Source organism: Cellvibrio zantedeschiae (assembly GCF_014652535.1).
Classification (GTDB): domain Bacteria; phylum Pseudomonadota; class Gammaproteobacteria; order Pseudomonadales; family Cellvibrionaceae; genus Cellvibrio; species Cellvibrio zantedeschiae.
In genome coordinates, this window is sequence record NZ_BMYZ01000004.1 from 288,357 (window position 1) to 329,143 (window position 40,787).

At 44.1% G+C, this 40,787-nt stretch carries 45 protein-coding genes (1 of these 45 only partly in view); 20 read left to right on the forward strand and 25 right to left on the reverse strand.

Annotated features, from left to right (window positions below; all coding sequences use genetic code 11):
* The 8 genes in view from IE104_RS17970 to IE104_RS18005 are tightly spaced (at most 39 nt apart) and all read left to right on the forward strand, a layout consistent with a single transcriptional unit that may run on beyond the window.
* A protein-coding gene (locus IE104_RS17970; protein WP_189421089.1) for a hypothetical protein crosses the window boundary here: on the forward strand, nt 1-384 show its 3' portion. The gene continues 258 nt to the left of window position 1, outside the view; the window shows 384 of its 642 coding nt (coding positions 259-642); its start codon lies beyond the left edge, outside the window; the stop codon is at nt 382-384.
* Between the two features lie 16 nt (nt 385-400).
* Nucleotides 401-1,789 (forward strand): hypothetical protein, encoded by a 1,389-nt coding sequence (locus IE104_RS17975; protein ID WP_189421090.1) that lies wholly within the window; start codon nt 401-403, stop codon nt 1,787-1,789.
* Nucleotides 1,790-3,082 (forward strand): hypothetical protein, encoded by a 1,293-nt coding sequence (locus IE104_RS17980; RefSeq protein ID WP_189421091.1) that lies wholly within the window; start codon nt 1,790-1,792, stop codon nt 3,080-3,082. It abuts the gene before it with no gap.
* Nucleotides 3,082-3,462 (forward strand): GntR family transcriptional regulator, encoded by a 381-nt coding sequence (locus IE104_RS17985; protein WP_189421092.1) that lies wholly within the window; start codon nt 3,082-3,084, stop codon nt 3,460-3,462. Before IE104_RS17980 ends, IE104_RS17985 begins: the two co-directional genes overlap by 1 nt.
* A 39-nt stretch (nt 3,463-3,501) precedes the next feature.
* Entirely contained in the window at nt 3,502-5,043 is a 1,542-nt protein-coding gene (locus tag IE104_RS17990) for an alpha/beta hydrolase (RefSeq protein WP_189421093.1), read from the forward strand.
* 3 nt (nt 5,044-5,046) lie between these two features.
* Entirely contained in the window at nt 5,047-5,802 is a 756-nt protein-coding gene (locus IE104_RS17995; protein ID WP_189421094.1) for an ABC transporter ATP-binding protein, read from the forward strand.
* A complete protein-coding gene (locus IE104_RS18000; protein WP_189421096.1) occupies nt 5,792-6,991 on the forward strand; it encodes an ABC transporter permease in 1,200 nt (399 codons plus the stop codon). The genes IE104_RS17995 and IE104_RS18000 overlap by 11 nt, the downstream gene beginning before the upstream one ends.
* A gap of 22 nt (nt 6,992-7,013) precedes the next feature.
* Nucleotides 7,014-7,868: a hypothetical protein gene (locus tag IE104_RS18005; RefSeq protein ID WP_189421097.1), complete on the forward strand. Its 855-nt coding sequence runs from the start codon at nt 7,014-7,016 to the stop codon at nt 7,866-7,868.
* A 28-nt stretch (nt 7,869-7,896) separates the two neighbouring features.
* Here IE104_RS18005 and IE104_RS18010 read toward each other — a convergent pair whose 3' ends face one another.
* Both IE104_RS18010 and IE104_RS18015 read right to left on the reverse strand, forming a co-directional pair.
* On the reverse strand, nt 7,897-8,454 hold the full coding sequence (locus tag IE104_RS18010; RefSeq protein ID WP_189421099.1) for a glutathione S-transferase family protein: 558 nt from the start codon (nt 8,452-8,454) through the stop codon (nt 7,897-7,899).
* A 73-nt stretch (nt 8,455-8,527) separates the two neighbouring features.
* Nucleotides 8,528-8,974, reverse strand: coding sequence for a nuclear transport factor 2 family protein (locus tag IE104_RS18015; protein WP_189421101.1), 447 nt, complete (start codon nt 8,972-8,974; stop codon nt 8,528-8,530).
* Nucleotides 8,975-9,326: 352 nt separating this feature from the next.
* Here IE104_RS18015 and IE104_RS18020 point away from each other — a divergent pair, with 352 nt between their 5' ends.
* From IE104_RS18020 to IE104_RS18035, 4 genes are all read left to right on the forward strand, one after another.
* Nucleotides 9,327-9,635, forward strand: a complete 309-nt coding sequence (locus tag IE104_RS18020) for a hypothetical protein (protein WP_189421102.1) — start codon at nt 9,327-9,329, stop codon at nt 9,633-9,635.
* 265 nt (nt 9,636-9,900) lie between these two features.
* A complete protein-coding gene (locus tag IE104_RS18025; protein WP_229838104.1) occupies nt 9,901-10,401 on the forward strand; it encodes a hypothetical protein in 501 nt (166 codons plus the stop codon).
* A 56-nt stretch (nt 10,402-10,457) separates the two neighbouring features.
* Nucleotides 10,458-11,183 carry a M48 family metallopeptidase gene (locus IE104_RS18030; RefSeq protein WP_189421104.1) on the forward strand — a complete coding sequence of 242 codons (726 nt, stop codon included), beginning with the start codon at nt 10,458-10,460 and terminating at the stop codon, nt 11,181-11,183.
* A 33-nt stretch (nt 11,184-11,216) separates the two neighbouring features.
* Complete coding sequence (locus tag IE104_RS18035; protein ID WP_189421105.1) at nt 11,217-11,585, forward strand: DUF2750 domain-containing protein; 369 nt, start codon at nt 11,217-11,219, stop codon at nt 11,583-11,585.
* A gap of 12 nt (nt 11,586-11,597) precedes the next feature.
* Here the strand turns inward: IE104_RS18035 and IE104_RS18040 are convergent, their stop codons facing one another.
* Nucleotides 11,598-11,942 (reverse strand): hypothetical protein, encoded by a 345-nt coding sequence (locus IE104_RS18040; protein WP_189421107.1) that lies wholly within the window; start codon nt 11,940-11,942, stop codon nt 11,598-11,600.
* A 141-nt stretch (nt 11,943-12,083) separates the two neighbouring features.
* Between IE104_RS18040 and IE104_RS18045 the strand changes: the two genes are divergently transcribed.
* The 5 genes from IE104_RS18045 (at nt 12,084) to IE104_RS18065 (ending at nt 17,015) form a co-directional block, all read left to right on the forward strand.
* Nucleotides 12,084-12,554, forward strand: a complete 471-nt coding sequence (locus IE104_RS18045) for an LEA/WHy family protein (protein ID WP_189421109.1) — start codon at nt 12,084-12,086, stop codon at nt 12,552-12,554.
* An 89-nt stretch (nt 12,555-12,643) separates the two neighbouring features.
* Nucleotides 12,644-14,902: a DNA topoisomerase IV subunit A gene (gene parC / locus IE104_RS18050; RefSeq protein WP_189421111.1), complete on the forward strand. Its 2,259-nt coding sequence runs from the start codon at nt 12,644-12,646 to the stop codon at nt 14,900-14,902.
* Between the two features lie 95 nt (nt 14,903-14,997).
* Entirely contained in the window at nt 14,998-15,270 is a 273-nt protein-coding gene (locus tag IE104_RS18055) for a PilZ domain-containing protein (protein ID WP_189421112.1), read from the forward strand.
* A 4-nt stretch (nt 15,271-15,274) separates the two neighbouring features.
* Nucleotides 15,275-16,372 (forward strand): polysaccharide deacetylase family protein, encoded by a 1,098-nt coding sequence (locus IE104_RS18060; RefSeq protein ID WP_229838106.1) that lies wholly within the window; start codon nt 15,275-15,277, stop codon nt 16,370-16,372.
* A 4-nt stretch (nt 16,373-16,376) separates the two neighbouring features.
* Entirely contained in the window at nt 16,377-17,015 is a 639-nt protein-coding gene (locus tag IE104_RS18065) for a hypothetical protein (protein WP_189421116.1), read from the forward strand.
* Here the strand turns inward: IE104_RS18065 and IE104_RS18070 are convergent.
* The 8 genes from IE104_RS18070 to IE104_RS18105 all read right to left on the reverse strand — a co-directional run bounded on the left by IE104_RS18070 (nt 16,980) and on the right by IE104_RS18105 (nt 27,663).
* Nucleotides 16,980-20,477, reverse strand: coding sequence for a PAS domain-containing hybrid sensor histidine kinase/response regulator (locus tag IE104_RS18070; protein WP_189421118.1), 3,498 nt, complete (start codon nt 20,475-20,477; stop codon nt 16,980-16,982). The two genes, IE104_RS18065 and IE104_RS18070, sit on opposite strands and share 36 nt — an antisense overlap.
* Before the next feature lie 80 nt (nt 20,478-20,557).
* On the reverse strand, nt 20,558-21,820 hold the full coding sequence (locus tag IE104_RS18075) for an EAL domain-containing response regulator (RefSeq protein ID WP_189421120.1): 1,263 nt from the start codon (nt 21,818-21,820) through the stop codon (nt 20,558-20,560).
* A 65-nt stretch (nt 21,821-21,885) separates the two neighbouring features.
* Entirely contained in the window at nt 21,886-22,773 is an 888-nt protein-coding gene (locus IE104_RS18080; RefSeq protein ID WP_229838107.1) for a CheR family methyltransferase, read from the reverse strand.
* 253 nt (nt 22,774-23,026) lie between these two features.
* Nucleotides 23,027-23,635 (reverse strand): response regulator transcription factor, encoded by a 609-nt coding sequence (locus tag IE104_RS18085; protein ID WP_189421122.1) that lies wholly within the window; start codon nt 23,633-23,635, stop codon nt 23,027-23,029.
* Between the two features lie 184 nt (nt 23,636-23,819).
* Nucleotides 23,820-24,941, reverse strand: a complete 1,122-nt coding sequence (locus IE104_RS18090; protein WP_189421124.1) for an alpha/beta fold hydrolase — start codon at nt 24,939-24,941, stop codon at nt 23,820-23,822.
* A 74-nt stretch (nt 24,942-25,015) separates the two neighbouring features.
* Nucleotides 25,016-25,807, reverse strand: a complete 792-nt coding sequence (locus IE104_RS18095; protein ID WP_189421126.1) for a glucosaminidase domain-containing protein — start codon at nt 25,805-25,807, stop codon at nt 25,016-25,018.
* Between the two features lie 67 nt (nt 25,808-25,874).
* Nucleotides 25,875-26,525, reverse strand: a complete 651-nt coding sequence (locus tag IE104_RS18100) for a replication protein P (RefSeq protein ID WP_229838109.1) — start codon at nt 26,523-26,525, stop codon at nt 25,875-25,877.
* The gene (locus IE104_RS18105) at nt 26,488-27,663 is read right to left on the reverse strand and encodes a DnaT-like ssDNA-binding domain-containing protein (RefSeq protein ID WP_189421130.1); all 1,176 of its coding nucleotides are present in this window, start codon (nt 27,661-27,663) and stop codon (nt 26,488-26,490) included. Before IE104_RS18105 ends, IE104_RS18100 begins: the two co-directional genes overlap by 38 nt.
* Nucleotides 27,664-27,889: 226 nt before the next feature.
* On the opposite strand from IE104_RS18105, the gene IE104_RS18110 reads away from it, so the two are divergent.
* Together IE104_RS18110 and IE104_RS18115 are read left to right on the forward strand one after the other, a co-directional pair.
* The gene (locus IE104_RS18110) at nt 27,890-30,334 is read left to right on the forward strand and encodes an FAD-binding oxidoreductase (RefSeq protein WP_229838111.1); all 2,445 of its coding nucleotides are present in this window, start codon (nt 27,890-27,892) and stop codon (nt 30,332-30,334) included.
* A complete protein-coding gene (locus IE104_RS18115; protein WP_189421131.1) occupies nt 30,324-31,295 on the forward strand; it encodes a dehydrogenase in 972 nt (323 codons plus the stop codon). Before IE104_RS18110 ends, IE104_RS18115 begins: the two co-directional genes overlap by 11 nt.
* Nucleotides 31,296-31,330: 35 nt before the next feature.
* On the opposite strand, the gene IE104_RS18120 is transcribed toward IE104_RS18115, so the two are convergent.
* Nucleotides 31,331-32,140, reverse strand: coding sequence for a sulfurtransferase (locus IE104_RS18120; protein ID WP_189421133.1), 810 nt, complete (start codon nt 32,138-32,140; stop codon nt 31,331-31,333).
* A 52-nt stretch (nt 32,141-32,192) separates the two neighbouring features.
* Nucleotides 32,193-33,212, reverse strand: coding sequence for a small ribosomal subunit biogenesis GTPase RsgA (rsgA, locus tag IE104_RS18125; protein WP_189421135.1), 1,020 nt, complete (start codon nt 33,210-33,212; stop codon nt 32,193-32,195).
* 87 nt (nt 33,213-33,299) lie between these two features.
* Here rsgA and orn point away from each other — a divergent pair, with 87 nt between their 5' ends.
* Nucleotides 33,300-33,857, forward strand: a complete 558-nt coding sequence (orn, locus tag IE104_RS18130) for an oligoribonuclease (protein ID WP_189421137.1) — start codon at nt 33,300-33,302, stop codon at nt 33,855-33,857.
* A gap of 59 nt (nt 33,858-33,916) precedes the next feature.
* On the opposite strand, the gene IE104_RS18135 is transcribed toward orn, so the two are convergent.
* From IE104_RS18135 to IE104_RS19090, 12 genes are all read right to left on the reverse strand, one after another.
* The gene (locus tag IE104_RS18135; protein WP_189421139.1) at nt 33,917-34,303 is read right to left on the reverse strand and encodes a VOC family protein; all 387 of its coding nucleotides are present in this window, start codon (nt 34,301-34,303) and stop codon (nt 33,917-33,919) included.
* 61 nt (nt 34,304-34,364) lie between these two features.
* Nucleotides 34,365-34,502 (reverse strand): GFA family protein, encoded by a 138-nt coding sequence (locus IE104_RS19225; protein WP_444542202.1) that lies wholly within the window; start codon nt 34,500-34,502, stop codon nt 34,365-34,367.
* Between the two features lie 43 nt (nt 34,503-34,545).
* Entirely contained in the window at nt 34,546-35,322 is a 777-nt protein-coding gene (locus tag IE104_RS18140; protein ID WP_189421141.1) for a type 1 glutamine amidotransferase domain-containing protein, read from the reverse strand.
* 433 nt (nt 35,323-35,755) lie between these two features.
* A complete protein-coding gene (locus IE104_RS18145; protein ID WP_229838113.1) occupies nt 35,756-36,142 on the reverse strand; it encodes a DUF3592 domain-containing protein in 387 nt (128 codons plus the stop codon).
* A gap of 129 nt (nt 36,143-36,271) precedes the next feature.
* On the reverse strand, nt 36,272-36,748 hold the full coding sequence (locus tag IE104_RS18150) for a hypothetical protein (RefSeq protein ID WP_189421142.1): 477 nt from the start codon (nt 36,746-36,748) through the stop codon (nt 36,272-36,274).
* Nucleotides 36,749-36,983: 235 nt separating this feature from the next.
* Nucleotides 36,984-37,370, reverse strand: coding sequence for a hypothetical protein (locus IE104_RS18155; RefSeq protein ID WP_189421144.1), 387 nt, complete (start codon nt 37,368-37,370; stop codon nt 36,984-36,986).
* Between the two features lie 148 nt (nt 37,371-37,518).
* Nucleotides 37,519-37,881 (reverse strand): hypothetical protein, encoded by a 363-nt coding sequence (locus IE104_RS18160; RefSeq protein ID WP_189421146.1) that lies wholly within the window; start codon nt 37,879-37,881, stop codon nt 37,519-37,521.
* Between the two features lie 677 nt (nt 37,882-38,558).
* Complete coding sequence (locus IE104_RS18165; protein WP_189421148.1) at nt 38,559-38,792, reverse strand: hypothetical protein; 234 nt, start codon at nt 38,790-38,792, stop codon at nt 38,559-38,561.
* A 265-nt stretch (nt 38,793-39,057) separates the two neighbouring features.
* Nucleotides 39,058-39,552 (reverse strand): hypothetical protein, encoded by a 495-nt coding sequence (locus tag IE104_RS18170; RefSeq protein WP_189421150.1) that lies wholly within the window; start codon nt 39,550-39,552, stop codon nt 39,058-39,060.
* Nucleotides 39,553-39,791: 239 nt separating this feature from the next.
* The gene (locus IE104_RS18175; protein ID WP_189421152.1) at nt 39,792-40,232 is read right to left on the reverse strand and encodes a hypothetical protein; all 441 of its coding nucleotides are present in this window, start codon (nt 40,230-40,232) and stop codon (nt 39,792-39,794) included.
* A 19-nt stretch (nt 40,233-40,251) separates the two neighbouring features.
* Nucleotides 40,252-40,512 carry a hypothetical protein gene (locus tag IE104_RS18180; protein WP_189421154.1) on the reverse strand — a complete coding sequence of 87 codons (261 nt, stop codon included), beginning with the start codon at nt 40,510-40,512 and terminating at the stop codon, nt 40,252-40,254.
* A gap of 60 nt (nt 40,513-40,572) precedes the next feature.
* The coding region (locus tag IE104_RS19090) for a hypothetical protein (RefSeq protein ID WP_229838115.1) at nt 40,573-40,787 on the reverse strand (215 nt) is incomplete at its 5' end.

The following is a 40,787-nucleotide window of genomic DNA, read 5'->3' on the forward strand; positions in this document are numbered from 1 at the left end:
GATATTAAAAAAATATCCTATTGGATGGGGCTTCTCCCGTGCCTATGTATATATGGCATCACCTCAATCTTTCTTGAACAGTTTGGTTTTGCAGGTGGCGTTGTTTTTTTTGTGCTCATGCAGCCAACAATTTTTTGGAGCCGCCGTTGGCACAAGTGGTCTGATGTGGTTCGGCTGAACATGGCGGGGCTCATACCATTTTTGTTTATTAATATTTATCTAATGGTTAATAAAACATCTCCCATATCAGACTTGTGGTTGTTGGTTGTAGCTTCTATTGCAAGTTTATTTTCGTTGGCTATTTTCTTTAGTCATTACAAAGGTTGGATTAATAATCCGAGAAATATAATTTTTCTCGATGTTGATATCACTAAAAATTCCTGAGCAAGAGAGTTGACTGATGAATCAGCTACTAGGATGGGCTTCGATAAGTAATATGGCTAACCAATACTGGCAGTTAATTAATGCCATGCTATTTAATTTAAAAGTAATTGGCTATTTGGTGGTGCTTTTTTTGGCTGCAGCGTTGGTGGCGCTTTTAGTTGGTATTTGTGTTTCCAAGTTTTGGCCTCTCGGTTTAGTGCTTGCACTGCTATCGTTGTCAATTATCGGTGTGCTCGGTTTTGTTGGCTTGCCGATAGGTATGTTGATACTGATTGCCAATAAAAATATTGGCCTCATGGCAAATATCCGAAAAAAATTGTTTTTAATTACTTTGCTTTTTTCATTATTTATTATTGGTATTAATTCCGTATTTATCCTTAATACAGGCAAATCGGCGCTTTCGTTGACGTTCTTGCTCGGGGGCTTGCTGTGTTGTCCGTTATGCTATGCATTGACTATTTTTATTGCGAGCAAAGATGTTGGTATGGCTATATTTTCGCCTATGCTGCTGATTGTTTTTGCAAAAATGACACTGGCTTATATTCCAGCAGAGAGTCCTATGTTCCTTGCGCTAGGTAACATCGTTGGTTGGGGGGCATTCTATTTTTGGTGGATGCGCTTTCATCCCTCGGGAAATGTAAGCAAGTCAGTTTTCTTGCAAACAGATAAATCCCAAATTCATGGGGCGCTTTTGCAAAAATTTCTGCTATTTAGAACGAAAAAAATAAAAACGCCCATGGGAACATTTTTGTTAGGGCATAGTGACCACGTGGTGTCTTTTTTAAAACGGCTTACCCTGACTTATTCATTTAGCTTGGCATTTGCAGTTTTTTTATTAGGCGGGTTCAGGAATGAGCATTTAGATTGGGAGCAGCTTCGCATTTCGATATTTGCTGCTTGCGCTTATTCATTCATTTTAATGACGATGGATTTTTACAGTAAAAAAATCATGACTAATCTTCGGCGCGCATGGCTTGTTTTTCCGGGTAACAGAGAAGATCTATTCCACTATTTGGAATCCTTCTTCTGGCGTGGGCTGAGATTGCTGGTGGCCGTGAATTTAATGTTGCTATTTCTGTTTTTGTTGGGCACGCAACAGCTGAGCTATTTAATATACATTAGTGCTGGCGCAGCGATCATGAGTTTGATTGTTATCTTTGATTTTTATTGGGATGTGTACTCATACAAAAGAGAGCAACAGGTAGGGCAAATCAAATTAAGCAAAGCCTTGGTCAGTGCGGTTTTGGTGTTGTTGGGTTGCTATTACCTGGTTGAAAAATACAGCACCTTTAACGTGCCAGAAATAAAAGATTTGATTGCCTTGTTGGTGGTAGTGACCGTGATAGCTTTGCTAAATCCTGTGCGCAAAATCTGTATGAAGCGATTTAAACTGGTGGATATTTAAATGCAAGATCTCGTTATGGCTAATGTAGCCACGCAAAATAAAGGCTTGATTGCCAGGAGCCTTTTCCTGTCCAGGATTCTGTATTTTGGTAATCGCACCTATAGCTATTTCTACTGGTTTTTTGCTGCTTATTGGTTGGTGAGTTATGGTATGTCTTACTGGGTACCGCCGACTCCAACCATGTTTATGATTATGTTCATGCCCGGGGTGTTGCAGGCTATTTTGGCAATGATGGTGGCTTTGCGTGCATCTACACTATTGCAAAACTCGCAATTGCATTTTGTGGGGATTCGAAAAGAATTATTTATTAATTTGTTGGCTATGTGTGTTTTATTTTCCCTGCCGGTATTTGATCCCAAGAATGCTGAGAATTTGATTGCTATTAAGTTACTCAGCTTTATGTACGTGAGTATTGGCATGTTCTTAATGTTGTGGCTCTACAGCCTGCAAGTTTTATCAATGCTTGTGCTGGTTTTAAGTGTTCCATTGGTTATATTTTTAATTGCAAAGTTTGGTGCGACGCTTGTGGTTCCAATATGGAGCGTGCTGGCCTGGGGTTATTTAGCCTATTGGCTCTCACGCAGCCCTTTGCAGCGCATGTTCAAATTTGAAAATTTTAGTAACTTCTTCGATTACCTTATTGAACGATTAAAACTTGTAAAATATCGAACCCTTATGACCCGTGTGCTTAACAAAGAGCATGTCATCCTTATGGGCGAGGGTGATGGACATATGAATAGAATATTCTATGCCCAAGCATTTTCTTTAATATTTACCTGTCTTTATTTATTGTTAATGCAAAATTCGAAGGAATTATGTTTGTGGATGATCCTGATGCATATGGGTGGATCCAAAGTGCGTATGAAGCTCGGTCAATCCCACATGAAGTTATGGTTATTCAATGATGGTGACAGGCTGCATCAATTCCGGGTGACAGAAAATCTATCCTTTCGTTTGTATGCATACACTTTTATCACAGCCTTAATGATGTTGGTGATATGGATATTCTCGAATCCCAGTCTCGCCCTGCATGGTGTTATCTGTTTGTGTCTGGTTCAGTTGTTTGTGATAGCCGCAGATTATTACGGTGGTTTCATATTAAAAATTGGAAATCCCGTATTGTTGGTTTCCCTATTGCTCAAAATGACTTTTATGTTCGCATTGGTATTTATTCATCTCGATTATGTGTGGTACTTGGTTATAGCTGCGGTTATTATTTCACTAGGCGCTATTTTTCGTCAGGAAGCGAAAAAAAGGTTTGTGTCTGCTAATTTTACCTTGAGAGCGTCCTAGTGTTTATTCTTAACCCCCAATCGGGAATCCCCATTTATCGCCAACTGATTGATCAGGTGCGGCGCATGATTGCGGGTGGGCAATTAAAGGCGGGCGATGACTTGCCTTCGGTGCGCGAGCTTGCGCTTGAGCATGCGGTAAATCCCATGACAATTTCCAAGGCCTACTCGATGTTAGAAGTTGAGGGGTTGTTGGTGCGTCAGCGCGGTAAACCTATGCAAGTTGCTGCGGAAAATCCTTTGACGACAACTAAAGAGTCTCGCTTGGCGCATTTGCGGCCACAATTGGATAGTTTAGTGATTGCCGCTAAGCAATTAGAAATTTCCGATGACGCGCTTATTAAAGAGTTAAAAAAAATATTAAACGAGTTGCAGTCTTAATCCCTTTCTCATAGATATAAATATACGGAGATTAAAATTATGCGTGCATCTATTGCCGCACTTTGTTTTTTCATTATTTTTTTAGCAGGGTGTGATCGCACACATCAAAATACGCAAGAAAAAAAAGTGCCCTGGTTGAGCTTGTGTCCGGATTTTTCGCAAACCGGAAAAGCACCTGTTGAACAAAATGCCCAGTGCGGACATTTTGATGTAAAAGAAAATCCCCAGAATCCTAATAGCGCCACTATTCCGCTCAATATTTTGTTGCTGCCTGCAGTAAATCCTGTTCCCGAAAAAGATCCGCTTTTTATTATTGCTGGAGGTCCCGGGCAATCGGCTGTAGTGGTAGCTGAGTCTATTCACTCTATCTTTAATGACGTTCGTAAAAATCGCGATATTGTGTTTGTGGATCAACGTGGCACAGGTAAATCGAATCCTCTGGATTGCGAGTTTGAAACAGAAAAAAGCCAACAATTGCCTGAATCCGAACAACAAGCCTTCGCCAGGCAAGCACTTGCCCAGTGTATTGATAAAGTAAAAGATCATGCGGCTTATTACACAACTAATTATGCGGTTGCGGATTTGGATGCAGTGAGGGCGGCACTAGGTTATGAAAAAATAAATTTATGGGGCGGATCTTACGGGTCGCGCGTTGTACTGGAATACATTCGTCGCTTTCCGGCCCACACTCGCGCCAGCGTGTTGGATGGAGTTGCACCGGTAGCTATAGCTTTGCCTTGGTCTATGGAGGCAGACGGTCTTGCCTCGCTCGAAGGCTTAAATCAGCAGTGCGCACAGGTGCCTGCTTGCGTGACTTCCTATGGTGATATAGTTAAAAAAGCACAAGCGGTATCTAATAAATTAGTTAAAGAACCAAAATCTATTACTATTCCACATCCGCGCACACAAGAAAAAATAAATGTAAGTTTGAGTGCCGAAGATTTTTCCAGTGTAATTCGTTTGGCGCTTTACAGTCGCGATCTGTCGTCTCTTATTCCCCGTGTCATCAGCGAAGCTGAAGCGGGTAATTATGAACTTTTTGCCTCGCTCATTTATTTAGCTAAATCCAAAAGCGACATGGCTGGCATTAGCTACGGGATGCATTACTCCGTCGTGTGTAGTGAAGATTACCCCTTATATAAAGATAAAAATGCCTTGGATTCCAATGTGTTTTTAAATGCGCTATCCGTGCAAAAATATTCAGAGGTTTGTGCGCAATGGCCGCGAGGTCAGTTGCCAGCGGATTATTGGGATTCTATAAAAAGTGACTTGCCCGTATTGATGCTTTCTGGTGCCGGTGATCCAGTCACTCCACCGCGATGGGGGGAGCTTGTTAAAAAAGATTTAAAAAATGCTTCGCATCTCATTGTGCCCGGCGGGCATCACATAGTTACATCAGAAGGTTGCGTTGCTCAGCTAATCACCGCGTTCATTGTTAGTGGTGATGCTAAAGCGTTAGATGCTAGTTGTGTGCAAAATATTCAACCTTTGGCTATACACCTTCCTGTATCTGCAATCGCGAATACCGAATCAACATCATCGCAATCCAATGATCAAACGACCCTTGAGAAAAAGGAATAAATCATGATTCGTATAGATCAGGTAAGCAAAAGTTTTGGCAATAAAAAATCCGGCGTAGTGCAAGCGCTAAAAAATATTTCCCTGACTATTCGCGATGGCGAAATTACCGGCTTGCTTGGTGTTAACGGCGCAGGGAAGTCTACCTTGTTGCGGTTAATTTATGGCCTGCAAGATCCCACAACGGGCACCATCGCAATTGACAATATCGATGTACAAAAAAATCCTGAGGCTGCCCGGCAGCGGTTAGGTGTATTGCCGGACGATACAGGTTTATACAAACGGTTAACGGCTCGTGAAAATATTCATTATTTTGGTGAGTTGCAAGGTTTGTCCGCTGGTGACCTAAAGGAGAGTGCACAAGAATTAATTGCGCTGCTAAAAATGGAAAATATTGCAGAGCGTCGTGCAGATGGTTTTTCCCTGGGTGAGCGGATGAAAACCGCATTAGCGCGTGCCATAGTTCATCGGCCGCAACATATTTTGCTGGATGAACCCACTAATGGTTTAGATGTTATTACCACTCGTGCGGTGCGCAACATGTTGTTGACGCTTCGTGATCAAGGCCGCTGTATTTTATTCTCCAGCCACTTGATGCATGAGGTAGGTGGCTTATGCGACCGGGTATTAATTATTGCAGGTGGCGAAATTGTGGCGGATGGTAGCGTTGCGGATATCATTGCTTTGTCCGGCGAAAATACTTTAGAGGATGCATTTATTAAGTTCTCTCAGTTAGCGGAAGGAGAATCACATGTTGAATAAAAATAGTTTTAGATTCTCATTAACTGTGTACCGTAAAGAATTGCGTGATGCTTTGCGTGATAGACGCGCAATGCGCATGGCATTCTTACCACCCTTGTATTTTGTCGCCATTTTTGTGGGCTTGGTTTTCTTTGCTGTAAGTATGGAAAACGATAAAAAAGTTGCTGGCGTTAATTCCATTCCGGTTTATGTGGAGGGCGAACAAAATTTGCCTGAGTTGGTGGCTTGGTTGCGCGAGCAAGGCGCGGTTATCAAAACGGTTGAGTCGGGTGCTTATCAACAAATTAAAGATAAGAAAATTGATTTCGCATTAATTATTCCAGATGAAGCAAAGCAAAAGCGAGCGAAGGGAGAGTCTGCTCCGGTGTGGTTAGTGTATGACGGCGCAAACCAAAAATTATCTTCGAGTATTGGTTTTGTTCGCTCGCAATTTTATACCTGGAGCTGGCGCGTGGGCTCCATCAATTTAATGGCGCGAGGATTGGCTCCTGATGTAGGAACTCCGGTTATGTTGCGCGAAGATAATATCGCCGACGAACAAAAGATGAGCGTCTATTTGTTAGCGAGTGTTCCATTGACCTTATTGTTAGCCGCCTTTATTGGCAGCGTGGGCTTTTCCGCGGATATGACAGCAGGGGAACGTGAGCGCCGTTCACTGGAATCATTATTGATTACACCTGCCTCAACCTTTAGTGTGTATTTAGGCAAATGGTTAACGTCTGTCAGTCTTACGGTAGTGATTCTAATTATGCAGCTCGTGTTGCTTGCTATTGCATTTCGCTTTCTACCTTTCAATCAATTGGGGTTACGGGTTGATGTTAATTACATTGATTTAATCAATGTTTTTTGGGTACTTGTTCCTGTGGTATTTTTTGCAGTGGCTTTGCAGTTGAGTCTATCTATTTTTGCTAAATCGTTTAAAGATGCTCAATCATTAATTGCGGGTTTGGTTTTTGTTCCCATGATGTTGAATTTTTACACCATGTTTAACCCGGGGGTATTCCATGAGTGGTGGTTATGGGTTCCCGTTCTTGGGCAGGCTGTAGTCATTAAAGAAATTTTATTAGGTGGGGCTATTGTAAGCTTTGCATTTTGGAAGTTTTGGTTCGTGGGATTAATGATTACGTGCCTGGCATTTTGGGTGGGTATCAAACAATTGCGTAGGCCTAAAATAGTCTACGGGCAATAAACCACTAATGGAGGGAGATCGATTGAAGCGAATAATAGGAACAGTTTTATTGATGGTGTTTGCGGTAATTTTTTACACCAATTTCTATGATTCAAATGACTCAGCTGTTGTTGAATCATTTTCCTCGCAACAAGCTATCTCCAGTAATTCATCAAATGCACAAAGTTCAACGCAGGCTGTATCGGCTGATCCAAAATCTCCAGCGTCTGAAGCTTTTTCTTCAGCGCTAGCCAGCATTAAGAGTTTGTCCGGTGCGCGCGTAGATCCTTTGCCAGAAATAGCACATTTTTTACGTCAAATGGATAACGCCAGTATTCCCAAAATTTATTTGCCCACACCAAAGAGATCGTTATTTGATTATGGAAAAGCCAAACCATCTGAGCTTAAGGATAAAGCTTTGTCCGGCGATCCTTATGCGGCCTATAGGTATGCTGATTATATTGTTGAGCGAGATGTGCGCAAATATACTGATAAGGGCAATTATGCTTATGAGACAGATCATGAAAAGCGCGATTTGGCGATGAGTGAGGCGCGTGAATTTTATATACGAGGATTTCGAGGTGGAATTGCATCCATCGCTCAGGTTTTGAGTAGATTATATGCAGACCAAGCCCATGGTGGTAATCGCGCAGAGTCCCTTGCTTGGAGAAGAATTTCCTTTGCTGTTGGCGAGAGTCAGCGCTACGAATGTTTAAGAAATTCCACTACCTGTTTCGTCAAAGACTTTAATAATTTAAATCGCCCTGAGCTTTTTTATCCGTGTTTATCAGCAGCAGGTGATAGCTGTACGCAAGAAGAGTACGACACGGGGATGCAGCTTGCATTTCAATACGCGGACTCGCTGGAATTTGCAATGAATAATAAAGTTAGACATTAATCCACAATTGCCCGTTTGTTTTTTCGCTTTACATTGGTATGGCAGTTTTTACAAAAGGTTGATGCTGCTGAATGCCGCTCAAAAAATCCTGCAAATTTTTGTGGCTTTCTATATTGATACGATTGCGAAATAGTGCCCAGTATAGGTAACAGGCTAAGCGTAGCTGCACATCGTTGTAGGGTGCATGCAACGGCAGGTCTAGTTGATTTAATTCGGCAAGGCTGGACTCAATGCGCGCAGCTTGGCGGCGTGTATATTCATAAGCGGTTAAATCTACACCATCGCGTTCCAGGAAAAATAAATTGGCGGTTGTATCTAATGCTGTATTCACCATGCAGAATTGATTGAGTTCATGAGTGCTGGCCAAATAACTCTGGCCAGCTTTTTCACGCAGATATTTTAGAATGGCGATTGAATCGGTTAGGAATACATCGCCATCTTCGAGAAAAGGCACGCGCTTGGTGGGTGATCGCACTGCGCTTGTGGCTTGATCTGTTTCAATAAATTCACAGGCGCAATTTGTCTCCAATAATACTATGCGGCAATGGCGCACAAAGGGTGATGTATAACTGCCGTATAATTTCATAACCTACCTTTTGAATTTTCGTGCTGTCCGCTTGTGAATTTGCGTGCTATCCGCTTGCCATTTGTTTGAAAAATTAATGATCCTTGAACGCTTGTCGCGCCAGGAGTTTCCAGTTTCCGTTTTGCTTTTGCCAAATTAACATTACGCCAATGGTGACCTCATCTGGTTTCCCATTATTGTTTGTTGTGGCAAAGAGCTTATGGCGAACTATCGCAATGTCTTTAACGATTTGAACACTTTGGTCACGCAAATCGATTGTCACAAAATCAGATTTTCCGCTAATTATTTTTTCAATAAACTCAGCCTGGTTTTCAACATGCCCACCGGAGTGACCATAGTTAAGTTCGGTTGCTGTTAGCTCTTTCAGCTTTTTTGCGTCAGCACTGATCATGGCGTTGCGCAGTAGTTCAACTTGAGCTTCGACTTGTTGAACCGCTTTGGCGTTTGGTTTGCTGGCTGTAGCGGCTTGGGCTATGCCCAAGGTAAGGATGCATAGGGCGAAAAATTGTTTTGTTGTCATAGTGTTTGCTCGGTTATTAGGGGGTTATTTTTACTGAGCGAAAAACATTGCCGTGTTGCCTTTTAATCAGCACTTATTTTGTGCGTTCATTTTGTTGTATAAAAAATATTTTTAATAGCTGGCGCTCTAAAATATACCATAAATGTCATCAAAGTTTCATTCTGCCTCATTTTTGAGCTTGGTAAAGTGAATTTTTAAGAACATTTTAGTAGATATGATTTTGAGCTCTTTCAGCTGATATTCATATTCCAACTAGGCTTTTGACAAAGATTGCCCCAACGTTAAAACTAGCCTTAACGATACGAAGTTTGACGAGCGCGCTGGCGCGCTAATTCGGTGTAAAGGAGGCTATATGTTGGATCCTATCCGCAATTTCAACGCTGATTTTGACGCAATTTTTGATGAGGCTGTACAGGCGCCAAAAGAAGATGTTCGCGGTTCTCGCAATGCTCTTCCCGCTGATGTTTTATATTATCTTAATGAGGTTCAACGCCTTGCGTTGCACAGCTTGGAAAATTTTGGTTGGCAACTCGCTTTTATTCGCCGTCCTTTATTTGTTCCCCCAATCGTTGTGGTTAAAAATTCCGAGCAATCGAAATTTGCGGTATTGGAAGAAGACGGCAGCGTGAATCTGTCGCCTTTAGCTAAATGGCGTCATTAATCAGTGCGAGCTGCTTAATGTCACAAGGAGTGCATGGACAATTAGATTTTATGGGTAGGCACTATTTTCGTTGATGATTGGTCTGTTTGAAATTAGTTAGTGTGTGATTAGTAGTAATGGATGAAATTTGGAAACAGGTTTTATGGCCCCTGCTTAGCGGATGAGCGGGGGCTTTTTTTTGATAGTGTGTTGCAGATTTTTATTCAGCTCTAATTCATTGGAAAAAATCTAGCATTAAAGCCGTTAACCTTTAGGGAGGTTTGCGGTGAAAAATAAAATTTGGATATTGCTTTGCTGTATTTTTTTAAGTGCTTGTGGTGGTGAAGAAGCTGAACGTGATTTTAATCCTGCGCCATCGCTGGTTGCTTTCGATATTGTAGATAGCTACGGTGTAGATACCGGCTATTCGTTAAAGGCACTTGCTATAGATCCCTACATCAACAACGGCTTATTTGATGTGTTTTGGAAGGTTAATAGCCTCAAAGATTATCGTGTCAACATACGTGTTAACTCCACTCCAGAAATTTCCAACTCTTTGATTATTTATTCAGATATTTGCGGCGCTTACCGCGCTTGCGATCAGGGCGGTAACGTCATTTGTGAATATACCTCTGATTTTTATTTGTCGTGCAATAATGCGCGGCATCCAACGGATATTGCCGCTTTCATAAAACGTGTACCGCAAAATGTAAATTTAATTCTGGAGATATGTGATCTGGATTCGCCTTATTGCAGCTATAAATACTATCCGGTTTCTATGCAGTAGCCCTGCATCTTTTCTACAGGCATAATGCACCGGAGTTTATTTTTACTGATGCGCTTATGCCTATATCGTTTCTGAAAAATCCGGCTGCTGCTGTACCCTTTGCGTTTGAGTTGGTTCGCTCTGCGCGCAGGCGCAGTATCAGTATTGAAATTGCAAAAGCGCAAGTGGTAGTGCGCGCTCCTTATTTTGTGGCGAAAGCCGAAATTGAAAAATTTGTACGTGAGAAATCGCTCTGGGTGCAACAAAAGTTAGCGCAGCAAGAGCAACAACTTTCGGCTGTGCCCAGCTACAGTTTTGCAAATGGTAGCAGTCTGCCCTACCTGGGTGGCGAGTTGAGTTTGGTGGTGCATAAACAGCCCAAAGCCGATGTGGTGCGCTACGGCGCGCAATTGCTAGTGATACTCACGTCGCGCAGCCGCCTGCCCGATGAACAGCAGACCAAGCGTTTGGTATGTGAGTGGTATCAACAACAAGCGCTGGCGATGCTGCAAGCCAAAACGGATGCAGCCGCAGCGCGTTTGGGGGTTAAGCATTCCGGTGTTACTATCAAGGCGACTCGTTCAAAATGGGGTCATTGCACAGCGCAGGGCGCTATCCAGTACAACTGGCAGATTCTGCTAGCCCCTGAGTCTATAGTCGACTATCTTGTCGCCCACGAAGTGAGCCACTTATTGCATCACAACCACAGCCCGGCATTTTGGGCTGTAGTTGCTAGCCTCTGTCCTGATTACAAAAACCGTCGTGCCTGGCTTAAAACCCAAGGCATGCAGCTTATGTTTTAATCCGCGTTATGTTTAACCGTCTGGAGATACCCTATGAACGAGCCACTAAGCGATAACGACTCTGAGAACTTTGACCGTTTTATAGTTGAAGCGATTGAGAATGGTTGCGTATGGAGCTTGCAAGGTCCGGAAGGATGGGCGCTGTGCGGTTCCGAAAAATATGAAAATACCGATGTGATGCCGTTTTGGTCCCAGGAAGCCTTTGCCCGTACGCACTGCCAGGAAGATTGGAAAGATTACGAGCCGGTAGCAATTGAGCTGGAAGAGTTTTTGGAAGATTGGCTTACGGGTATGCACGAAGATGTCATTTTGGCGGGCATCAATTGGGACGAGGAGCTTGAAGGTGTAGAAATAGAACCTTTGGACTTGCTGGAAGAGTTTGATCAGGAGCTGGCAGATTAGGCTTAACGGCAATTAGCGCCAGTTGGTTTCGTTGATATCGTCGCCAAACAGGTGGTCATGCAAAATATCGACATGGTGTTTTTTAGCGAAGATCTCCAGCTCTAGCATGGTATCGCACCAGGGCGAAAAGAGCTGGCCAGTGGTACGGTAGTCGCGGTTGGTAATAACAAAGGCATTACCGGTTGACAGCAGGCGCTTGGAGATGTGGCTAAATGCCCGGCGCTGTACCTGCAACACTACCAAGTCAAAATCCATACACAAGCGCATCAGCTGCGGATGAATGGAATCTTTGCGGTTGGTAAAGCAAATTTCCCTGCTGCCGAGTATGTCATCTGATTTCAGTTTGGGGTACGGCATAATAAATTCATCTAGTCTGGCTTCCGTCGCGTTGTCTTGCCTCCGTGCATCACATCAGGGCGCGGATTACACCACAAGGAAGGCTGTAGGGCGAGAGCTTTGGGTCACATTTTTTACCATTAAAACCCTGCGGGATATTCTATGAGCAAAATCTTGAGGTTAATGAGTCTTTGCGTTTGCCTACTTCTGGCAAGTTGCGCCGCCATCAATCCCACCTTGAAAGATCCGGATGTGAAACTGGTTGGTTTGCGCTTATTGCCCGCACAGGGTATTTTGCAGCGACAAATCGCTGTCGATCTGAGTATTTTAAACCCGAACCGACAAGATTTAAGTGTGCGCGGTATCAATTACAACGTGGGTATTGAAAATATAAATTTGCTGTCTGGCGCGACTGATCAGGTTCCCGTGCTCAGGGGCATGCAAGAAACCCCGGTAACCCTGGTAATCTCCGCTGATATTATTTCAATTGTACGTTTGCTGGAGCATTTCAGCTCCAATGGCGTGGGCGATAAAGTGAATTATAATTTTTCTGCCGTCATCGACTTCAGTGCATGGTTGCCTTCTATGCATGTGGACAAAAAGGGTGTTTTGCCTTTAAGTGGAAGCAAGTAATCCGCGAGCAGAAAGTGAATAAACGATAATAGGTGCTTGTGGCGGCGCGAATGCGTGCGGCCATTTTCAACGTTTTAGCAGGATATTGAATGAGCGAGTTAACAACCCTCCCCGATGCAGATGAACGCATCGCCTTAAAAGATTTTAGTGAAAAAGCTTATCTCGATTACTCCATGTACGTGATTCTCGACCGTGCATTGCCTCATATTGGCGATGGCTTGAAGCCCGTACAACGCCGCATTGTGTATGCGATGAGCGAGTTAGGTTTAAAGTCCTCGGCCAAGTTTAAAAAATCGGCGCGTACCGTAGGCGATGTGATTGGTAAATTTCATCCGCATGGTGACTCTGCGTCCTACGAAGCCATGGTGCTTATGGCGCAACCCTTCTCCTACCGTTATACGCTGGTTGACGGTCAGGGAAACTGGGGTTCGCCCGACGATCCCAAATCATTTGCGGCCATGCGTTACACCGAATCGCGCCTCACAAAATACAGCGAAGTTTTGTTGGAAGAGTTGGGTCAGGGTACGGTTGATTGGCAGCCCAACTTTGACGGCACATTGGAAGAGCCCGCAGTATTGCCTGCGCGTGTCCCCAACGTATTGCTGAATGGCACTACCGGTATTGCGGTAGGTATGGCGACAGATATTCCGCCGCATAATTTGCGCGAAGTGGTAAATGCACTTGTTCATTTAATTGACAACCCGCAAGCCAGCGTAACGGATTTGTGCCAACACATTCTCGGCCCCGATATGCCCACGGATGCCGAAATTATTTCGCCGCGCGACGATTTAATTAAGATGTACGAAACCGGCCGCGGCAGTGTGCGTATGCGTGCTGTGTGGCAAAAAGATGAAGACTCTGGCGATATTATTATTACCGCGCTCCCGCATCAGGTGAGCGGTGCGAAAATTCTTGAGCAAATTGCCGCGCAAATGCAGGCGAAAAAATTGCCCATGGTGGCAGATTTGCGCGATGAATCTGATCACGAGAATCCCACGCGCCTCGTTATCATTCCCCGTTCCAATCGCGTTGACCTTGAACAGGTCATGCAGCATTTATTTGCAACCACTGAATTGGAACGCACCTATCGTGTCAACATGAACATGATTGGTATTGACGGCAAGCCGGCGGTTAAGCCGCTCAATAAAATTTTGAGCGAGTGGTTAAGTTTCCGTACTGTGACGACGCGCCGCCGTTTGCAACATCGTTTGGAAAAAGTAGAAGAGCGTTTGTTGCGTTTAGCGGCTTTGATGATTGTGTTTTTGAATGTGGATGAAGTGATTCGCATCATCCGCGAAGAGGACAATCCCAAGCCGGTGTTGATGGAGCGTTTCAATTTAATTGAAATGCAAGCCGAATATATTCTGGAAACCAAATTGCGCCAATTGGCGCGTTTGGAAGAAATGAAAATTCGTGAAGAGCAAGAAGTGCTTGAAAAAGAGCGCGATGGCTTGCAAAAAATTCTCGATTCCGCAGTGAAATTAAAAAATTTAGTGCGCAAAGAATTAGTTCAGGTTGCTGAACAATTTGGCGATGACCGCCGTTCACCCATTGTTGCGCGCGCAGAAGCTCAGGCGCTGAGCGAAACAGAGCTCATGAGTGTTGATCCAATTACAGTGGTGATTTCTGATAAAGGTTGGATTCGCGCTGCTAAAGGTCACGACATTGATGCTGCCGCCTTAAGCTACAAAGCGGGTGACAGTTTGAAATTTGCGTTGCACGGCAAAAGTAATCAGCAAGTTATTTTGCTCGATTCAACCGGGCGCAGCTATTCATTGCCTGCGCACAATTTGCCATCGGCACGCGGGCAGGGCGAACCCTTGACCGGGAAAATTTCGCCACCAAGTGGAGCAACCTTTGAAGGCGCGTTGATGGGTGCAGATGATCAACGTGTGTTGCTGGCCTCGGATGCGGGTTACGGTTTTGTTGCTAAATTAGAAGATTTGGCCAGCAAAAACAAAGCGGGCAAAGCAATGCTCAGCTTGCCAGAAAACGCCAAAGTATTACCGCCACAATTTATTAGCAATGCAGAGCAAGCATTGCTTGCGGCGGTAAGTAATGATGGTCGTTTGTTGGTGTTCCCTGTGACCGAATTGCCTGAACTGGCAAAAGGTAAGGGCAATAAAATTATGAATATTCCATCGGCGCGTGCGCAAACGCATGAAGAGTTTGTGGTGTCGGTGAGCGTAATTAATCCTAACCAAATGCTGACACTCTATTCAGGCAAGCGCCACATTACCTTAAAAATGGCTGACCTTGAGCATTACAAAGGTGAACGCGGACGTCGTGGAAATAAATTGCCGCGCGGCTTCCAAAAAGTCGATGCAGTTGAAGTGACGGATAAATAAAAAAGATACATAAAAAACGGTGGGCATTGCTCACCGTTTTTGTTTGCCAAGAAAGATATTGGATTCTAATTTACAATAATCAAAAGGGTCATCTTATGAGTTCAAAAGACAAACGTCGCCACATACGCACTCCTTTGGCGTGCCGCATTAAAGTCACACATGGCAGCGAAGAAATGATTGTAAAAACCCGCGATATTTCCGATGGTGGTGTATTCGTAGTTTTGGAACCCGATCAGGTTCCGCCTGTAGGTACGCAAGTTACCGGGCAAGTTCAAGGGTTAATGGATGATGCTCCGATTTTGGAAATGGAAGTGGTGCGGGTAGAGCCTGAAGGAGTTGGTTTGCGTTTTATTAATCTGGATGATTAATTCCTTGTTAAGCCTCTGCAAAAAGTCCAGCACTATCTGGAAAAATGTTGGCGCAACATTGGTGATTTTTTTGTCGGTGCTGGCTGATGCTCGCGCCGCCACTGTATTAATTTATCACCACGTCAGCAATACCATGCCCGCTTCTACCAGTATTAGCCCTGAGCGATTTTTGGCGCATATGGACTATCTGGAAAAAAATAACTTCAAGATTGTGCCTTTAACCGAGCTGACAGAAAAGCTGCGCAAAGGTGATGTATTGCCCGATAAAACGGTTGCTATAACCTTCGATGATTCTTACGCAGATGTTTATACCGCTGCTTACCCCGTGTTAAAAAAACGTGGCTGGCCATTTACGTTTTTTGTAAATACGGATGCGGTTGGCTCGGGCAAACTATTTGTCACTTGGGATCAACTGCGCGACATGTCAAAAAATGGCGTCACCATTGCCAACCATACCACTGCACACAATCACATGGTGCGCTTGAATAAGTCTGAAACCCAATCGCAATGGCGCGAGCGTGTGACCGGTGAAATTACGCGCGCGCAAGAAAAAATTAAACAGGAAATTGGCAGTGCGCCACATGTGTTTGCTTATCCTTTTGGTGAATATAACGCTGAAGTAAAACAACTATTAAAAAAGTTGGGTTACGTTGCCTTCACACAGCAGGCAGGTGTACTGCATGCTGATACGGATTTGCAAACTCTGCCGCGTTTTCCTTTTGGTGGAAGCTATACAGAGCTGAACGATTTTATTGAGAAAATAAATACGCTGCCTATGCCGGTGAAAAAAGTGGAATTTTATGCAGACAAACAGCGCAAGCTGGATGATATGGTTGTTAAGGCCGGCGACAAACCTTATTTGATATTGTCGCTCAGTGATAATTCATTGCCAACCAAAGTAAATTGCTTTTCATCCAATGAGGGCGCAATCAATACCCAAGTGATTGATGGCAAATTATGGATTCAATCCAAACAGACGTTTCCGCAAGGTCGCACTAAATTCAATTGCACCGCCGCCAGCAACCAGCATGGGCGCTACTATTGGTTTACGCAGCTTTGGTTGGTGACAGATAAAAACGGAAACTGGACTTATCAGGACTGAATAAATGCAAACATTGAAGCTGCAGACGGAAATCACTGCCGATTATTTGCCAAACGTGGAGCAGCAACTAACAGAAATTTTCTTTCGGCGACTCAAGTCAAAAAATGATTTGAGACGGGATGGTTTTTTTGAAAAGAAGATTGTCCCTGTGCTTTTTATTTTTATTCGGGTTGCATGTATTGTGTTGCTGTTACTTGTCGGGCTTTCGTTACTCTTGGGTACGAGTGTTTGCAATTCCTTAACGCTTAATATTTTTATGCTTTTGTTTGCCAGTCTTTTTCTATTTGTGTTTTGGGATAGAAATAAGCTGGAAGGTAAATTGAATGGTTTTAATGAGCGGGTATTTGCTTGGGTAGCGAAAAAGCGAGCGCGACTGATGGTGAAACAAGCTGCCAAACTCGCACCATTCCGGGCAGAATATGATTTTCGTGAAAATGTTTTAGCCTATTACCGCATTAAAAATGGTGTGGTGAGTTTAGTCTGGCATAGGACACTTACGGGTTTTTTCCTTGTGGGGCAGGGGTTTATTCTATTTTATAAAAGTGAAAAGCAATCATATCCCTATGCAATTATTTTGCATGAGGCGACCGTTGAGCTTGAAACTTATTTAAAGGCTCAGTCCTGTTTTCAAATCGCTAATTAAATTATCCAAAGATACACGCAAACTCTGCAATAAATGAGTCACATCCTTCTCCTGGTTTAATTCCAGTTCAATTTGCAGTGCTAATGCTTGCAGTTCCACCGCGCCAATAGTTCCGGCTAAAGATTTAAAAGAGTGCGCATGGCTACTGGCCTCGGTTAAATTTTTTGCGGCTATGGCTGCTTCAATCACGTCCGCCATGGTGCTGCGTTCCTGGATAAAGCGGGTGATAAGTTTTAAGTAAAGTGTTTCGTTATGGAGCAAGCGGTCAAGCGCTTGGTCAACATCCAAACCGGAGATACGGTAAAGCCTTGAGAGCACACGGGTGACGTTGGCGCTGCTGGCTTGAGTGGCAGGTTGTGGAACCGCGATGGCAGGTGCCCGGCGGTTATACCACCGCAACAGAATGGTGTAGAGAATTTCGGGGTAAATAGGTTTGGATATGTAATCGTTCATTCCTACGCTAAGGCAGCGCTCGCGGTCGCCCTCAAGCGCACCCGCAGTCATGGCAATAATAGGGAGTTGGTCGAAGCGCTCTTGCGCGCGCAGGCGTCGCGTCGCTTCTATACCGTCCATGATGGGCATTTGCACATCCATAAGCACCATATCAACAGGCGTGTTTTCCAGCAGCTCCAGAGCTTCTTTGCCATTGGCGGCAGTGATGCTTTCAACCTGAACCAGGCTCAGCAACTCTTTAACCACATCCTGATTGATGTCGTTATCGTCGACCAAAAGCACGCGGCTACCCGTCAGGTTTTGATAATTGTTTAAGTCCAGCTGAGTGGCGTGGTCGGCGCGGCTGTGATTATTTTTGAAGAGCTTGATCACTGCGTCCTGCAATATAGATGGAAGTACAGGTTTGCCAATAATGGCTGCAAAAAGGCTTTCAGCATTGGCTCCTATGTCGTGTTTGTTGTGAGCGCACAGCAAAACAAATTTGGTGTTTTGGGTGTTGGGTAATTTGTGAATTTGTTCTGCCGCTTCCAGCCCCGAAAGTCCGGGCATTTTCCAGTCGAGGAAAATCAAATCAAAAATGTTGGCCGCTTGCCCGGTGATTAGTGCCGTGGCGTCGGAAACTGATTGCACGCTAGTCACCTCCAACCCAAGCACGCGCAGCATATTGGCTAAAATGTTGCGCGCCTGGGGATTATCATCCACCACGAGTGCGCGCTTGCCTTGGGTTATTGCGGGTGACTTGCTGATTTCTTGCGTGCTGCCTTTGACCAGGTTTAACTCGACCGAGAAGACGCTACCCACGGCAGGTTGGCTGCGAAAATCCAGCTCGCCGCCCATAAGTTCTATCAAGTTTTTGGAGATGGTAAGGCCCAAGCCTGTACCTTCAAAGCGACGGGTCGACGATGTATCCAATTGGTGGAAGGGTTTGAAGAGTTGATTGAAATTTTCGGCGGGTATGCCAATGCCGGTGTCCTGCACGTCAAAACGTACCCGCACATTGCGGGCGCTTTCGCTCACCTTGCTCACTTTTACCAATACAGTACCTGTTTCGGTAAATTTCACGGCGTTGCTGGTGAAGTTAATCAGGATTTGGCCAATCCGCAGGGCGTCACCTTTGAGTCTATCAGGCAGGTTCGTATCTATATCCAATAGCAGTTCCAAACCTTTGGCATCGGCTCGGTCCCAAAGTAATCCCAAGGCGTTGTCCAGCATTTCCTCAAGGGAGAACTCGGTGTTTTCAATCGTCATCCTGCCTACTTCAATTTTGGAAAAATCCAGGATGTCGTTGATGATAGAAAGCAAATGGGTGCTCGATTGGTGGATGCGCTCCAGATAGCTGCGCAGCTTGGGGTCGTCTGATACCAATGTGGCTAAATGTGAGAGGCCGATAATCGCGTTCATGGGCGTACGAATTTCGTGGCTCATGTTGGCAAGGAAATCTGATTTGGCGCGTGCGGCCTGTTCGGCTTCGAGTTTGGCGGCTTCCAATTGACCGGTGCGCTGGGTGACTATGTGCTCCAAATTAACCCTGATGGAGTCCAGTTCCTGGGCGTTACGGGTTTGCTCGGAAATATCCATCAGGATAGTTCCCACCGCGTAGACTTCGCTGGTTTCCGGGTCGTGAATCGGGAAGCGGATGATCTTCATCCATTTCATGTCGGTGTAACTGAATCCAGCAACTTCCTTAACTATTTCTACGACTTGGCCGGTGCGAATGACTTCCTGGTGTTCGGCGTCCAGTTGTTTGACAAAATGCTGGGGGGCGCGGTACAGGGCCGAGCTGCCCTCGCCAATGATTTTGCTGCGCGGTGTGTTTATAAAGCTTTCCAGCTGCTTGTTCGCTACCAAAAAATTACCGCTGGCATCACGCATGTGTGCGAGTCCTGGAAAATTATCCAGGAATGCCCGCATACGTTCTTCGCGTTCAGCCAGTGATTTGCGCCCGCGAGCCATAACCAACACAAGAAGGTTGATTAAGAGTATGGCGAGCACGGTGAAGCCAATGATTGCGTTGCGAAAGAATTGGAAGGGGGTATAAACCTCTTCTGCATCCTGTTCTACCACTATGCCTATATCCATGCCGGGCAACCATTTCACCGCACCAACTACCTCAACTCCGCGGTAATCCAGATAGCCATCGATAAAATTGCTGTATCCATTTTGCATGGCAAGGCTAACGGCCTTGGTCAAAGGGCTGGTTTTAGGGTTAGTTACCAAGGTGCCATTTTTAGTTTTAGTGGGCACGCGGGCAGTTAGCCCTTTGATATAGGTTGGGGGTTGATCAGTGACGGTTTTATTGCGGACAAGTGCTTGCCCGAAGCGCGTTGGGGAGATAATCAAACCCTCGCGATTAACGGCATAGGCTTCGCCAGAAGTGCCGGAAAAACCCGTGCTCAGCAAGGCGAAAAAATTATGGTAAGGATCCTGCCGCAAGCAGAGGGTGGCAAGTAATTTGCCATTTTTATTGATGCGCGCACAGGCCAATTGATAGAGGGTTCCGGGCGCGGCGGTTTTATCGAGAATGCTAATTTGGTACACGGCTGCGGTGGGTAGCCCAATGGCTCTACCCTCGCGCATGGTTTTGCCTACGGCGCTGCGCGAATTGGCTGTGGCTATGGGTTTGCCATTGTAATTTGGGCTGCTGGAGAGCATGACCAGATAATTGGGATCGATGATTGAATGGCCTTCATAGCCGCGCGCCAGATAAATGGGGCGCAACCATTGATCCAGGGTTACACCCGCCTCGGCTGCGCTGATTTTCTTGCTCATCAGGTCATCAACCAGTTTTACCAAACCCGGCTCCTGCGCCAGCGCTTCAACCCCGGTCAGATAATTGCGTTGCCATAATTCAATCAAGCCGCTGGTGGCTTGCAGGCGGGTGAGCAAATGGTGGGATACGTTGGCGCGGTCGTAGGCGTAAATAAAACGAATGGATACTGCGGTTACGGCAATCAACGTCAGGCTGATGGCTATGGCGAGTAAGGTTGAGGCATATTTCCCTAGCTTCATGGGGTTTCCACATTAATTATTAGTTTTGTTAATGCATGAGCGGCGGCCTTACCGCATCTGGCTAGGCTTTAAACCTTTTGTTAGCAGCGGCACAAGTTGGCAATGCGGGCGCCGTTGTCGTTTAGCCAGGGAAGCACATCGCTGGCTGGCATAGGTGCGGAAAACAAAAAGCCCTGAATTTCGTCGCAACCCATAGCGCGCAACAGCTGCAATTCCTCGACGGTTTCTACACCTTCAGCAACTGTGGTTAATCCCAAGCGCTGACCCATATCAAGCGAAGATTGGACTATGTTGCACAGATGCTCGCTCTCGCTCACCCGGCATACAAAAGAGCGGTCAATTTTCAGCTCGCTAAAGGCAATATGCGAAAGTTGCTGCATGGACGAAAAACCGGTGCCGTAATCGTCAATTGAAAATCCAAAGCCGTTTAATTTGAGTCTGCCAATATTGCCCAAAGCCACTGCCTGATCTTTCATTAAAGCACTTTCTGTGATTTCCAAGAGAATTTTTGTTGGATTGATGTTGGCATTTTTTACGTTGCGAATAATGTGATTGGCAAAGCTGGGGTCTTCCAACTGATTGACGGAGATATTGAGTGAAACGCTGGGGAATAAATCGAGGCTGTTCCAGGCGTTCATATCGGCCAACACACAATCGAGCATGGCAAGAGTCAGCTCTTTTAACAGCCCATACTCGCTTACAAGATCGATAAATTCGCCGGGTGGGACTATCCCTTTAAGCGGATCGCACCAGCGCGCCAAGGCTTCAAAGCCAACGACTTCGCCTTGTTGCAGCGCCACTTTGGGTTGGTAGAAAGGTTTGATCTGGTTGAGCCGCAAGGCGCGCTTCAAATCAAGCGCCGATGGCCGAATGCGGTTGCGCGGTGGCACAGGTGGTAGGCTTGCAGGTTGGTAGCGCAGTAATTTATCCAGGAGCAACTTGCCGTTAAGCGGTTTTGGTAGTGCGCCAAGCATAGTCATTTTGCAGGCGCGCACCATGCTGCCTAAAGTGTCGAGCAAGACGCTATCGGCACCGCTAACAATAATGATGGCAATGTGGGGCTTAAACTTGGCGACAGCCTGAATTAACTCAATCCCGTCCATGTCGGGCATGTGCAAGTCCACCAGCATAACGCCGGGCTCGATTGAATCGGAGCGCAGTAAATCCAGCGCTTCCAGGCCACCAGCGGCTTCGTAAATTTTATCGATGCCAATACTGCGCAGGATTTCACTGGAAACCAGGCGTTGTAACTCACTATCGTCCACTATCATCACGCCCTGGCGCAGAATACTGGCGTGCGGGCGCTGCCCCTGACTTATTAGTGATTCAAGGCCTTGGTTCATGTTCGCCTCCATATCCATTGGGCCGCAGGCGCTAGTGAATTCATAATCTAATAACAGCTCCTGTATCAGGCGGTGCGACGATAAATGGACGGGCGAACGGATTTCAGTGGAGTGTCCAAACCAATCAGGGATTCCGAATGGCTAGTGACCAGCCAGCCACCTGGACGCAACTGAGCGTACAAATTACTGAGCACCTGTTTTTTAACGTCGGTATCGAAGTAGATCATCACATTGCGTACAAAAATAATGTCGAACTGACCCAGGCTTGCGGCGCTGTCCAGCAAGTTGTGTTGGACAAAATTCACACGTTTACGCAATTCAGAGTCCACCATAAACATGCCTTCATAAGGACCTACACCTCTGCGGCAGTATTTCTTAAGATATTCGGGCGGCATGCATTCAAGGCGTTGCATGCGATACAGGCCTTGCTCTGCCGTCTCCAGCACACGCACAGAAAGATCGCTGGCTGTTAATTCCCAGCCGGTTGGGCCCAACTTTTCATTCAACACCATCGCCAGGCTGTAGGGTTCTTCTCCACTTGAGGCTGCGGCGCACCACACGCGCAAGGGGCGAGTTTTAACTTTGGGTAGCATGGCATTGGCGAGCTGGGTGAAATGCTCTGGCTCGCGGAAAAAATAGGTTTCGTTGGTGGTGAGCAAATCAACCACTTGGGTGCGTTCGGCATGGCTCGCACTTTCAACCAAATAACTTGAATAGCGGTCGAAATCTTTAAAGCCAAGGGAGAGCATGTGGGTGCGTAACCGGGTGATGATCAACTGATGTTTGTGGCCTGGAATAAAAATGCCGCTCTCTTGTTGAAAGAACGACTGGATTCTCTTGAATGCAGTGCTGCTCAAGAGATTTGCTTCTGGCGACAGGTCAATCACGCGGGCCTTCATCATGCTGGTACCGGGGTTGATAGGTTGCACTGTTTGCGCTGAATGGGCATGCATGGCTGGTTACCTCAAAAAGTCACAAAGTCAGTATTTTCGTTGAGCAAAGTGTTGGTGAAAGGCGCTGATAAAACGCTTATTCCCATATGACGCATTGTGATCCAGCGGCAAATTTGGCGAGAGAGTAAAACTACTCAGGAGTGTGGAGGGTTAGTACGCAAATGCGCAAAAGTGATTAAGCAAGCGCAAAAAATACAGGTGAGAAAAACCACACAAGCGAAGAGGCTTCGCTTGTTTCGTAGACGATGAGGGGTTAGACGAACAGCTTAACGAGTTCGACAGCGGAGGCTATATGCAATTTATCCATAATACGGGCGCGGTGATTTTCAACGGTGCGGACGCTGATATCCAGCGAGCCCGCAATTTCACGGCTGGACTGCCCTTGTACCACCAAATCGACAATTGAACGCTCTTTGGGGGTGAGCAGATCCAGGCGTGCTTGTTTGCTGGATTCGCTCAATCGCTCACGGTGAAGCGTGCGGCTATGGGCAAGTGCGGCTTGGACTTTCTCAATCAGCAGATGGCCGTTGACCGGCTTTTCCACAAAATCGAAAGCGCCTGCTTTCATGGCTTCCACCGCAGCGCTGATTTCGGAGTGGCTGGTGATAAAAATAATGGGTGGTGGCGAACCGGTAGACATTAATAAACGCTGTACTTGCAAGCCGCCGATCTCGGGCATACGTACATCAGAAATCACGCATTCACAGGGAGAGGGAGAATAAGCCGCAAGAAACTCTTTGGCTGAGGTATAAGTAAGCACACGGGCGCCGATGGATTGCACCAGCTCTTTTAGGGTCCACAGAATAATGTCGTCGTCATCAACGATATAAACCGTAGCAGCTGACAGTTTACTTACACTCATTAGGGCGGCCATAGGTGGTGCTTATCCTTGTTGTGTCTGGTACAGCATCCTCTCTTCGCAAGAAGAAGTTCTATGAGCTTAGCAAATCTCCATCAAAAATCGACCTTAATAGCGATTTCTTATGTGCTGTTACTGCTTGTTACCAAATATGTTTCTTTCCGCTATTAAAACTGGCGAATATGGGTCACTTCACTTGCGTGGAAGCCGTGCCACCAAGCTTTATGACTGCCCGAGTCTTGCTGGAAATAGTTTGATCTTTTAACCAATCCGCCGAGGCTTTGAACAAAGTGAGGTGATTCGTTTCCCAATTGGCGCGATGAGACGAGCAACCTAACTCGACCAGTACTTTCTTCGGCGAGCCCAAGTCTTCATAAAGTTCACGAACGCGATCTGGCAATACTTGTTTGTCAAATTCACCAACAATCAAGAGCGTAGGTTTGGTGATCTTTGCCGCTGAAGTGCGATTAAAGCCCCAGTGCCAAATCTGTTCCGGCGCACGGCGAACCCCTGTTCCCCAGGTTGCACCTAGCGAATCAGAAGCCAGCATGGCTTGCCACAGTGGGTCACGAATAGCGTCATCGACTTGATTGCTGCAACCCAATTGTTTATTCCAACCCGCATTAAATTCGTCGCGGTTTTGCGTTCCCATTAATTGTGTAAGCTTTGTGTTTGACGGTTGTTGCATGGGCCAATCGCGGCCATAGGCAGGGGCAAATAAAACTAACTGATTAATTTTTTCAGGATGCTGCTGGCTATAAACCAAACTGCGCGGCCCACCTTGTGACCATCCAATCAAGGCAAGCGATTTTAACTTTTGCCTAGCCAAAATAAAGTTCACTGCCGCATCTATATCTGCCCAATCCGATTCATTTGTAGTGAGTGCCTGGCTATAGGTTTTCGCGCAGGTTTTGTTAATGAGCGCAGGAATAAATTGCTGCTGATCTTGTTCAGATAAATGGCAAGGATTATTCATTTCAACAGGCCGCGTTGAACGACCGTAGCCGGTTAAATCCAACGCGTAAACGGCAAAACCTTCCTGCGCCAAATAAGCCATCCAACTGTAATCTTTATAGCCGATATCAAAAGCAACTTGCGAAGGCGTGCCACCGCCATGAATAAAAAGCACAGCGCCGCGAGTGGCGTTGCCGGTTGGCTTTACCTCACGCACATAGAGCTTTGTGATTTGGTTGAGTAGTGCGGGTGCAAGTGACGGGGCAGAAATAAAATGATCGCTGGTGCTTATGTTTATTGCATTCGCTGCAGAACTAATTAGCAGACTAAAAACAACGGCAAATATGCGATACATTCATTATCCTTAATTGCTCATAGGTAGAAAAATGGCGTAGCAAACGGCTTCCATTTTAGAAAGCCGCAGCCAAATTATTCCAGATTGGTGTGGTTAATCAGTGAGCGCACTTCAGTAATATAAATATCGCCACGGCCACAATATTTTCCTAAACCGGCAACAAGCGCATGGCCGGTAAATTTGTTTTTATCGTGGCGAATTTTCGCACGCAGATCCCGCAAGCTGCGGTAGGCGTTATTAGTATTGATGTTGCGGTAATAGGAATTAATAGAATCTTCAATACTGTCGAACCTGCGCACCTCATGTTTGGCAGAAGCTGCACGGCGTGTGGGAACAATGCCACAACCTTTTTTAAAGCACCATTCACCAAATAAATTATTGCCTTCTTGCGCAAAGAAGGATGTGCCCCAGCCAGATTCAATTGCAGCCTGCGCAATAACCATGGCTGGTGGAATTATGTCAACGCGTGATAACAAAACTTCAACGGCTTGTTTATCGCTGGGGTAATCCTCAACACTGACTGAAAAATCTTCGCGCAAACGGTTGAGTTGTTCACGGTCAACAAAACCCAATTCATGCTTTTGATCAACTTCACTCTTGATTTGCAACAAGCGCTCGCGCGTGCTAATCAGCAATTCATTTTTTTGTTCAACTAGCGGGCGCATGATGCCAATAAATAATTGCACGCGCTCCATAGGTTGGTTGATTAAGGTTAAATCTGGCAGCAAGGTGTTGCTAGTTAATACGTCGCTGTCGATTTTGCCGCTTAAAGGATTAAGCGAAAGTAAAAATACCAATATTAAAGTGCCTATGGCGTAGGCGATAAGCGCTAAGCCTAAAAACCATTTTGAAAAACTTTGTTGCATGTTGCTTCCTGTAAAAATAAATCAATTCAATGCCCTTAGCATGTTTCAAAAACACGTTTTATGCGGCTTATAATTCTAACTGCTTTCTCAGTGCTTCCATTCGCTTTGCATTTTCTTCCTTGCTTAAAGGAGTTTCTGTCGATTGCGGCAAAGCAGGAATATTTGGAGCTGGCAATTCTTCGCCATTCATCACGCGCTCGCACAACTTTAAATAGTGGCGTTCAAAAATGGGGAAAGCTATTTTTTCTGAATTATTCGCCAGAAAAAACCAATCGCTCGCGCAGCCAGCGTGGTAAATCGCCGGGTGGCTCCAGTTATAAGCTGCTTTAGGGCTCGGTGCGCGGCAAGCTTCTACATAAGCACGGTGCGCATCAATCAAACCAAATTTTTCCGGGTCGCCCTGGCAGGCGCGAATCATGCGGTTGAGTGTTGGCAAATACTCCGATTCTTCAATCACTTTACGCGCGCCGCGCAAAATAGTGTCAGGTGCAAATTGGCTCAAGCTCTCCAACCATAATTTTTTAATTTGGTTAAGCACTTGGGTATCGCTGTAAGCTTTATAATATTGGTTGTGATAATTAATGCGGAAGAGCGCAAAAATTTCATTCAAAGCATCAATATGAGCGTCAGTAATTTTACGCTCTCCACTACGCCAAGGAGGAAAATTCTGTTCAGTTCCTTCACTGTGCCCAGCTGCGGTCGGTGAGGTCTTGGACAAGGCTTCGATCTCTTGTGCTACTTGCTGAATGATTGGGTTGCTGTCCCGCATGGTAATTACCCTGTTGTGTAAAAGGGGGCTGTGCTGTAGTGGTCAAAGCGTGTTGCTTGGCCCAGTGATATTTTACGTGCTGCAAAAATTTGGTATTCCAGGATGCGTAAAGCTGGTTGCTCTCGCGCCAAAATAAAACAAATTCGGCCACTTGTTTTTGCGCGAAATCTATTTTGATTTCGGCGAGGCGGAGCACATCAAAAACTTCGTTGCTCGGCTGCCAATTTTCCGGAATACGTTTGGGTTCGGTATCATTTTCAAGTGCGGATGAATAGCGCACCCACTGGCGCTTTACATGCTGAATAAATTTGCTGTTCCAGGTGCGGCCCACTTCACCGCGTTCCTGCCAATACAACACAAATTCTGGAATCGCATCTTCCACAAAGGCATAGCTGATATTGGCGTGCTTCACCAAAACTTCAAGCGCATCTTTGCTTGGGCGCCAGCTCATATGCATCGCAATATCTTTTTCGCGATTTAAAAACTCTTCGTTGTTTTCACGCGCATGGCGCGCCATTTGCGTTTGATGATTGCGCCATTTGTGCAATACATCTTTTAAAAACTTTGCGCCCCAGGAATGGCTGGTCTCACCGCGCTCGCGCCAGTAAGTAATAAATTCCGGCACCTGCTGGCGAACAAAATCTTCGGGAATATTGTGCTGTGCAACCTGGCGTAAAAGCTCCTGATCCGGCTGCCAGTTGGGAGCAATTAAATTAGCACCGCCGCCCATGTTAATAATCGGCAATGGGCGTGTGTTCTCAATCGGCTTGCGCGTACGCTCGCCATCGTTAAATGCAATGGTCAGCTTGCCGCTTTCGGTAAAAGGCGCAGAGGCCAGCAAAATAATCCCCTGGTCGCGCAGGTTTTTGCTAATGCGCTGGATATCCTGCGCCGACCAAAAGGGCATAGCCCGCGTAATCAGTGTTTCATCCAAATCCAGCCAGTCGTGGTTGTCCCGCGCCACCAGCGGGCGATAAGCCGCCATATCGCTCAAAAGCGAGAGCATGCAAGCCTCTTCAAGGCCAATAGTCGCTGCCAGCGAAGGTGAAACCAGCAGCGGGCGTTCAGGGATAAGGGATGAACTCATGGGTAGTTTTAGATCAAATTTTAAATATGGCACTGGGGTGGAATTGTAGGGGGTATGGGGAGTGGAAGCTAGGCTTGACCGATTGGAAGAAGGTAAAGTTGGAGTCGTTTCGGTTGCTGATATGACACTGGCAGCCTTTGCCAAGCATCTTCAAGTCGTTTACCCTAGCTTCGCTCAAAATAATAAATAGGTTTTACTATCTTCTGGCTTTGAAATGGACTCCCCTATGCCAACTTACAAAATCTCTCCGCTTAAAAAAATATTTAAGATCATTCGTGTTACTTTCAAGCTGCTATTGGCGTTTTTAGTTATTACCGCAATCGTAACCACCCTAGTGGTATATAACTGTGGTGACGAGGATTTTAAATTCGATTTTAACGATAAGCTTGTCGGTAATGTGACACAGCTAAATTCAGTGCGTGTAGGTCACGAAATATCGCCCACGACAGAGCAAGAAATTATTTCTGCTATTACGGATACATCGGGTCCGATTTCAATTGGCGGCGGCCGCTACAGTCAAGGTGGGCAGGTTGCTTATCCTGATAGCCTGCATATAGATATGCGCAAGTTCAACAAAGTCTTGGCGTTTGATAAAGATAAAAAACAAATCACAGTACAAACCGGAATTCGCTGGCGTGATATTCAGGATTATATAGATCCTTACAATCTTTCCATTCGAATTATGCAGACCTATTCAAATTTTACGGTTGGTGGGTCACTTAGCGTTAACGTGCATGGCCGCTATGTGGGCGAAGGTCCTTTAATCAAATCTGTTGATCAGATAAAAATAGTGCTTGCGGATGGCAGCCTAAAAACAGCTTCGCCCACCGAAAATTCAGAACTGTTTTATGGCGCAATTGGTGGGTATGGTGGCATAGGTGTAATTGTCGAAGCTACCTTAAATCTTGCAGATAATATTCGTGTGGAACGTACATCAGATGTCATGGATATTACAGAATATAAAAAATTCTTTTTTGATAATGTTCGCGATAATCAAGCGGCTGTATTTACCAATGGCGATATATATCCGCCGAACTATGAACGTGTTCGCTCGGTAACCTGGATTAAAACCGACAAATCCCTAACTGATGAGCAGAGAATCAGGCCGCGTGATGCTGAATATTATTGGGGGCCTAAAATTGTTGATTTTATGGCGGATTACGACGCGGGAAAATGGATGCGTCAGCATATCCTCGAACCTGTTTATTATCTTTCCACACCGGTTGTTTGGCGAAACAATGAGGCTAGTTACGATGTTCGCGAGCTGGAACCTGCGAGCCGTAAAGAAACCACCTATGGCTTGCGCGAATATTTTGTTCCTGTAGAAAAATTTGATGAATTTGTGCCAAAGATGCGCGCCATTTTCCAAAAACACGAAGCAGATATTATTAACGTTTCAATTCGTCACGCACATCAAGATCCGGGCGCCTTATTAGCTTGGGCTAAAACTGAAGTTTTTGCATTCGTGGTTTATTATCGTCAAGGGACAAGCCGCGAAGATCAGGAAAAAGTAAAGCTCTGGTCTAAAGAAATGATTGATGCTGCTGTATCCGTTAATGGCTCTTATTATCTACCATATCAAGTTTATGAAAGCCGAGCGCAATTTGCAGCGGCTTATCCGCATGCTCAAGATTACTTTGCGCTTAAACAAAGGCTTGACCCCAATTTCCGTTTTCGCAACCAGCTTTGGGCCAAGTTGTATCCAGATGATGACCTGCAATTTGATAAAGACAATGTGAAGCAATACTTCCGTGGTGAAGAGCAAACATTCTTGACTATTCCGGAATGGTATTTGGTCTTTAATCCAGTGGAGTACGCAAATTATTTAACGGCAGATAAAGCACCTAGCCGCTTCCCATTTTGGGAGTCCATCAGTGAATATTGGCGTTTATATGATCGTGTCCGAAAAGTCACCGAAGATATATATCCAGAAAATTCCCAATATATAACTATGTTGCGTGTTATAGGTATCAGCACGACCATAGAATACATGTATAAAGGTCTTTACGAAAAAACCATAGGTACTTTTACCGCTTGGACTGCAGGTGGCGAATTAACACCAGAAGATAAAATTATCACTCAAGCACAACTTGCTTACAGCAAGCTTATTTACGATGAAGCTTGGTATAAATTTGATTTCTTTCCGTGGATAAAAAAGATTTGGGCTGATACAGATTTCTTCGGGAAAAACTTTATCCGCAAACTTGAGCGAAAATTGTTCTTTAGTTTGGAATTTGCTATCAAAACGGGCTATGCAAAAATAATTGGGTACGCAGCTACATCCAGCTATGAGCAAAGCGATGGTTTTATCTACATGACCGCCAAAGGCGCTGGAGATGTCCAATCTCCAGCAAAAATACTGGAACAAAAAGGTGATGCTTATTTGTTGGCAGTACCGCGTTGGGGGGTATTTACTGCAGTACTTCCTGACTTGGTTGAACAGGGTTTTATCTTTCAGGATATCTCTGGCAATACGCGCATAGTGTTGTCGTATATCGGTAGTGGAGATACTAATGGATTAAAAGATGCAAAATTGCTGTTTGCATCACCGCTGGTATCGAATCCACAGCAACAGCGAGTTTATGTTTATGCCGCTGTCAGCAATTTAAAACATGCGATGCAAGAATTGAAGGCCAAAGGCTTCTCGCTGGAGCACATCTATGACTACTAATACACGCCGTAATTTTTTAGTAAAAATAGGGTTTCTATTCACTTACATAAAGTTTAGCTCTCTTCAGTTGTTTGCTCAAACAACTGAAGAACTTAAACCCCTGATAGCAGGAAGCAGTAATTTTCGTAGTGTTTACACCAATGAATCCTTAAAAAATGAATTCATTTTGTTTTTAACCAATGTTTTCCATTTGTACCCTGAACAAAAATTACATGAGTTGATTGCAGAGGGGGTGAAAAAATATTCGCAAGATAAGGATATATACCTTGCATTGCAACCACGACTGGCAGAAATAGCTCCTATTTTAAAAGACCTGACATACTCTGTACCCGCATTGGCTAAACAGAAAAAGGAAATGACTTCACAAACACTTGCTTTGCTGGGTGACAAAAAAAGTTATTCCAGCTATTTGGAAGTTGGTTCTACAGGCCGTTATTTGGATAGTTTAGAAGAACGTATTGATATCGCGGATGCGCGTTTCTTTATGGCAGATCGTGCTCCTACCTATTCACCAGCAGACATTGTGGATCGTGGTCAAATTGGCAAGGGCGGCCAGTTTTTTTCTCTTGCTAATTACCGCCCTGAATTGCAGCGCAACATTTCTGCGAATTCAATTGAGCTGACATGCGTTTATATTGGCTTCCATCATTGCCCTATACCCTTGCGTAATGAGTTTATATCCTCCTTAAGAAATACAATGACTAGTGACGGAAAATTAATTTTGCGCGACCACAATGTTAATTCCGTAGATATGTGGCATATGGTAGCGCTGGCGCACGATGTATTTAATATGGGCACTATGGAAACCGGTGCCTATAACGAAGCAGAGTTACGCAATTTTTATTCGCTAGATTATTTGACTGCATTGATGACAGAAAATGGTTTTAAAACAGATGGACGAAGACTCTATCAAAAGGGGGATCCTACCCATAATGCTTTGATGGTTTTCACTAAAGCATAATTTATGCTGGGCGCATGCGCGCCCATCTCAAAAGCTTAAACCTCTACCGGCGTAGTCGGGTGATTGCCCCATTCAGCCCATGAACCGTGATAAGCGCGAATGTTAAAGCCCAAGGCTTTGCCGACCAAATAAGTAAAGCCGGAACGGTGATGGCTTTGGCAGTGAGTGATCATGCGTTTATCGGCAGTCAGGCCAAGAGAAGCTAAATATTCTTTTGCGTCTTTGCGAATCCGCAAACCGTTACTGCGGTCCATAAGTGATGTCCATTCCGCATTAATGGCACCGGGAATGTGGCCATTTTTTGCTGCAGTCACACGCGTACCATCGTACTCACCGGGGCTGCGCGCGTCCCAAACAACAAAGTCACCTTTATCCAATTCGCCAATAATATCGGGAATTTCAATAACAACTTTTGGGTCGAGTTTGACATCCACTTTGCTTGGTGTAAGCGTGGGTACTTCTTGCGTTACTGGTTGGCCAGAACCAATCCAGGCGTGTAAGCCGCCGTTTAAATAGGAATAGTGTTTGTGGCCGATGGCATCGAGTGTCCAAATCATTCTTCCCGCCCAGCCACCGCCTTCATCGTCATAAACAACAACGTGAGTATCAGGTGTTAAGCCTAAAAATGAAAACACGCGATTTAATTGCTCAACCGGTGCAATTTTTCCTGGCACAGGTGGTTGGCCGCTCAAGATTTTTTGTGGTGGAACATGTATCGCGCTATCTATATGCCCTTGCAAATAAGTATGCTCGGCGCACATATCAATAATTAATAATTTGTTGCTAGTGGGTTGTGCCAGCAACGCTGCAAGTTGGGTTGGTTCTATAACAAATGGGAGAGCCATTTTTTTACTCCAAATTCATATGTGCCTTGTCGTCAAATCGCGGCGACATTGATTAATTCTCGTTTAAAGTTCGCAAAATATATCTATAAGAATCCATACGCGTTCCGCTAATTTTTCCGCTTTCCAGTGCAGATAAAATTGCGCAACCCGGTTCATGCCGATGAGAGCAATCGCGGAACTTGCAGTGTCCAAGGAAGGGGCGAAACTCAATAAAGCCTTCGAGTACTTCGTCTTCTTCCATATGCCACAAACCGAATTCGCGAATACCGGGCGAATCAATTAAGTGGCCGCCTCCGGGAAAATGCAAAAGCGTTGCGCTAGTGGTCGTATGTGTACCTTGCTGGCGCTCAGATAAATCGCCAACGCGCAAATTACTCTCCGGCAACAATGCGTTCACTAATGAAGATTTGCCCACGCCGGATTGACCCACAAACACACTCGTATAGTGCGTTAAATATTCGCGGAACTCTTCAAGCCCGGTACCATTTTTGGTGGAAACCATTAAAACTTCGTAACCTAAATTGCGATAAGTTTTTTCTAAATAATTAACTTTGTCGCGCGTGGAATCGTCGATGCGATCAGTTTTGTTAATCAACAATACGGGTTCAATATCAATCGCATTGGCCGCGACTAAATAACGATCAATTAAATTTGCATGAGGCTCAGGGTAGGGCGCAACGACTATGATAATGCGATCAATATTGGCGGCTACTGTCTTCATATCGCCGTGCGGATCAGGGCGTTGTAGTGCTGAATCCCTCGGTAAAACTGCAACCACTACGCCAAGCGGATTACCCGCCCGCCAAACAACCCTGTCGCCCGTTACCAGTGAGCCCAGGTTGCTGCGAAAATGGCAGCGCTGCTGCTGACCTGCGTTATCGCCTTCGGTGGCTTCAACCACCACCTGCATTCCGTAATGGGTAATGATTAAACCGTGCTGCTCTGGCCCCAAATCACTCTCATTGAGCGCATCGTCTGCTTGCTGGTCGCGTTTGGTGGCGCGCACACTGCGCTCTTCCTGGATTTTTTCGATGCGCCATTGCTGACGGCGAGTAAGTTTGCGTTTGGTCATGCGTTCCGGGTGTGCTCGATTGGCGATAAGGCCAATTTTGGTTTAGTCTGAGAGGCAATTGTGCCCTATTTGCTAAGGAAAAACCTTATGTCCGCTAAAACGCCGAACGAAAACAACCTGATTTGGATCGACTTGGAAATGACTGGCCTGAATCCCGATACCGACGTCATTATCGAGATCGCCACCATAGTGACCGATGCCGATTTGAACATTCTGGCCGAGGGCCCGGTATTTGCAGTCCACCAGCCTGACAGCATTATGTTGAATATGGATGACTGGAATACCAATCAACACGGCAAATCGGGCCTGACGCAGCGAGTGCGTGAGAGCAAGGTGGATATTCAGCAAGCAGAAGCAGAAACCATTAAATTTTTGGAACAATGGGTGCCGGCAGGAAAATCACCTATTTGCGGAAATTCCATTTGTCAGGATCGCCGTTTTTTAGTGCGCGGTATGCCCTTGTTGGAAGACTATTTCCACTATCGTAATTTAGATGTGAGCACTGTAAAAGAATTAGCGCGCCGCTGGCGCCCTGATGTGATTGCGGGCGTAAAAAAATCTGGTGCACATTTGGCGTTAGACGATATTAAAGACTCTATTGCAGAGTTGCAGCATTATCGCGCAACCTTTTTTAAAATGAATTGAGTTTGTGATACGAATAAAGGCGCCCGATGGCGCCTTTATTTTTTGGATTGCTTTAAAAATTAAACTTCGTTGTGACAAACCGCTTCAATATTGTTTCCGTCCGGATCAAAGATAAACGCGCCGTAATAATTGGGATGGTAATGCGGACGCAAGCCCGGTCCACCATTGTCTTTTCCACCTGCCTCTATTGCTGCTTTATAAAAAGCATCGACCAAATTGCGACTTTCAACCCTGAAAGCAGCATGGGTAGATGACTTCCCGGGCGTACCGCGGCTTATCCAAAAATCGGGTTTCTCTGGTTCGCCAAAACCGGCAACATCAGTTGTTCCTGTAACAGATTCAGGAAACTCCATTATTAATGAATATCCAATAGCAGCAAGAGCCGACGTATAAAACGCTTTGCTCTTTTCAAAATCGCTAACAACAATGCCAATATGATCAATCATTTTATTGCTCCTTGATTGTGTGTAAGAAAGTTAATCATACTTTAGGTTTGGCAGAGTTTTGTCAGTAGTGATTGTTTTGTTTTATTTGGGAAGCGCCATGCGCCTTTCCACAAAACTGACAATGGCAGTTAAATATTTTATCTGGGATAAGTTCCACTTTATATTTAACTGATCCACACAGACAACTTCGTTTAATCATGTAGGTATCCTCGCATGTGATAACGAAACTGTGTTTTCGTCATTTATTTTGATTTGTCAGGTTTTCCGTTTTTATCGAGCAAGATAAGCATTTCTTTCGCTACCAATGCTGCGGATGGCAGGAACATGGTAGAGATAACACGATCATCAATAATGACATCGCGTTTATCAGCAACGTTGTCCTTATTCATTGTTAATGCCCCATTTTTACGAAGCTGATCTTCAACGAAAAATGGCAACAGCGTACCTTGCTTAGCCCAATCCTTCTCCCTCTCTGTAGAATTTGGAAAGCCTGCTACTCGCTTTCCCTGAACCAAGAACTTGCCGTTTTTAAGTTTTACATTCGCAAAAGCGCCAGCTCCGTGTCCACAACTCCCTATTACTCCACCGCTCTCATAAATTTTTGCCATAATACCAAGCAGCTTTTGATTCGAAGCTACATCGAACAATGTACCGTAACCACCACCTATAAACACAGCAGCATAATCCTTTGGGTTAACCTGATCCGGATTCAGTGAACTATTAGCTCGCTCCAAAAATCCTTCGTACTTTATTGTGTAACTGCTGATACCAATAGGATCCATCATAAACGGCACTGCCCCTCCAGTGGGAGAGGCAAAATCAACAGAATAGCCGTGAGAAACAAAAACATGATACGGCGGTGCGTACTCATAAAGATTATTTCTAGCCTCATGCTTACCAACATCGCCCATGTGCTCCAGATTAGAAGCAATAATTAAAATCTTTTTAGTGTCGCTTGCGATGGCTGGCACAGCAAAGCTGATAAGTATAAGGCTCAATGCCACAATTAATTTTTTCACGTTTACTCCATGTTTAATTGGAAACACCACCGCATGCTAAATGAATTCAGCTGAAAGAAAGTAACTGCACCAGGATGTGCCACAATACTTCCCGTTATGATTTGAATAATTGTTTGGAAGATAAATCATGTGCCATGAGTTCCATGAATTAGATTTTTACCTTTATGGTGCCATTAGACGCAGATGTTTTGATTTTGGATGCAATACGGCTATTTAATTTTCCATAACGAATGCTATGGACTTCCGCTATAACGCACAGTGCTGTGCGATCGTAGATTTACTGGTGTGTCAAACTTGTTAAAAATGATGACAATTTAAACGTGATGGTTCGCGTTAATCAGGAGTGGAAAGTGAATAAATTTATGTTTCATGTGTTGAATTAGGATCACAGTCGCTTGTTAGGCTTTTTAATTTGGTTTTTACCTAGACTAAATTAAAGTGCTGTATGACCAATTGCAGCCCAAATGCCGGTAACGCCTAAGAAAAGAATAGCAATTGGCCCGCCCCACATATGACGCCAATTAGCAATGTAAGCGATTTTTGGGTTTGATGTAGAATACCGAATAAGTACTTTTGTATCTGATGGGGATTTTCCAAGAGCCACTCCAGATGTGGATGTAAAAGTGTATTGAACGCCGTCGTTGTCTACAAAGGAAATCACTGGAAAATGTAAAATTGAATCTTCCGATTCTCTGCTTTCTATTCGCAATACAGTGCCGATTGCGGAAGCACCATAGAAAATAATCCGCATTCTCCGAAAAAATAATAAAGCACTTAAAATTAAAAAGAGAACACCAAAAATTAAAAAATAAATTCTCATGAGTAATACCTAACGCCGAGTTCAGCGGCAGTTTTTAAGTAGCGCTGCGATAAACTTTGCACAGAAATTCGCTACTTACAAACTGTCGAGTGGAAGCGCGAAACGCCGGAATGATGTTGGAACACCTTGTTAAAAATTTTCTATGGCTTGCACTGATTTCAGCTTTTTAGCAATCAAACTTAAATAGCAGAATATAACCAAAGCAAAAACATTGACTCCTACTTGAAAAGGACCGGCAAACTGAAAAAGGCTAAGCAAAAGGTTTCCACCAGCAGATACGTTGAAGCCTGGGCCTGACTCAGTAAAAGAATAATGGACAGTGAAATTAAACCCAGTATAGAGAAAATAGCTAACACCAGGTGACAAGAGTAGCGGAATTTGCATAGCCCAAAATATTTTATTTATAGCTAAAGACCTAGCACTAGATGATTTAATAATTTCTATCCCACACCAAATGCCATACAAAAACACTAAAAGTGCGATTGCACCAAAAATATAGCCAGCAACGCCACTAGAGGACAGTATAAAATTCAATATTGATGTGATGGACATAAATCCACCACCAATACTTAAAACACCTAGCACTTTTTGTATATAAGTATTCATGTATACCCTTAATGTTTAACGCCGCTGTAAGCGGCAGAATTTAAGTTGTAGTTTTGTGGAATACTTTTGCGCAGTAAACCCATGGGCGCCTAATTAAAGCTGCGAATTAAATTCTATCCAGTGAAGCGAAGCGGAAAGATGATTGATTACCTTGTTAGAATTATTCTTTATTCTTTGCGTTTTGTGTAACGAAACCGAAAAACTCTATATTTTCGGGGTATGAAAAAATGATTTCTTATCGAGTAACGATTTTTTTAACACCCTCCCATTCTTCCTCATAAGCATATTTTTCGTAAGTGCCAACCAGCTCGAATTCCGATTGATCAGTGCTTTGAGGAAAAGCTTTAGCAAGAATTTTCCCGTTTTTCCTGATTGTTGCTTCAATAATTAGCTGAGGATCTGGATAATACTCAACATTACCCCCTGAATTTACCTCTATTCTATAGAAGACTGAAATAATTATTTTTTTACCGTCGCTTATGCTTTTAGCTTTCCCACGACTAACGCTCCATGCAGGCTTTGAAGATGCAGCTTTTCCCAGAGTTATAAAATCCCAGTTTATTTCTTCGGCATGGATGGAGAATGAGAAAAATAGTAGCAACAAAGTAAATATATATTTCATACGCACCAGATTCTAACGTTGCGGTAAATGGCAGAATTTAAGTAGGTTTTTTGTGGAAATATTTTACGAAGTAAAACCACAAAAAAGCTACTTAAATTATGTGCAGTGGAGCGAAGCGGAACGATGTTTGACCGCCTTGTTATGCTTTTTAAAGGATGCCGCCGTAATGCGACATTATTGTAATTCTGTTACCTGAAGGATCTTTCAATTTTAAGAGCTCACCCGCAATGTTACTTGTAAAATCATGTTCGATTTCTAACTCTTTCAGATGATTAAGAATTTTAATTTTTATACATTCGCCATGATGAATGCCAAAACATAATGGCACATGCGTATTTGTGTCAAAAGCACTAAGGTGGCTTTCACTTCCAGCTTTATGGATGTCAATTATTAATTTAATGCCGGAATTACACACAAGCCTTGTTCCCATTACGTCAAATATACGAAGCACTGTAGTGAAGAAATTAATTGTTTCTTCGATGTTGATTACTGAAAGGTTTATATAAACCATGATGATTTAACTCTTTTTCATAACGCCGAGCTAAGCGGCAGTTTTTAAGTTGTAGTTTTGTGGATTACTTTTGCGCAGCAAAACCACAAAGCTGCGACTTAAAAGCTGTCCAGTGTAGAGAAGCGGAACGATGCTGCAACGCATTGTTACGTGCTTTTTGACGACTCAGATGCTGATTTAAATTGCTTATATAAATTTGTGAGCAGAAAAACAGAATTTATTAAACCATATAAACCCAAAAAATAGACTGCTAAATTGCCTGAATCGTGAGCAAACACATATATGTAAATTGAAGTAAAAAAACAAAAAAGACTGCATATAAGAGCAAATACGGATAAATTTCTTTTAGATATAGCCATTTTAATTCCACTACCGAAGGAAACAGAATATTTCAGAAGGTTAAAACCCGTGGCACATTCTTTTCGAACCAGAAAAACCAAAGCTTCAACCGTTCAGGATTTTAGCTTTTGCTCTTTTTTGTACTTGCCGAAGCGTTTTAGCTTTTATTTTTGTACCCACATAAAACCCATCGGCTGGAACCATTTGTTAGATATTAGTGTATTTGAAACCACAGTCACTTGTTAGAAGCTGCTCGCGTGTTTCTGAATTTAAATAAATATGACAGAAATGGTAATGTCATTTTTCTAAGGGCTAAGAAAAGCCAGCCTATCCTTCTATCAATCGCACCACTCTACTTTTGTATATCCATTTTTCTGCAAAAAAACATCCATTTCCTCACTCGTTGGCTTGTTGCTTTTGGCATAGTCGAGTGTATGCTTTCCAACTTTGATTCTGTATTCTCTTCCTCCATGCCCTGAATCAATAGCTGTGTAATAAATTTCACCATTGATGGTTTGTATAGCCCAACCTGCAAAAGGTTCGTGGTAAGTATTATCATCGGTTTGTAACATTTGATTTGCAATCCTATTGTGCGTTCTGTTGCGACTTTACAGTAGGCAGATAAACTTCCCCACCTTCAGAACATTTTTTTAGGCCCATTATCTAACTTATTTGAAGTTCAATAGATTTTTCAATAGGACTCCTTCTAACGCCGAGTTCAGCGGCAGTTTTTAAGTTGTGGCTTTATGGAATACTTTTGCGCAGCAAAACCATAAAACCGCGACTTAAAAACTGTCCAGCACGCGAAGCGTGCGTGCTGCAACGACTTGTTAGAGTTTACCTTGCGAAGTACCATTCTAAGGTTTCCTCAACTTCTTCTTTAGATATTTCCAAAAGCAATTCTGCATATTCAACTTGACCCGCCGAAATTACAAATGCTGCCGTAGCCGCACGTGCAAATTCTTCTTCGCGATTATGCGAGATGCAAAGCAAGGCACATTTTCCCAGCTCTGAGATTGCGTTTTCATATGAGACCGACAATTCAGTTGGAATTTCAATATTCTGCTTTTGACGTGCGATTTCAATTGAGGTTGGTAAATTGAAGAAACTTGGGGTGACGCGTTCTGGTGCGAGTAAAATTAGCTTAACGATTTCTGGAACTACCGCAAAAGATGCAGAATAAATAGAACCCTGATGATACAAACTACTCCACAGAGAAAACCAAGGTTCTTCTTCGTAATTTGATTCTTCTGGATAAGCGCTCAACCTCGAAAGTAATTGAGGAATATTTGATGCTTTCCCGTATGCGTGATTTAAATTTTCCCAGTTCATTCCTAGATTACTCTAACGCCGAGTTCAGCGGCAGTTTTTAAGTTGTGGTTTTATGGAATATTTTTGCGCAGCAAAACCATAAAACCGCGACTTAAAAACTGTCCAACGCAGGCGCGANTTCAGCGGCGGATTTTAAGTTGTAGTTTTGCGGTACAGTGAGCACAGCGAGCCGCAAAACTGCGACTTAAAATCCGTCCAACGGAGGCGCGAAAGCGCCGGAGTGATGCTGGAACGACTTGTTAGACGATTTTTTTAGCGCAAAACAAAATGTATGCACCTAACGAAAAAGTTACAAAGTACCGAATTCCCCAAACACGAATCACTAATTTTGCAGTCTTAACTCTATAGCTTAAATTAGGATTTGAAATCGTGTGTATTATGAACGGAAACGAAGCGAGCTTATAATCATTCCTAATTTCTTGAACAAGCAAAGCAAGCATAGTAAAACCGAACGTGTAAAGAAGTGGCTTTACGACAGAAAGTTTACTAATAAAGTTAAATTGATTATAGTAAAGTTGAACAACAACTAAACTTAATATGAAAATAGAAAAGCTAAACCCGCTTGGACAATAACTCAACGGACGATGAAATTTTTCCTTAAAAATTTCTATTTTAATTGAGAGCCAGCTTGGTATTCCAGATAGATCTAGTGAAACATTTGAGAAATCTTTTTCTCTCATACGCCAGTCGTTATCAAAATCAGATTTTTTTCAAAAATTCCAAAATAAAATTACAGACCTCTAGATATTTTTGTTTTTTCCCTCCAAAGGATTTTCCAATGCTTTTAGGTGGATAAATTACCCAATTTATTTTTTGATCATCATTCCTAAAAGGATTAACTCGAAAGCGAAGGGACCGTTGCTGGTCAGCGTATTCTACAAAAAACACTTGCATTCCGTCATTGTACTCAGGCTCCCTAGGATCACCCCAGCTATGTTTTGAAATATATTCTTCATCCATACTCAAATCCTTCGATTTTCGTCTAACGCCGAGTTCAGCGGCAGTTTTTAAGTTGTGGTTTTATGGAATATTTTTGCGCAGCAAAACCATAAAACCGCGACTTAAAAACTGTCCAACGCAGGCGCGAAGCGCCGGAGTGATGCTGCAACGACTTGTTAAACATTTGATGGTATGAAAAACAATAAAACACGTTTTTGAACCAACAATTACTTGTGCCAGAAAAAACGACAAGCTTAAGATTACTGCATTTTCTCTTATTGGCAAGAGCACAAAAA

Coding starts and splice junctions, on each gene's coding strand:
- IE104_RS17975 (WP_189421090.1), top strand. CDS start 401: ATGAATCAGCTACTAGGATGGGCTTCGATAAGTAATATGGCTAACCAA.
- IE104_RS17980 (WP_189421091.1), top strand. CDS start 1,790: ATGCAAGATCTCGTTATGGCTAATGTAGCCACGCAAAATAAAGGCTTG.
- IE104_RS17990 (WP_189421093.1), top strand. CDS start 3,502: ATGCGTGCATCTATTGCCGCACTTTGTTTTTTCATTATTTTTTTAGCA.
- IE104_RS17995 (WP_189421094.1), top strand. CDS start 5,047: ATGATTCGTATAGATCAGGTAAGCAAAAGTTTTGGCAATAAAAAATCC.
- IE104_RS18000 (WP_189421096.1), top strand. CDS start 5,792: ATGTTGAATAAAAATAGTTTTAGATTCTCATTAACTGTGTACCGTAAA.
- IE104_RS18010 (WP_189421099.1), bottom strand. CDS start 8,454: ATGAAATTATACGGCAGTTATACATCACCCTTTGTGCGCCATTGCCGC.
- IE104_RS18015 (WP_189421101.1), bottom strand. CDS start 8,974: ATGACAACAAAACAATTTTTCGCCCTATGCATCCTTACCTTGGGCATA.
- IE104_RS18020 (WP_189421102.1), top strand. CDS start 9,327: ATGTTGGATCCTATCCGCAATTTCAACGCTGATTTTGACGCAATTTTT.
- IE104_RS18030 (WP_189421104.1), top strand. CDS start 10,458: ATGCCTATATCGTTTCTGAAAAATCCGGCTGCTGCTGTACCCTTTGCG.
- IE104_RS18035 (WP_189421105.1), top strand. CDS start 11,217: ATGAACGAGCCACTAAGCGATAACGACTCTGAGAACTTTGACCGTTTT.
- IE104_RS18040 (WP_189421107.1), bottom strand. CDS start 11,942: ATGCCGTACCCCAAACTGAAATCAGATGACATACTCGGCAGCAGGGAA.
- IE104_RS18045 (WP_189421109.1), top strand. CDS start 12,084: ATGAGCAAAATCTTGAGGTTAATGAGTCTTTGCGTTTGCCTACTTCTG.
- parC (WP_189421111.1), top strand. CDS start 12,644: ATGAGCGAGTTAACAACCCTCCCCGATGCAGATGAACGCATCGCCTTA.
- IE104_RS18055 (WP_189421112.1), top strand. CDS start 14,998: ATGAGTTCAAAAGACAAACGTCGCCACATACGCACTCCTTTGGCGTGC.
- IE104_RS18065 (WP_189421116.1), top strand. CDS start 16,377: ATGCAAACATTGAAGCTGCAGACGGAAATCACTGCCGATTATTTGCCA.
- IE104_RS18070 (WP_189421118.1), bottom strand. CDS start 20,477: ATGAAGCTAGGGAAATATGCCTCAACCTTACTCGCCATAGCCATCAGC.
- IE104_RS18075 (WP_189421120.1), bottom strand. CDS start 21,820: ATGAACCAAGGCCTTGAATCACTAATAAGTCAGGGGCAGCGCCCGCAC.
- IE104_RS18080 (WP_229838107.1), bottom strand. CDS start 22,773: ATGCATGCCCATTCAGCGCAAACAGTGCAACCTATCAACCCCGGTACC.
- IE104_RS18085 (WP_189421122.1), bottom strand. CDS start 23,635: ATGAGTGTAAGTAAACTGTCAGCTGCTACGGTTTATATCGTTGATGAC.
- IE104_RS18090 (WP_189421124.1), bottom strand. CDS start 24,941: ATGTATCGCATATTTGCCGTTGTTTTTAGTCTGCTAATTAGTTCTGCA.
- IE104_RS18095 (WP_189421126.1), bottom strand. CDS start 25,807: ATGCAACAAAGTTTTTCAAAATGGTTTTTAGGCTTAGCGCTTATCGCC.
- IE104_RS18105 (WP_189421130.1), bottom strand. CDS start 27,663: ATGAGTTCATCCCTTATCCCTGAACGCCCGCTGCTGGTTTCACCTTCG.
- IE104_RS18110 (WP_229838111.1), top strand. CDS start 27,890: ATGCCAACTTACAAAATCTCTCCGCTTAAAAAAATATTTAAGATCATT.
- IE104_RS18115 (WP_189421131.1), top strand. CDS start 30,324: ATGACTACTAATACACGCCGTAATTTTTTAGTAAAAATAGGGTTTCTA.
- IE104_RS18120 (WP_189421133.1), bottom strand. CDS start 32,140: ATGGCTCTCCCATTTGTTATAGAACCAACCCAACTTGCAGCGTTGCTG.
- rsgA (WP_189421135.1), bottom strand. CDS start 33,212: ATGACCAAACGCAAACTTACTCGCCGTCAGCAATGGCGCATCGAAAAA.
- orn (WP_189421137.1), top strand. CDS start 33,300: ATGTCCGCTAAAACGCCGAACGAAAACAACCTGATTTGGATCGACTTG.
- IE104_RS18135 (WP_189421139.1), bottom strand. CDS start 34,303: ATGATTGATCATATTGGCATTGTTGTTAGCGATTTTGAAAAGAGCAAA.
- IE104_RS19225 (WP_444542202.1), bottom strand. CDS start 34,502: ATGATTAAACGAAGTTGTCTGTGTGGATCAGTTAAATATAAAGTGGAA.
- IE104_RS18145 (WP_229838113.1), bottom strand. CDS start 36,142: ATGAGAATTTATTTTTTAATTTTTGGTGTTCTCTTTTTAATTTTAAGT.
- IE104_RS18150 (WP_189421142.1), bottom strand. CDS start 36,748: ATGAATACTTATATACAAAAAGTGCTAGGTGTTTTAAGTATTGGTGGT.
- IE104_RS18155 (WP_189421144.1), bottom strand. CDS start 37,370: ATGAAATATATATTTACTTTGTTGCTACTATTTTTCTCATTCTCCATC.
- IE104_RS18160 (WP_189421146.1), bottom strand. CDS start 37,881: ATGGTTTATATAAACCTTTCAGTAATCAACATCGAAGAAACAATTAAT.
- IE104_RS18165 (WP_189421148.1), bottom strand. CDS start 38,792: ATGTTACAAACCGATGATAATACTTACCACGAACCTTTTGCAGGTTGG.
- IE104_RS18170 (WP_189421150.1), bottom strand. CDS start 39,552: ATGAACTGGGAAAATTTAAATCACGCATACGGGAAAGCATCAAATATT.
- IE104_RS18175 (WP_189421152.1), bottom strand. CDS start 40,232: ATGAGAGAAAAAGATTTCTCAAATGTTTCACTAGATCTATCTGGAATA.
- IE104_RS18180 (WP_189421154.1), bottom strand. CDS start 40,512: ATGGATGAAGAATATATTTCAAAACATAGCTGGGGTGATCCTAGGGAG.